The following is a 56,424-nucleotide window of genomic DNA, read 5'->3' on the forward strand; positions in this document are numbered from 1 at the left end:
CTCTGCCTGTCGCGACCGGCTGCAATGGGTCGGCAGCTGCCCTTCGCGACGGGCAGCAATCGGCCCAGAGTGTGTGAAAACCTAACAATCTGCTGGCCGGTTAAAGAAAATGCCCGTATCGCAAGATACGGGCATTTTTCATGCGCTATATCCAAGGTGAAAACCGCTCCCAGACCGCGCTGTTTCCACTCTCGCTGGACGAACTCATTCCCGAGGATCATCTGGTTCGGGTCATCGAAGCCTAATTTCCCTTCTGGACTTTGAGCAGTTGGGCTTCGACAAAGCCAGATCCAGGGCCACGGGACGCCCTTCGTACGATCCCGCCGACCATTGATAATAATTGGGCGGAGAACCAGATCCGGCCTTGGGCTCTTGGACGGCCCTGCTGCAGCCCAAATGAGCGAATTTACCCCTTATCTCGGCATAACCCCCAAGAGATCCAGCGGCTTGCCAAACGAAAAGTCAGGCACTAAGGTAGCGCCCTCTAACGACTGGCCCCGGACTTTGGGTGAGCGGTAGCGGCTACAGACAAAAAATCAGATGGCAGCGCACCCTCCTTTGGCGAGTAATTCACCGCACAAAGATAGCGCTGTCTCACTATCAAGGTGCCTGAGGCTCGATAGAGCTTTCCTTGAAAGTAACAATCACAAGAAAGAGGAAGCCCGTGATGACGAACGCTAGTGCTAGCGCGACTGTCACCAACAGTTTGGCAACACCCCACGCCCAACGGATGAGCACCTACGTGTTCGCGCTGTTTTTCATCCTCGGCAGCATCACCAGCCTTAACGATGTCCTGGTGCCAAAACTCAAGCACCTCTTCAGCCTCAGCTATACCGAGGCCATGCTTGTGCAGTCGTCATTCTTTTTTGCCTATTTCATTTTCGCCATACCCGCAGGCGTGCTCATTTCGCGAATCGGCTACATGAGAGCGGCCGTCCTCGGGTTGCTGCTGATGGCTGGTGGATGCCTGCTCTTCATTCCTGCCACCCAGTCCGCATTGTTTCCAGCCTTCCTCGGCGCCCTCTTTGTGCTTGCGATTGGCGTGACAACCGTTCAGGTCGTTGCGAACCCGCTGCTTTCACTACTCGGAACCGCCGCAATGGCCCCCAGCCGCCTCACCCTCGGCCATGCGTTCAATTCGCTGGGAACCACGGTCGCACCCTACCTGGGTGCCATACTGATCCTGGGCTCCCTCAATGCGGTAGATACCTCCGCATTGTCGCCAGCAGAACTGACGTCCTTCCTGTCGCAGGAAGCCAGCGTGATCAGCAACACCTATGCAAGCATTACGCTCTTCATCTGCATCGTCGCCTTGATCGTCTGGCTGAAAAGAAATGAGCTGCAACCGTCAACAAGACCTGAACGTCTCAATCCACTCGCTGCGCTCGACCTTCTAAAGCAGCCGCGCTTTGCACTCGGCACCGTTTGCATATTTCTCTATGTCGGCGCCGAAGTCACGATTGGCAGCCTCATCACCGACTACCTCATGCTGCCGACAACCCTGGCCCTTCCCGCCGAAGCCGCAGGCAAGCATGTTGCCTTCTATTGGGGTGGCGCCCTGGTTGGCCGCTTTATCGGCTCGGCGCTGATGCGCACTTTCGCGCCCGGGAAACTGCTGGCCTTTGCCGCCACGGCAGTCATTGTGCTGTTGACGATCTCTGCCACCACACAAGGCGTTGTTGCCGGATGGTCGCTGCTGGCCGTCGGGCTGTTCAACTCCATCATGTTTCCGACGATCTTTACCCTTGCGACCGCAGGGCTCGGTCATCGCGCGGCGGAAGGTTCGGGCCTGTTCTGTTGCGCCATTGTTGGCGGGGCATTTATTCCGCCATTGACAGGGTATGCGGCCGACCTCTCGACGCTCGCGATGGCATTGAGCGTGCCAGCGACCTGTTATGCCGGCATCGCAATCTACGGTTGGTATGCCCGCGCTCCGAAGCACTAGCATTCCCTGGCGCGGCTAGCCCATTGGTAGAAGCTAACGATCAGATTCAACCGTTTGTTCGCCGTGCCAGGATCGAGCCCCAGCTCGCCTTGAGACCAGTCCCGGTAACGAGATAGGACGCTCAGACCGTTAGCAGGGCTCTCTTCATCCCGGGCCATTGGCTTCCAAGAAGGCGAAGTAGTCGTACAGACGACGTCCGTAGGCTTCCCAAGTCAGTTCGCTTCGTGCCTCACCGGACTCCACGAGAATATGCCTGAGGAAGGATTGCACGGGCTCAACAGGCCAGCCATCTGAGCCAACCAACAGCGGAAAACCTTCGAAAGATCGACCTGCTAACGACAGGTCTTTTGTTGCGAATATCAGTCTCATTCCACAGCCTTCAAACACCTTCCAGCGGACTCCCCATCAGTGGCCAGGATGGGAAAGGGGCCGGTGGCTGTGCCCTGAACGTTTACAGTCCCTAGGATTAGGGTTGAATTTTCGGTTTTGCTGGCTTCGACCAATGCCAAGTACATCGGGCTTATCGCAAACAGACCAATCGACAACAGGGGCCAGAGAGGAAAACACAAGTTCACATATCTACGGAGGGTGATCAAAGCAGTGCAGGAAGCGCTACACCAGGAAAAGCAGCAGGTGGCAACCTGACCAATCCTTCTTTTTCACACACTCTCCACAATCAGTTGATGCTTCGTAGTCTCGATACGCGTAATCGCAGGCACTTGGCCCGGCTGAGAATGGATCATTAAGTACTGTTGGGTACGCTCGGTGTCAAAGACCTGACCTGCTGCCTCCATCTCGTCAATCAGCTGCCGATCGACTGAGTAGTAGCCACAGTTCGAACATTTAAACTCATCAAAACTGCCTACTGGATAAGCTTTCTCGGCGCTATCGCCACATACGACGCAGACAGTGATGCTCATACGCACCTCCTTTTGAATCATCTATCAACTGTAGCTGATCTCGCCTCTATCAACCCTTCCACCGCCCGGGCATGACCCGGCATAGGACGCCCCATTACGAGTGCAGACCAGGCCGCGTGGAATACATACCAACTGGATCGCGCCGCATGAAACGCATCTACTTCAGTGCCGCCATGACCGGCTTCACCGATCTGAACTTCCCGACCTTCAAAGCTAGCGGCTAATCCCGGCACTCGTCATCACCTTTGCCTGAACCGCTTGCACGACTGCGAACCAGAAGAATCTGTTGCATTGCCAGTTGTGCATCAGGATCTCCGCATTCAGCCATGCACTCAAGACAATCGCCTCCGCAATCTTCGAGCTCTGGCGCGGTATCGAGAGGACGCTTGCAAATATTGCATGTACGCATTCTGGGCTCCTGCCTCAGTGTTCAGGCAAATCAGCAGTGCGGATGAGCAGCTATGACGGAAAGATTAAACACCAACCGAGCAGCCAAAGGTAACCGCAACCCGGCTACTGCTGCTCCCTCTTCCTTCAATGTCAGCCGCTATAGCGGTAACGATCCAATGGCATCAGGGATAAGGGACAAAATCCCCTAAGCGTTCTCGGGCGATCGGGACAGCGTATTCAAGCAGCTCAAGCGGAACGTCCTGTACGAACAGAGTCACCTCAAAGCGAAGCCTCTCGTCGTTTCTGAAAATTTCAAATAGGGGCCCTTTGTTGCCTCTCCAGCACTCCAGCGCTAGGCCAACCACCGCCCCATGGCCTTCAAACTTGAGTCTGACCTTGGTCAGCATGGTTGATCTGGTTGGCATCGCAGGAACCTCTTTGATCGGTCCTGCTTGATCAGGGCCTTCGTGCAGAGATGAGTTTTGGGCCATGGCAGCAGGACTTATCGATGCACAGATTAAAATCATCGAGAGGCTCAACCACACAGTCGATCGAGCGTTTCTTTTTCTCATGTCGATACTCCATGCGCCGAGCCCTTCCTGATTTTGTCAGGCAGTCGCGTTCGACTCGGCAAGATGAACTTCAGTGGCATTGCGACCCGCTAACCAAGCGAGCGCAGACGCGGCGACCAATACGGCTGCGCTGAGCTCGAATGTGGCTTTGTAACCACTTAGATCAAATGCCAAGCCGCCGATAATTGCGCCGCCTGCGATAGCCAGTTGGACAATGGCCACAAGCAAGCCCCCTCCGGTTTCCGCATCATCAGGAAGAGTTTGAGCCAGCCATGTCCACCATCCAACGGGAGCAGCAGTAGCGACCAGCCCCCATAGACCGAGCAACACTGCGGTCAGCCACGGCGATGCGCCGAAGTTCACTAAAGCCAGCGCTATGACAGCCATTATCAGAGGGATAACCGTCAGCGTGCGGTAGAGGCTATTCCCGATGAATCTTTCGATCAGAAAGGTCCCGATCAAACCTGAAAGTCCCAGCCCCAGCAGCATGAAAGACAATGTTGAGACGCTAACACCGGTCACGACCTCAAGAAACGGGCGCAGGTAAGTGAACAGCATGAACTGCCCCATGAAAAATACGCTGACGGCTACCATCCCCAATGCGACTGGCAACTGTTTCATCAGCCGCAAGGCGTTGCCGCTACCTGTTTGGCGCTCGGCCTTGAAGGACGGAAGACTTATCAGCAGCCACACGGCCGCAAGTGCTGCGACAGGTACAACACAGAAGAATGCGCCGCGCCAACCTATCAGCGAGCCAAGGAAGCTGCCCGCCGGAGCTGCGATTACCGTAGCGAGAGCGTTACCACCATTGACGATGGCCAGCGCTCGGGAAACTTGATCAGCCGGCACCAGGCGCATTGCGGTCGCCGCCGACAATGACCAGAAACCACCGATGGCTATCCCGATCAAGGCACGCCCAAGCATGAATGAGGGGTAGCCCGGCGCGAGCGCGACGATCGTACCTGACCCGATCATTAGCAAGGTCAGACACAGCAGCAACTTCTTGCGTTCGACGCGAGCGGCGATCGATGCAATGACCAGGCTTGTGATCAATGCAAATGCACCGGACACCGAAATGCCCTGCCCTGCCTGGCCTTCCGTGATGTGCAGGTCTGCCGCAATGGGAGTCAGCAGGCTGACAGGCATGAATTCTGATGCGACCAAGGCGAATGCGGCCAACGACATGGCCAGCACGGCACTCCAGCCGCGTTTTTCTGTAGAAGGAAAAGTCATGGAAATTACCTGTGGTGCGAAAAGCGTGTTGGTGTGATGCGCAGGGGGGTCGAGCAGTTTGTCGCCCGCGTGGGCACTCCCCCTGTAACAGATCGACACATTCTCCCGGTCGATCTGCTTGAGCCCTAGTGCATTCCTCTTGAATGCTTGCCTGATCCTCTGAGGCTGCAGGGTGATGGATAGGAAACGTCTGTTCAGCGGATTAGAGTTCGGACAACAGGAGCGACCAACCATGATTCATATACCCCAGCGCCATGAATCACCTTTGGCGTTGAACATTGACCCGCGCGTGAGCGTACCGGGTGACTTCGCGACATCTATTCCCGGCCTGTCGCTGTTTCGTCGCGATCTGCCGGCGCCCCCCGCCGTGTGCATGATCGAGCCGAGCCTGACTCTGGTGGGCCGTGGTGAAAAACGGTTGCGGGTGGGTGGTGAGGGTTACAGCTACGGCCCTTCGCGTTTTCTGGTCACGTCACTGGATCTGCCAGCCAACTCCGAAGTGATTCTTGCCAGTCCCGAAAAGCCCTGTGTCGGCCTCGTACTGAAACTGGATGTCAGCCTGCTCGCCGAGGTAATCACCAAAAGTGGCTTGCCTGCGAAGCGACATCAATCAACGGGTACGGGCGCTGGCATTGGCAACATGTCGTCCTCACTGCAAGGGGCGCTCGATCGCCTGCTGGCATTGCTCGATGAACCCGAGGCGATCCCGGTGCTGGCGCCGCTGATTCTGGCCGCCTGTTCGGTACCACGCCCAGTCGTGACATTGCGCTGCTGCGTGGACAGCCACTCGAAACAGAAGCGCTCGGCAACGCGGCAAGTTGAACGAAAGACAAGCTTTTCCGGTGATGCGCCTCGCAGCGTTTCACTACTAATAACAATGCAAGTCAACCGATGATCAAGCGGGTGAGCCATGGAACTACGAATCAACCAGAAGACCTATCAAGTCGATGCCGACGCCGATACGCCCTTGCTGTGGGTGATCCGCGATGATCTGGGCATGACCGGTACCAAGTACGGCTGCGGACTGGCGCAGTGTGGTGCCTGCTCCGTACTGGTGGACGGCAATGTGGTGCGCTCGTGCGTCACGCCGGTGGCTGGTGTGGTCGGCCGGGAGGTCACCACCATTGAGGCCATCGAGGCAGATGAAGTGGGCAAGCGGGTCGTCTCCACCTGGGTCGATCTTCAGGTCGCCCAATGCGGTTACTGCCAGTCCGGGCAGGTGATGGCAGCCACTGCACTGCTCAAACAAAACCCCAAGCCGAATGACGCACAGATCGAGGCCGCGATGGTCAATCTGTGCCGCTGCGGCACTTACAACGCCATTCATGCCGCCATGCATGAGCTTGCCGGCAAGGGAGACGCATGATGAACGTTCGTATCGACCCGTCCCAGGAAGCATCAGCGCTTGATCTGCACGAACCGGTCAATTTGTCGCGCAGACGTTTTCTGACCGGTACCGCCGTGGGCGCACTGGTGCTCGGCTTCGGCCTGCCGCTCGGTTCGACACGCGTGCAAGCGGCGGCAGCTGCGACCGCCGAGCGTGGCACGCAGGTGCCGGCGTTTCTGGAAATTCGCCCAGACAACCGCGTGCGTCTGCTGTGCCCGTTCATGGAAGGTGGGCAAGGTACGTTCACCGCGATGGCGCAGATCGTCGGTGAAGAACTGGATGCCGACCCGGCGACCTTCCTGGTCGAAGCCGCGCCGCCCGGCGAGGCCTATGTGGTCATGGACAACGGCATGCGCATCACCGGCGGCAGCATGTCGGTGCGCATGAGTTACCCGGTCATGCGCCGCCTCGGCGCGCTTGCCCGCGCCATGCTGCTGCAGGCGGGCGCGGAAAAGCTTGGGGTGCCGGTGGGCGAATTGACCACCGAACCTGGCAAAGTGGTGCATGCCGCGTCGGGCCGTTCGTTGGCGTACGGTGAATTGGCCGAGCGCGCGATGGATCTGCCGGTTCCCGCCCCTGACACAGTGCAACTTCGTGATCCGAGCCAGTTCCGCTGGATCGGTAAGCCCGTGAAGCGCGTCGATGCCTATGACAAGTCCACGGGCAAGGCGCTCTACAGCATCGATCTGAAGGTCGAAGGCATGCTGCACGCCGCCGTTCAGCATGCCCCACGCTTGGGTATGACAGTGGGCAACGTGCGCAACGAAGACCAGGTCAAGGCCATGAAAGGCGTTCACTCCGTGCATCGTCTGCCGGGTGCCGTGGCAGTGGTCGCCGAGCGCTGGTGGCACGCAAAACGTGCGGTAGAAGCGATTCAGGTCGACTGGCAAGAGCCAACGGTCGACAGCAAAGTGCGGCCGATGCCCGCAGATTTTTCCAGCGATGACTGGCTCAAGCGACTCGCTGAAGAAAAGGGCCCAGCCAGGGATGACGAGAATGAAGGGAACGTTGCTTCGATTCTCAGTGATGCCAAGTCTCGAGTCGACGCCACCTATCACAACCAATATCTGAACCACGGGCAATTGGAACCGCCTTCTGCGCTGGCCAGATTCAATCCGGACGGTTCGCTGGAAGTCTGGCTGCCTAATCAGGCGCCGGACATGTTCCGTGCGGATATCGCCAAACGCACGGGTCTGGATCCGTCTCGCATCACATTGCATTCACCACTGCTGGGTGGATTCTTCGGTCGGCATTTCCTCTACGACTCAGCCAGTCCTTATCCCCAGTCGATCGAGCTGTCCAAGGCGGTTGGCCGCCCGGTCAAACTGATCTGGAGTCGAGAGGAGGAGTTTTTGCGTGACGTGCTCCGTCCCGTTGCAGCGGTGAATTTCCGAGCCGCGCTGGATAACGACGGCTGGCCGCTGGCAATCGAAGCGATCAGTGCCACCGAAGGTCCTACTGAGGCCATCGCCGGCAAACAGGGTGAAAAGCTAGACCCCACAGCACTTGAAGGGTTGTCGGGCAAGTCCTATGCGATCCCCAACAAGCGGATCGCGCAGATCTATGTCAAAGGTCCGGCGATGTTGGGGTACTGGCGTTCGGTGGGCAATTCGCTCAACGACTTCTTCTATGAATCGTTCCTTGACGAACTGGCCGACAAAGGCGGCAAGGACCCGTTCGAACTGCGCCTGCATTTGCTGCGTGACAACAAGCGCCTGACCACACTGCTGCAGGCGGTGGGTGAGCTGTCGGGAGGCTGGAAGCGTGGGCCGTTTACAGCCCAGGACGGCACCAAACGCGCGCGAGGCGTGGCGATGGCTTCGCCGTTCGGTACACAGACGGCGGTGATCGCCGAGGTATCCATCGAGAACGGTCAGGTCAAGGTGCACGACATCTGGCAGGCGATTGACCCCGGCAGCATCGTCAATCCGGCGATTGTCGAGGCTCAGGTTAATGGCGCCGTTGCGCTGGGGCTGTCTCAGACACTGGTAGAGGAGTCAGTGTGGGTTGATGGCAAACCTCGGGCTCGCAACTACGACCTGTATCCGATCCTGCCGCCTGCGCGGATGGCACGGGTACACGTTCGTGTCGTCGAGAGCGGGGAAAAAATGGGTGGCATCGGCGAACCGCCGTTGCCGGCCGTGGCGCCAGCCGTCGCGAACGCGGTGGCAACGCTGACCGGGCAACGGGTTCGAAGCCTGCCCATGAGCCGACACACCTTCACCTGATCAACGCCGGAGCGCCCATGAATAACAGCCGATTCGCAAGAACCGCTGGCTGGCTGGCGGTGCCGTGCCTGGTAGCGGCAGGCCTGCTGGCCTGGTATGTCACTCGCGAGCCCGCCTCGCCTTTTGAAAACCACCACATAGCCGTGGCCGACATCAACCCTGCGCTGGTCGCCCGTGGCGAATACGTCGCCAGGCTCAGCGATTGCGTGGCTTGCCACAGCGTGCCAGGCGGAGCACCGTTCGCCGGCGGCCTGGAAATGGCCACACCGCTGGGAGCGATCCATGCGACCAATATCACACCGGACACTGAAACCGGCATTGGCCATTACAGCCTGACGGATTTCGACCGTGCCGTCCGCCACGGTGTGGCACCCGATAGCCGCCGTTTGTACCCGGCAATGCCCTACCCGTCTTACGCAAAGCTCAGTGATGACGACGTGCGTGCGCTGTATGCGTTCTTCATGAAAGGCGTGGCGCCGGTCAAACAGGCGAACATCCAGAGTGGAATTCCCTGGCCACTGAACCTGCGCTGGCCGATTGCACTGTGGAACGGTGTGTTTGTTGACGCCGAGCCCTATGTTGCAAGACCTTCGCAGGATGAAATGTGGAACCGCGGTGCTTACCTGGTTCAGGGCGCCGGGCACTGCGGCAGTTGCCATACGCCACGCGGCCTGGCGTTCAATGAGAAGGCACTCGACGAATCCGGTGCGCCGTTCCTCGCCGGCGCCTTGCTGGATGGCTGGTATGCGCCGAGCCTGCGTGATGACCACAACACGGGTCTGGGCAGATGGAGCGAGCCGGAGATCGTGCAGTTTCTCAAGACTGGGCGCAACAGACACGCGGTGGTCTACGGCTCGATGACCGAGGCGTTCAACAACTCCACGCAGTTCATGACCGATGACGATCTGACGGCCATTGCCCACTACCTGAAATCGCTGCCCGGGGACCCTCAGCGCGATGGAGCGCCCTGGCAGTATCAGAAGGCATCTGCCGCTGAGTCTCTGGACACTGCCGGTGCCCACACCTACGTGACGCGGTGTGCGTCATGCCATGGTCTGGACGGCAAAGGGCAGCCCGAATGGATGCCGCCACTGGCCGGAGCGACCTCCGCATTGGCCAAAGAGAGTGCATCGGCGATCAACATCACCCTCAACGGCTCGCAGCGTGTCGTGGCCGCCGGTGTGCCGGACGCCTATCGCATGCCCGCCTTCCGCGAGCAGCTGTCGGATCAACATATCGCCGAGGTCCTGACATTCATGCGCAGCGCCTGGGGCAATCAGGGTAGTGCTGTCGATGCGCAGGCGGTTGGCAAGCTGCGTGAACACACCGATCCGGCTAGCAGCAGCCCGACCATCCTCCACATGCGCTAGAGGAGAGTTTGATGGAAAGCATCGATTTGCTGGTACTGCGCACGGCGCGGGACTGGCTCGCGGCCGGAGAGCGCGTGCTACTGGCCACCGTGGCGCGAACCTGGGGCTCCTCACCGCGCCCGACAGGGTCGATGATGGCCTTGCGTAACGACGGTCGGGTGGTCGGCAGCGTGTCCGGTGGTTGCATTGAGGATGACCTGATCCATCGCTACACCACGGCCTATGGTGGGAGTGGCTTGAAGGACGGCGCACCGGAAGTGGTGCGCTATGGCGTCAGCGCCGATGATGCGCATCGATTCGGCTTGCCCTGCGGCGGTACGCTTGAGCTGATTCTCGAGTTCAACCCGTCTTGGCAGTCGCTTGATGAACTGCTGGCCCATCTGGATGACGGGCGGCTGGTGCGCCGCTGCCTGGCAGTAGCGTCCGGTCAAGTCACGCTCCAACCCACCGCGACACCGGAGCAATTCAGTTTCGACGGCAAGCATATGCTCAATACCTTGGGGCCAGGGTATCGAATGCTCATGATAGGTGCCGGCGCACTGGCCGAGTATCTAGCCACCATGGCGTTGTTCAACGGCTTCAAGGTATCGGTTTGCGATCCACGTCCGGAATACATCGAGACTTGGGCGGTGACCGGCGTGGAGCGAATCGTCGGCATGCCCGATGATGTTGTCCGCGACTTCGCGGTCGATCTGAGAACCTGCATCGTCGCCTTGAGTCATGATCCCAAACTCGACGATCTCGCATTGCTCGAAGCCCTCCATAGCCCGGCGTTTTACATCGGCGCAATCGGCTCGCGGCGCAACAGCCAGCTGCGCCGCGAACGCCTGATTGAGCATTTTGGTGAGACCCAGGCGTCACTTCAGCGTCTGCACGGGCCGATCGGCATCTACATCGGCAGTAAGACGCCTGCAGAAATCGCCGTCAGTGTGATGGCCGAGATCCTTGCGGCCAAGAATGGTGCCAGCTTGCCGAGTGAGTTCAGTGTCGCCCAAGCTAAACACTCCATTGAATCTGTGCCCTCATCACCGTAGACCTATGCTTGGTTGAAAACCTCCAGGGGCCCCGCCGGTTGTCAGCTCTTCCCCGCATACGGTTCTTCCAGTAACGGCCTCCGCACCCTACTGCCTTCGTGTAGGTCGCGGACTTAAGCGATCCGGATTTCATTTTGGCTGGCCGACAAGCACTCCCAGCTCGGAGCAATGGGTGTGGTGCCCAATGGGTGTTCATCGAAAGCCGAGGCCAGCGCCCGCTAGTTGGCCGGATGTACGCCCAATACAGGAATACCCATACAGCACGGTTATGGGAAATACCGACTTGCAAGGGTATGGGAGCGCCCGTAATACTTCGCGGATGGAATTTAAAGAAAGACTCAAAGCCGCCCGTCGCCATGCAGGTCTAAACCAGACCGAGCGTGCTGAGCCCGCAGGTCTCACGCAGACGATATCGTCGACGGCGACATGTACGCGATCAACCACAACGGCCAACTCCGCGTGAAGCTGGTCTACCTGAAGAAGGGTTGATCAATGCCAAAGAAACATCAGGAAAGCAAAGCAGCGACGGCTGCTGACATTGAGCGCTCTATCCAGGCGCTGAACAAAATGGCTGAACGCCTCTGGGGCGATGGCCGGGAAGCTGAGGCGAAAGCCCTCCTCGATGCCTTGGATGCGTTAAACAGGGCACTCGATCGGATCAGGATTGGAGAGAGCCGCAGGGTTCTTCATTGAAACGTACACGTCCCGGCTGAAGGCTGGGAGTATAAACAGCAAGGTAGATGGCTGATGGGGCTGCTCGAGTTTCCACCGGCAACCAGCGGAACGGAGTGCAGCCGAGTGATTTTGGATCAGGTCACGATCTGAATGCACGACTGGAAATGCTGACATTATTTTGGTCTGGATCTTTGGCATTGGAAAAACTGTATCCCTCTGCCTCGTGTGTCGGGCCAAAAAGCAGCCCCTTTTCTGCAGAGGTCTCCTTGAAAACCTGAACGTCATCCACGTCAAAAACGATTTTGACGCATGCCTGACCGTTCTTTAGGCCTTTGGCCGCCTTGTGCAGAAGTAGCTTGGCGCCACCTGCTGACGAAGTCAGTTCCGTGATGCCATTGAGCTCCGGCAATGCGGAAAACCCAAAATGCCGAGTGTAGAAATCAGATGTCTTCGCGACATCCTTCGCATAAATGATCACCGCATTGATTGCTGGCTTCATATCACCCTCCCTGGTTGGTCACTCAAATCAGCTAGCCATCTTAGACGTAAATCCTCAACACACCACATCCAACTCATCCCGCCACCCTGGAGGCGCCCATGTCAGCATAATGCAAGGCTCAGTTCCAATTCTGCCGCCTCCGGTGAGCCAAGACGACCTGACTGAGGTTGATTGGCTGGAAGCGAAGGCGGAAAACCTGATGCGGCTTCGTCGTCAGTTGGGGTATCCGTGCAGATGAGCGTCCAAGCCTATAAAGTAGCCACCTCCAAACAAGGAGGATGGAATATTGCTCATCAAAATTGAGCTGCTGGACGAGCTGCTTCAGCGCTATGCCGGATACCTCGGCAATGACTTCACCGGATACCGGAATCATGTGTACCGAGTCATCAACTTTTGTTGCTCGCTCAACGTGCTGGATGCTGTAGGCCTGGAAAAAATAGTTGTGGCCGGGGTATTTCATGACCTTGGCATATGGACGGCCAGGACGTTTGATTATTTGCCCCCGTCAGAGCAATTGGCAAAAGACTTCCTTCGGGAAATCGATAAGCTGGGTTGGACGGAAGAGATTATCTCGATCATTCACAACCACCATAAAATAACTCGGTCCCATACCGATCCACAGAACCTTGCAGAGGTTTTTCGGAAAGCCGATTGGATCGACGTATCCCACGGAGCGGTTACTTTTGGACTCTCACGACAGAAGCGACGTGAGGTGTTTTCGACCTTTCCTGATGCAGGATTTCACTTTCGCTTAGTTCAGCTTTCGCTCAAGCGACTGCTAACGAACCCGCTGAGTCCACTGCCAATGATGCGGCTCTGAATGTAGTAATTCACTCGTCACCCACCCTTGATAGCAGCAGAGCTGCTTTATTGGCCAAAAATTACTAGCAGCGCTATTTTCTGAAATATCATACTCTTGTCGCCATGAAAACACGCCGCCCCCTTACCCCTGAAGAAGTCGCCGAAAGCACCAGGCTCAAGGCTATTTACGACCAGCGAAAGTCTGCTGCCAAAGCGGCTGGATCAAATCTCACTCAAGCGGATGTGGCTGAGGCCTGCGGATGGTCAGGCCAAAGCGCCTTCAGTCAGTACGCAACCGGCAAGGTTCCACTGAACGTCGAGGCACTCCTGAAACTGGCAAAAGCCTTGCGCTTCGATGCCAATGAAGTGAGCCAGCGCCTGATGTCGACCGTTGCCAGCGTCCAGTCTTCCGAGCGCATCCAGCCCAGCGTATTGATGTCGGACATCCAGCCTTGGGATGACGACACTCCCCTGGATGACGATGAGGTCTACGTTCCCTTCTTGCGCGAAGTGGAACTGGCGGCCGGATCAGGCCGTTTCGTGATTGAGGAAAGCGACAGTGCCCGGCTGCGCTTTTTCAAGAAGGACCTTCGCCATAACGGCGTTCAGTTCAGCAACGCGAAGTGCGTGGTTGTCAGCGGCAACAGCATGCTGCCAGTGCTGCGTGACGGCGCAACCGTAGGCATTAACGTCGGCAAGAGCTCACTGGGCGATATCGTTGACGGCGACATGTACGCCATCAACCACAACGGTCAGCTACGGGTGAAGCAGGTTTACCGCCTACCGACGAGCATCCGCCTGCGCAGCTTCAATCGCGACGAGCATCCGGATGAGGACTACACCTTTGCCGAGATCCAGGAACAGCAGATCGTGATCCTCGGCCATGTGTTCTGGTGGGGGATGTTTGCCCGCTGATTGACCGCATAAGGCATTTGCATAGGGAAATGGACATGAGCATTTTACGGATTACGACACCTCTGCTCGTAGCCCTCCTCGCTTCTGGATGCACCAGCGTGCCGAAGGAAAAGACCGAGTACGAAAAACAGATCGAGGCGATGCCAATACCCACCACAGAGGCGGACCGGCTCGAGCAGTGCAAGAACCTCAATGACGCCGTCTTTTGGCAAATGCTGGAAAATGGGATGCAGAGCAGAAGAACCTCATTCTTCAAGCCTCTCGATTACTCAAAGGTATTCGCACTCAATCGCCGCATGGTTGCCATGAAGTGCCCCAAGGTGGAAATACCGCGGATGAAGCTGCAGAAAGCTCAATGAGCGAGGTATGGCCTTGGGACATGTTGGCGATCCGACTTCAGGCGCAGATCGACACTCTGTAGAACCCGCCCATCGATTAGAAGCCCGCCAAGCGCGGGTTTTTTTGTGCCTTTCAAAAATAATATTAGCAGCGCTATTTACTTCAAATAGCAGCACTGCTACTTTTATTTGCACACCCAGACAACACCAGTCCAGCAACGAAAGCATCACCTCTGCCCATTCACTGAGTGGGCAGTGGGATGTAGGCCTACATCAAACGTAAGGCTCAACTGAGCACAGGGTGACATCAAATGAAATAGGGAAATGACCATGACCGTAGACATCAGCAACTACACAATCGCTACACCGCTTCCTATCTCCGACACCAACCCCATTGCACTAGAGCTCATCGGCTGGCGGGCACTGCTTGAATGCCCGGAAGTCGTTACGATGCTTCCAGATGGCTCGCTGCAAATGACGGCGCCGACGCTCGGCGCTTCGAGCAAAAGCACGCACCGCACCCGCTGCGAGTGGAAGGAGCCGGGTTATTGGCTGTTCGCCAGCGCTGCCGACCACTGGAACCGACAAGAAATGCGGCTGACGAAAGTCAACTCGCTGCAGAAGGTCGTGATCAGCCAGATTCATGTGCAGGGTTCAGAGCGACCACCTGTAAAGGTGTTTTGGAACAAAGGCCGGATCACCATGGGGTTCCGGTCGAGTTATCTTCAAGAAGACCCGGTGAACACGACGGTTCTGGAAGACGTGCCGCTCGGGGCACTTTTCAAAATCAACATTCACGCCAATTCGAGCGGCGCCGTCTCCGTTTCGGCGAGCTGTAACGGCGTCAAATCGACCTCCGCAATCATGCGCCTCGACAACACCTGGGACACGAAAACGCTGGCCTTCCACGGCGGTGTGTACAACCAGATTGATTACTCCGACACCACCGACCCCGAAGACGGTTCGGTGTGCATCATCAGCGACCTTTCCATCACCCACGCTTGATATCGCCTGAGTAAAACGGACCTGTAGGAGCCAGGCTTGCCGGCGAAGGCGTCCTTAAGCGCGCCTTCGCCGGCAAGCCTGGCTCCTACAAAAGCGCATCATCGGGCAGCGATTGGAAGTCATCCACCACCTTGTCTGTCGTAATGACCGCATCAAGGCCCCAGTCGCCAGGCACGTGCCAATCCTCTCCAAACATCTCCGCCGGATGCATCGTCCGTTCGGAACCATTGCCGCACGCCAGGGACTTCGCCGGACAATACAGGTCACATCCCCAACAGATCCGTTCGGGGTGCTTGGGGTTGACGGGGAAGTTCTTGGCCATGCCGATCTCCGATCATTGAGTGGCGTCGTTCCAACCTACAGCCCTTGCGCAACGCCAGCCTTGATACATATCAAGAATCGACATCAAGCGACTTCCCTCCCCCATCGCGATCCTGCAGCTAAGCTTCTAACGGCTGAACAGACCTGGAGACGTCGCTCATGCTCAATAAAAATCCTTTCCCAAGCGTTGGGGTCCCGGACCATCCAACCCTGTCGACATGGGACGATCAAAACGCCGCAACATCCATCGATGGCGACGCGTTTACCGCCCCGCCCGCCTTGACCAACGCCGAACTGGTTCACTTGCGTGTCCGGGTAATTGCCTTGGAAAACCTGGTCATCGCGCTGCTGGCAGAAGGTTCGGAACGTCAGCTCGCCATTGCCCGGGAAATGGCCGACTACATAACCCCCAGACCCGGTTTTACCCAGCATCCCTTGACCGTTCATGCGGCGGCACAGATGACCCACAGCGTTGAGCGCGCCCAGCGATTTCGCCAACGTGACGAGCCATCCGTTTAATTGCGCAAAACTTGATAACAATCATTATTGTTCGCAGCAAAGCTTCCTAGACTCGGGCTCCTACTCGTCAGTGTTCAGGAAGCTATTATGCGTACCCCTTTTTCGCTATCACTCGCCCTGCTCTTGCTCACACCTCTGGCTCACGCCAAGGAATACCCGATCGGGGAACCACAGTTGTGTCCCGGGCTGGAAGTCGGGGCGGTGTATTTGCAGCCGATAGAAATGGCACCTGCGGGGATGATGCGCGCCACTGCGGATTCCGACGTCCACCTGGAAGCTGACATTCGGGCCACCGCGGACAATCGGCAGGGCTTTCAGGAAGGTAGTTTCGTGCCCTACCTGAACGTCTCTTTCAACCTGAAAAAACACGGCAGCGACCCCGAGATCAAAGGCGATTTCCACGCCATGGTGGCCAATGACGGTCCGCACTATGGCGACAATGTGAAGCTGCTTGGCCCCGGTAAATATCAGCTGACGTTCACCGTCCTGCCACCCGGCGGCCATGGCTCCCTCGGGCGCCACACCGATAAGGAAACCGGTGTCGCTCCCTGGTTCGAACGCTGCGAACTGCACTACGAATTCATCTACGCCGGCATCGGTAAAAAAGGCGGCTATTGAATGAAGCGCCTGCATCTTGCCTGGCTGATTGTGGCCGGAACAGTTGCACCGTTGACGGCCCATGCCGAGTTGCCGAGCTTTGAGCTGATCCTGCGCGATGGCCACTTCACGCCGGCCTTGCTGGAGGTGCCGGCCGGACAGCGCTTCAAGATCGTTCTGAAGAACGTCGGCCAAGGTCCGGCCGAGTTCGAGAGCACGCCGTTGCGGGTTGAAAAAGTCCTGTCGCCGGGCGTGACGACCTTCGTGGTCATTCACTCCCTGAGGCCCGGTCACTACCCCTTTTTCGACGAGTTCAATCCGCAATTGCCCGAAGGCGGCATCCTCGCGAAATAACCTGTTAGCGCACGGAGCTTCCATGAATCAATCAATGTTCATCGTCTGGCGCGAAAGCGTCGAGGCGTTGCTGGTGATCGGTATTCTCCAGGCCTGGGCCAGCCAGCAAGGCCAACGTAATCGTCTGGTCAAATTCCTCTGGGCGGGTGTGGTGCTGGGGTTGATGCTCTCGGGCCTGCTGGCGGTGTTGATTCTGTTTGCCGGTGAAGCCATGAGTGGATCGGCCAGCGAATGGTTCCAGGCCGCACTTGCATTGGTTGCCAGCTTGTTGATGGTGCAGATGGTGAGCTGGATGCGTCGTCACGGGCGCAGCCTCAATCACGATTTGCGACGACACGCCGACAGCCACCTGGCTCGACAAGGTGGCGCAGGTCTATTACTGCTGGCCATGCTCGCGATCAGCCGCGAAGGCAGCGAAACGGTGGTTTTTCTCTATGGCGCTGGCGCCCGGTTGCGAGGTCCGCAGCTCGGTTTGTTTGCCGTCGGCGGCGTGTTGGGGCTGGTGCTGTCGGCGCTGACCATTACGCTGCTGCACAGCAGTCGCCGATTCATTTCATGGCAACGATTTTTTGCCATCAGCGAAGTCATCTTGCTCATGCTCGGCGCGGCGTTGCTGGTCAGCGGTACCGAACGAATCGGCGGCCAACTGCTCGCCCTGGATTTGCCGGACATGGTTTACAGTCTCGTTGGCGAAGCGCTTTGGGACAGCAGCACATTGCTGAGTGACAGCCATGGATTGGGTGGCTTTCTTGCAGGGTTCGCCGGTTATCGGGCAAGCCCCAGCGGCCTGACCTTGTTGGTGTGGATCGGTTATTGGCTGGCCGTCCGCGGCTGGCTACGGCAACGGACTGCGGACAACCTGCCATGCCCGACCTGAGCCGGCGCAATCGATGGCTCCAGCGACTGGGCGACGGGATGCGTCGCCATGCGCCCGTCATCCGTGCGGTGCAGTGGGCTGTTGTAGTGTTTTACGCGGTGCTGTTGGTGACCCCGGCGCTGTTGCCGCTTCCAGACAGCCAAGCTCGGATACTCGACAACCTGACCTTGCTCGCGCAGTTTCTATTCTGGGGAATCTGGTGGCCGTTCGTGTTGCTGTCGATGGTGTTCTTCGGCCGACTCTGGTGCGGCGTACTGTGCCCGGAAGGCTCGCTCAGCGAATGGGCCAGCCATTACGGTAAAGGCCTGGGTGTGCCGCGCTGGTTGCGCTGGGGCGGCTGGCCAACCTTGGCGTTCTGCCTGACGACCCTCTACGGCCAGTTGATCAGCGTCTATGACTACGCCCAGGCCGCGCTGTTGATTCTGGGCGGTTCGACGGTGGTAGCGGTTATCGTCGGGTTGTTGTTCGCCCGAGGCAAGCGGGTCTGGTGCCGTTACCTGTGCCCGGTCAGCGGCGTTTTCGCCCTGCTCGCCCGGCTTGCCCCTGTGCACTTTCAGGTCGATGAACAACGCTGGCTAGAAAATGCCGCACCGCGCCTGCCGCCGCCCAACTGCGCTCCCCTGCTCGATATCCGCCGCCTGCAAGGCGCCAGTGATTGCCACGCCTGCGGACGCTGCAGCGGGCAACGCGGTGCCGTTCAACTGATCGCCCGCTCCAGCAATCAGGAGATTCTTCACGCAACGGCGCGGACCCTGCCCCCTTGGGACGCACGCTTGCTGCTGTTCGGCGTGATCGGCTTGGCCATGGGCGCGTTTCAATGGACGGTCAGCCCATGGTTTGTCGCCCTCAAACAATCCCTCGCCCAGTGGCTGGTCGAACACAACCAGCTCTGGGCCCTGCAGGACAACGCTCCTTGGTGGCTGCTCACCCATTACCCCCAGCTCAACGACAGCTTCAGCTGGCTCGACGGTTTCAGCATCGTCGCTTACCTGAGCTTGAGTTCGATCGTGCTCGGCACGGCGTTGATGCTGCTTCTGCGCCTGACGGCCCGACTGGCGCAAGATCGCACTCTGTATTGGCCTTTGGCGCTGACACTCACGCCCCTGGGAGGTGCCGGACTGTTTCTCGGACTGTCGGCCACCACCGTCAAACTACTGCGTTATGAAGGTCTGCTGCTGGAGTGGGTGCAACCGGCCAGAGCCTGTCTGTTATTGGCCGCGATGGGCTGGAGCCTGCTCCTGGGTTGGAAACGGCTGAGTCGCGAAGGTCTTTCCCAGGTGCGACGCGGGTCCGCCATCGCTTGCCTGCTCCTGGCCGAAGGCATGGTGGGATTTGGCTGGTGGTTGCAATTCTGGGGCTGGGCTTGAGTTCCCCCAGCCCCCGTTACCCCCGCAACACGAAGGCTGGAAACAACTCGCGCATGGCCTCCCACAACTCTGGCAGCAATGCTTGAGCCGAAACGCTAGGCAACAGCGGATCGAACATCCGCTCGGTGCGAACCAGTTGCACGGCGAAGCGTTTGACGCCAAGCGCATTCAAGCGTTTGGCCAGGATCAGCAGACGCGCCGGTTCGAACAGATGCCAATGCACGGTGGTGCGACATTCGTAGTCGACACCACTGGCCAGCAGATGCTCGAGGCTGCGCCAGTTGGCGGTCCCGCTGCCTTCGACCCGGGTGATGGCCTGGCAATCCTCGGGCAACGCCTTGATGTCGAAACCGACCCAATCCGCCCCGGTCAATGCCTTGGCAAATGCAGCAGGCTTGATGCCGGCGCTGTGCAAGCCGATGCGAAATCCCATGTCCCGCACTTCGTCCATGGCGCTAAGCAAGCCGTCCTGCAGAGTCGGTTCACCGCCGCTGAACACCACGGCATCAAGCAGATCCTGACGACGTTGCAGAAACGCCAACACCCGCCGCCAATCCACTTCCTCACTGCCACGAGGGGGAATCAGCTGCGGGTTATGACAGTAACGACAACGCCAGGCGCAACCCTGGCAAAACAGCACGCAGGCGAGCTGTCCCGGATAGTCGATAGTGGTCAGGGGCACCATGCCCCCGACCCGAAGCATTCGACTCATTGGCGCCCGGCCAGTGCCGCGCTTTCAGTGAAGTGCACCCGCTCACGGTGCTCCGACTGTTTACCCGGATTGAACGCCGACACAGGACGGTGATAGCCCATCACCCGGGTCCAGACTTCGCAGCGTTGACGTTGAGCCTGGGGCAGTGTTTGCGATGCAGTCATGGTGAAGCTCCTTGCGGTTGAGTGGATCGAAATCAATGAACGGCGCCGGCTTTCTGTTCTTGCAGCAGCAGGACCTCGTCGCATTTGGGGCAGAACTCATGTTCGCCATCGAGGTAGCCGTGCACCGGGCAGATGGAGAACGTCGGGGTCACGGTCAGGTACGGCAGGCGGAAGCGGCCAAGGGCTTTTCGCACCAGTTGCTTGCAGGCCTGGGTCGAGGAAATTCGCTCGGCCATGTACAGGTGCAGGACCGTGCCGCCGGTGTATTTGCATTGCAGTTCGTCTTGAAGCTCCAGGGCCTCGAAAGGGTCTTCGGTGTAGCCCACGGGCAGTTGCGAGGAGTTGGTGTAATACGGCGCCTGCACACTGCCGGCCTGGAGAATGTCGGGATAGCGCTTGAGGTCTTCCTTGGCGAAGCGGTACGTGGTGCCTTCTGCTGGTGTCGCCTCCAAGTTGTAGAGATGACCGGTTTCCTCCTGGAAACGCAGCAACGTGGCGCGCACGTGGTCCAGCATATTCAGGGCAAACTTGCGGCCCTGCTCGGTGTGCATGCCCTCCTTGTCGCCGGTGAAATTGCGCAGCATTTCATGCAGGCCGTTGAGGCCGATGGTGGAGAAATGGTTGCGCAAGGTGCCCAGGTAACGCTTGGTGTACGGGTACAAACCGGCGTCCATGTGGTGCTGAATGACTTTGCGCTTGACCTCCAGGCTCTCCATCGCCAGTTCCATCAGCGTGTCCAGGCGCTGCAACAAACCACTGGTGTTGCCCTTGAACACATAGCCCAGACGCGCGCAGTTGATGGTCACCACGCCGAGCGACCCAGTCTGTTCCGCCGAGCCGAACAAACCGCCGCCGCGCTTGAGCAACTCGCGCACATCCAGCTGCAAACGGCAGCACATCGAGCGCACCTGATTGGGCTGCAGATCCGAATTGAGGAAGTTCTGGAAGTACGGCAAACCGTAGCGCGCCGTCATCTCGAACAGACGGTCGGCGTTTTCACTGTCCCACGGAAAATCATGGGTGATGTTGTAGGTCGGGATCGGAAAGGTGAACACTCGCCCTTTCGCATCGCCAGCCTGCATCACCTCGATGTAGGCGCGGTTGAGCAGGTCCATTTCGACTTGCAGGTCGCCATAGGCAAACGGCATTTCCTCCCCGCCGATGACGGGTATCTGCTCACGCAAATCCTGCGGGCACACCCAATCAAAGGTCAGGTTGGTGAACGGCGTCTGGGTGCCCCAGCGTGACGGTACGTTGAGGTTGTAGATGAACTCCTGGATCGCCTGGCGCACTTCTTGATAACTCAGCTGGTCCTTGCGCACATAGGGCGCAAGGTAGGTGTCGAACGAGCTGAATGCCTGGGCACCGGCCCATTCGTTTTGCAGGGTGCCGAGGAAATTCACCATCTGCCCCAAAGCGCTGCTCAAGTGCTTCGGCGGACCGGCTTCGACACGCCCCGGCACACCGTTGAGCCCTTCGTGCAACAGGGTGCGCAGCGACCAGCCGGCGCAGTAACCGGCGAGCATGTCGAGGTCGTGCACATGCAAATCCGCCTCGCGGTGGGCCTGGCCGATGGCCTCGCTGTACACCTCGTCCAGCCAGTAGTTGGCAGTGACTTTGCCCGACACGTTCAACACCAGCCCGCCCAGTGAGTAGCCTTGATTGGCGTTGGCCTGAACCCGCCAGTCTTCACGGTCCAGGTACTCGTTCATCGAGGTCGCCACTTCGACCATGGTCCGGCGGTCGCGACGCAAACGTCCGTGTTGTTCGCGGTAGACGATGTAGGCGCGCATGGCGAAGAAAAAACCGGCGTCCATCAACACCCGTTCGACACGGTCCTGGATCTGCTCGACATGCAGCCTTGGCAGTCCGTCCAGACGAGCGAGTACCGCCTGAAGCAAACCTTCAACCTCAACCTCGGTGTACTCCCCCGTAGCCTTGCCGGCAGCGATCAACGCCTGACGGATTTTGTCCGCATCGAAGGCGACCAGACTGCCATCGCGCTTGTGCAAGCGGTTACATCCTACTGAGATCAGCGTGCTCTGCATTCGGCCTCCAGATACTACATATAGATGTTTATAGACAAACAAACACAACATGCAGTGAAGACTACGGACAAAGGGCTGATCTGCAATTGATCGATATCAAGATTTTGCGGTGAATCTGTGACAAGCGCGGGTCCCATGTGGGAGCGGGCTTGCCCGCGATGGCGGTCTATCAGTCAACATTGATGTTGGATGTGATGGCCTCTTCGCGGGCAAGCCCGCTCCCACATGGATTGGTTGTATTTTTTGAATTGTGCAAGACAGCTCAACCGCCACTCATGTTCATGAACCGCACTATCTGCACCTCCCCTTCGGGGCTGAAATCGTGGCGCAACGGCTTGCCGCGCAAGGCCTTCTGCACCGCATTGATCACCGGTTGATCATCCAGCGGATATCGCCTCAACAATCCGCGCAAATCCAACGCGTCCTCCTGCCCCAGACAAAGCAACAGCTTCCCTTCAACAGTCATCCGCACCCGATTACAGCTGCCACAAAAGTTGTGGCTGTTGGGTGAAATGAAACCGATCCGGGTATCGGGATGGCGTTCCAGGCGCACGTAGCGCGCCGGTCCGCCGCTGTTTTCAGTGCTGTCGAGTAACCGATGCTGGCTGGCGATCAGCGCCCGCACTTCGTCGCTGGAACAAAACGATTCGCCCCGGGAACGCCCGACGTCGCCCAAGGGCATTTCTTCGATGAAACTGATGTCGATGCGCTGATCAATCGCGTACTGCACCAACGCCGGGACTTCATCGAAGTTGCGCCCTTTCATCACCACGCAGTTGAGCTTTATCCGTTCAAACCCCGCGTCCCGTGCTGCCTCAATGCCGTTGAGCACCTGATCGAGATCGCCGATGCGGGTGATCGCGCGAAATTTCTGCCCGTCCAGGCTATCGAGGCTGATGTTCATCCGCTTGACCCCCGCCTCCGCCAATGGCCGGGCCAGACGGCTCAGTTGCGAGCCGTTGCTGGTCATCACCAGTTCGCGCAAACCGGGCAGCGCGGCGATGTTGCGGCACAGTTCGACAATGCCCGGACGAATCAGCGGCTCGCCGCCGGTCAGGCGAATTTTGCGTACGCCCAACCCGACGAACAGCGTTGCCAGACGCTGCAACTCTTCCAGCGTGAGCACCTGCTGACGCGGCAGGAAGGTCATGTTTTTCGCCATGCAATACACACAGCGAAAATCACAACGATCCGTCACCGACATCCGCAGATAATCGATCTGCCGTCCAAAGCCATCCTGCATTACAGCGTTCATCACATCTCCCGGTTTGCCTCGATGCTCACTGCACCAGCGGTGAGTCGGCGCCCTGCAAGTGGATGCCGCGAATATCCGCCGCACCAATCAGGGTTTGCAGGTACTGCACCAGCGCTTTTTGCCAAACGCCTTGCTGCAACTGCGTGCGGATCGCCGTCGACACCACTTCATAGGGCAACGGCATGCCTTCGATCCGCTGATCGACACTGACCACATGCCAGCCGTAGCGACTTTCCAGCGGTTTGCTGGCCAGGCCCGGCGCCAGAGTGAACAGCTGACGTTCCAGTTCGGGCACGGTCTGGCCCTTGCTGATCTGCCCCAGGGAACCGCCCTGAGCCTTCGACGGACAGGCCGAATACTTCACGGCCAGCTCGGCGAAACTGCCGGGAAAATCTTCCAGACGTTGCAGCAGAACCTCCGCCTGATCATGCGCAACGGCGCGTGCCTCGACATCATCCGGCGCGCATTCGAGCAGGATGTGCCGAACCGCCAGCAACGGTGCGCTGTGGAAACGCCCGCGATTGTTTTCGTAGTAACGAAGACTGGTTTCCTCGTCGCATTGAGGCACGTGCACCTCACGTTCAAGCAACAAGCGCGTGGCCGCTTCTTCTTCGTTCTCGCCGGCACCGATCTCCATCGACACGCCGAGTTCGGCGATGCGCTGCTGCAACAACTCGCGGATCACCAGCGCCCGGGCGGCCAGATAGACCGCCTCTTCGCGGCTTTCGGCCGGGTGATATTGCAGCTCCTGGGCCATCGCTTCCGGGGTGATCGACACCTCGTTGACGCTGATGATCGGCCACTCCTGCTCGCTACTGGCGATCAACTGCGCCGGGGCGTCATCGGCAGCCGCCGGCTCAACCGGGAGTGCTTCAAACTGCGCCTCTGCGACCGACGCGATGTCGAGAACGTCCTCGGCTTTTTTGGAAGACCCGCAGCCACCGCTGCCGCCGTTACCACCACCACATCCACATCCACCTGACATGATTGTCTCCTCAGTACTTCTGACGAACGATTTGATAACGACGCCCCAGGTACCAGATCGGTGCGCTGATCATGTGTACGAGACGGGTGAAGGGGAACAGCACAAACAGGGTCAAACCGAGAAACACGTGCAGCTTGTAGGTCAGCCCGACCGGCGCGATGGCCGCCGCCGCTTCCATCGGCCGCAACAGCACGGTGTTCTGCGCCCAATCAGCGAGCATCACCATCACCGAGCCGTCCATATGCGAGGTGGACGCGACGATGGTCAGCAGACCGAGCAGCAACTGCGCCAGCAGCACCAGCAGAATCAGGATGTCCGAAGGGCTGGAGGTGGCACGTACCCGAGGATCGGTGAGCCGCCGATTGACCAGCATCAGCAAGCCGATCAAGCACAGCAGGCCAAAGAATCCGCCGGAGACCATGGCCAGCAACTGCTTGTTCTCAGTGCTGATGACATGGTGATAAACCGACGCAGGCGTCAGCAGGCCGACGAAATGCCCGGCCAGCACGAACAGCACACCGATGTGAAAGAGGTTGCTCGCCACGCGCATGCCGCGTTGGTTGAGCATCTGGCTCGAACCTGCTTTCCAGCTGTATTGCGACAGGTCGAAGCGTGCCCAACTGCCGATCAGGCAAATGGCTAAAGCGACGTAGGGATAGATCCCGAATAACAACAGATTCCATTTAGACATTACCGACCTCCTTGGCTGGCACGGCGGCCAACCCTTCATGCTGAAAATCCACCCAGTGCAACGGCACTGCGCTTTCTTCCCGAGCCTTGCCCGGTGCGCTTGGCAGTCCACTGCAACGGTCCTGCTGTTCGGCCTGGAGAAAATCCACGGCCTCCTCTTCCCAGATCTTGTCGAGGGCTTCGAGGGAGTCGTCACGGGGTTCCGCGGCGACCTGCGCCCGCAGGTCAGCCACTGCTTGATGAGGCTCGGCCCCGGCAATTTGCAGCAGTGCCCGGAAGCAGCTGGCATAGGCGCTTTCGCGCTCTTCCAGACGTGCGGCGAGCAAGGCCAGCAAGTGCGAAACATCCGCCAGGCCCTCGCGGGCCTCGATGTCTTCGCGGGTGGACAGGAACTCCAGGTACAGCGGGATATAGTCCGGCAGCTCTTTGACGCCGATGGCAAAACCGGCTTCTTCGTATTGCGCCATCATGTCGACCATGGCCTGGCCACGGTCGCGGGATTCGCCGTGCACATGTTCGAACAGCAGCAGCGACAGCGAGCGACCTCGGCCGAACAGCGCACCGTAGTGCTCCTGCCCATCCATCAGGTCATTGCCGCAGATCAGCTCGAGCAACTCGAACAACGCGCCGCGTTGCTTGGGGCTGATTTCCCGTGACTGGATAATCGCCTGCTCCAGTTCGTCGCGACCGCCAATCAGCGTCTCCGTCGGGTAATCGAGCAGCAGCGAAATCACTTTGAGAATTTGCATGCTCATTCCTCCCACAACTGGACGGTTTTCAGGATGTCGCGGCGGTTGGCTTTCTTCGCACCGAACATGTTGGTGTCGGAGCTACCGCTGCAGCCGCTGCCGAAACTGAAGCCGCAACCGGAGCGTTCGGCAAAGGCGTCGCTCATGGCGTCTTCACGGTGCGCGCTCGGTACCACAAAGCGGTCTTCATAGTTGGCAATCGCCAGGTAGCGATACATCTCCTCGACCTGGGCCACGCTCAAACCGACATCCTTCAGAACTTGCAGGTCCTGAACGCCATCGACTTGCTCGGAACGTTTGTAGGCGCGCATCGCCAGCAAGCGTTTAAGCGCACGCTTGACCGGTTTTTCATCGCCGGCGGTCAGCAAGTTCGCCAGGTACTTCAGTGGAATACGCAGGCTGTCGACGTCCGGGATCACCCCGTTCATACCAACGGTGCCGGCAGTGGCAGCGTTCTGAATCGGCGACAGCGGCGGTACGTACCAGACCATCGGCAAGGTGCGGTATTCCGGGTGCAGCGGCAGTGCGAGTTTCCAGTCCACGGCCATTTTGTAGACCGGCGAACGCTGGGCTGAATCGATCACCGACTGCGGTACGCCATCGGCCAGAGCCTGACGAATCACTGCGGGGTCGTTCGGATCGAGGAAGATCTCCAGTTGTTTCTCGTACAGGTCCTGCTCATTGGCGGTGCTCGCCACTTCGCTGATGCGGTCGGCGTCATACAGCAGCACCCCGAGGTAACGAATGCGCCCGACGCAGGTTTCCGCGCAAACAGTTGGCATCCCGGCTTCGATCCGCGGGTAGCAGAAGATGCACTTCTCGGACTTGCCGCTCTTCCAGTTGAAGTAGATTTTCTTGTACGGGCAGCCGCTGATGCACATCCGCCAGCCACGGCATTTCTCCTGGTCGATCAGGACGATGCCGTCTTCTTCACGCTTGTAGATCGCCCCGCTCGGGCACGACGCCGCGCACGTCGGGTTGAGGCAGTGCTCGCACAGGCGCGGCAAATACATCATGAAAGTGTTTTCGTATTCGCCGTAAATGTCCGCCTGGATCTTGTCGAAGTTCTTGTCCTTGCGACGCTTGGCGAATTCGGTGCCGAGGATTTCTTCCCAGTTCGGGCCCCACTCGATTTTTTCCATGCGTTTGCCGGAGATCAGCGAGCGCGGACGCGCAGTGGGCTGATGCTCGCCCAGCGGCGCGGTGTGCAGGTGCTGGTAATCGAAGTCGAAGGGCTCGTAGTAATCGTCGAGGCTCGGCAGATCCGGGTTGGCAAAAATGTTCGCCAACACACGGAATTTACCGCCGATGCGCGGGTTGATCGTGCCGTTGGCATTGCGGATCCAGCCGCCCTTCCACTTGTCCTGGTTTTCCCATTCTTTCGGGTAGCCGATCCCGGGTTTCGATTCGACGTTGTTGAACCAGGCGTATTCCATGCCTTCGCGGCTGGTCCAGACGTTTTTGCAGGTGATCGAACAGGTGTGGCAACCGATGCACTTGTCCAGGTTCAGAACCATGCCGATTTGTGAGCGAATCTTCATCTCAGTTCTCCTCGATATCGGTCGGCAGCGGACGTGGCAGGTCATCGCCACTTGAACCATCGAGCCAGTCGACTTTGGACATTTTGCGCACCACGACGAATTCGTCGCGGTTGCAACCGACCGTGCCGTAATAGTTGAAACCGTAAGCCTGCTGGGCATAGCCGCCGATCATGTGGGTCGGCTTGAGCACGACGCGGGTGACCGAGTTGTGGTGGCCGCCACGGGTCTTGGTGGTTTCCGACCCTGGCACGTTCACGATCCGTTCCTGTGCGTGATACATCATCACCATGCCGTCCTTGACGCGCTGGCTGACCACCGCCCGGGCGGTCAGTGCACCGTTGACGTTGAAGCATTCGATCCAGTCGTTGTCCTCGATGCCGGCGCGTTTCGCGTCGTTCTCCGAGAGCCACACGATCGGCCCGCCACGGCTGAGGGTCAGCATCAGCAAGTTGTCGCTGTAGGTGCTGTGGATGCCCCATTTCTGGTGCGGAGTAATCCAGTTCAGGACGATTTCGATCTCGCCGTTGCTGCGCTTGCCTTTCACCCCTTCGATGGTGCGGGTGTTGACGGGCGGGCGATAACTCATCAATTGCTCGCCGAACGCCTGCATCCACGGGTGATCCTGGTAGAACTGCTGGCGACCGGTGATGGTGCGCCATGGGATCCCCTCGTGAACGTTGGTGTAGCCGGCGTTGTAGCTGACGTGATCGTCTTCGAGACCCGACCAGGTCGGGCTGGAAATGATCTTGCGCGGCTGTGCCTGAATGTCGCGAAAACGAATCGCCTCGTGGGCCTTGGACAGCGCCAGGTGGCTGTGGTCGATACCGGTGAATTCCGACAACGCGGCCCAGGCCTTGACGGCGACTTGGCCGTTGGTTTCCGGCGCCAGGGACAGAATCACTTCGGCGGCGTCGATGGCCGTGTCGATTTTCGGACGGCCGTGACTGATACCGGCATCGCCTTCTTTGTGATTGAGTTCACCGAGGAATTTCACCTCGTCTTCGGTGTTCCAGTTGATGCCCTTGCCGCCGTTGCCGTGTTTTTCCAGCAATGGCCCGAGGGACGAGAACTGTTTGTAGATGTTCGGGTAGTCACGCTCCACCACGTGCAGGTTCGGTGCGTTCTTGCCCGGCACCGGTGCCACGCCGTCGCTTTTCCAGTCGGTGCCGCCAAACGGTTGGGCCAGTTCGCCGACGCTGTCGTGCATCAACGGGATCGTCACCAGGTCCTTTTCAACGCCCAGATGCCCTTCGGACATGCTGGAGAACGCCTTGGCGATGCCTTTGTAGATTTCCCAGTCGGAACGCGATTCCCACGCCGGGTCGATGGCGGCCGACAACGGGTGAATGAACGGGTGCATGTCCGAGGTGTTCATGTCGTCTTTTTCGTACCAGGTCGCGGTTGGCAAGACGATGTCGGAATAGACGCAGGTCGAAGACATGCGGAAGTCCAGCGTGGTGACCAGATCAAGCTTGCCAATGGCGCCCTCGTCCACCCATTCAGCTTCTTCGGGTTTGCAGTCGCCGACCTGGCCGATGTCTTCGTTCATCACCCCGTTTTTGGTGCCGAGCAGGTACTTGAGCATGTACTCGTGGCCCTTGCCCGAGGAGCCCAGCAGGTTGGAACGCCAGATGAACATGTTGCGCGGGAAGTTGACCGGGCTGTCCGGCTGTTCGCAGGAGAAGCGCAGCGAACCGTCCTGCAGCGACTTGACCACATAGTCTTTCGGGTCCATGCCGGCCGCAGCCGCGTCGCGGCAAATGTGCAAAGGGTTAGTGTTGAGTTGCGGCGCGCTGGGCAACCAGCCGGCGCGTTCGGCGCGGATGTTGTAGTCCAGGGCATGCTCGGGAAATTGTGATTTATCGGCCAGCGGCGAGAGCACGTCGTGCATGCTCATCTTCTCGTGGCGCCATTGCGAACTGTGGGCGTAGAAGAAGCTGGTGCCGTTCATTTGGCGAGGCGGACGATTCCAGTCCAGGCCGAACGCCAGTGGCAGCCAGCCGCATTGCGGACGCAGTTTTTCCTGACCGACGTAATGCGCCCAACCGCCACCGGTCTGGCCGACACACCCGCAGAGCATGAGCATGTTGATCAGCCCGCGGTAGTTCATGTCCATGTGGTACCAGTGGTTCATCGCCGCGCCGACGATGATCATCGAGCGACCCTTGGTCTTGTCGGCGTTATCGGCAAACTCACGGGCAATCTGGATGGCTTTCTCGCGGCTGACGCCGGTGATCTGCTCTTGCCACGCCGGGGTGCCGGGCACCGAGGCGTCGTCGTAATCCTTGGCCACATTTTCGCCGCCGAGGCCGCGATCAATCGCCAAGTTGGCAGCCGACAGGTCGAACACGGTGGCGACTTTGGCCACGCTGCCGTCCGCCAGCACCACGTTATGCACCGGCACGCGGCGGTATTGCACGGCATCGCCGGCCACGTGCTGGAAATGCTCGTGGGATTCGCCGGCAAAATACGGGAACGCCACTTCGGCAACGTCATCGCCGATCAGGCTCAGTTTCAGATCGATCTCACGGCCTTCGCCGCCTTCACGGGACAGGATGTTCCACTTGCCCTTCTCACCCCAGCGATAGCCGATGGAACCCTGAGGGGACACCAGTTCGCCGCTGACATCAAGGGCGATGGTTTTCCATTCCGGGTTGTTTTCCTGGCCGAGGTTGTCAGTCAGGTCGCTGGCGCGCAGGAAGCGGTCCGGCTGGTAACCGGCGCCCGGTGCCTTGTCGACCATTTGCTTGAGCAGCACCAGCACTGGCAAATCGGTGAAGCGCTTGGCGTAGTCAGTGAAATAAGCGCTCGGTTTGTCCAGGTGGAATTCTTTGAAGATCACATGGTTGAACGCCTGGGCCAGCGCCGCGTCGGTGCCCTGCTTAGGGTTCAGCCACAGGTCGGTGAGCTTGGCGACTTCCGAGTAGTCCGGGGTAATCGCCACAGTCTTGGTGCCCTTGTAGCGGACTTCGGTAAAGAAGTGCGCGTCCGGGGTACGGGTCTGCGGAACGTTGGAGCCCCAGGCAATGATGTAGTTGGAGTTGTACCAGTCGGCCGATTCCGGCACGTCGGTCTGCTCGCCCCAGACCATCGGCGAGGCCGGTGGCAAGTCGCAGTACCAGTCGTAGAAACTCAGGCAGGCGCCGCCGATCAGCGACAGGTAACGCGAACCGGCCGCATAGCTGACCATCGACATGGCCGGAATCGGCGAGAAGCCGACGATCCGGTCCGGGCCGTATTGCTTGATGGTGTAGACGTTGGCCGCGGCAATGATCTCGTTGACTTCTTCCCAGTTGGAACGAATGAAGCCACCCATGCCGCGTTTGCTTTTATAGGAATCGGCCTTGACCTTGTCCTCGACGATGCTGGCCCAAGCTTCGACCGGCGCCATGGTCTGCCGCGCATCACGCCAGAGTTTGAGCAACGGCTTGCGGATTTTTGGGTACTTGAGGCGGTTGGCGCTGTAGATGTACCAGCTGTAACTGGCACCACGCGGGCAGCCACGGGGCTCGTGATTGGGCAGATCGTTACGGGTACGCGGGTAGTCGGTCTGCTGGGTTTCCCAGGTGATCAGGCCGTTCTTGACGTAAATTTTCCACGAGCAGGAGCCGGTGCAGTTCACCCCGTGGGTGGACCGTACGATCTTGTCGTACTGCCAGCGCGAACGGTAGACGTTCTCCCAATCGCGAGACTCTTTGCGGGTCTCTCCATGACCGTCGGAAAACTCGTTTTGCTTACGGTTGAAAAACCGCAATTGATCCAGTAAATGACTCACGGTGTAGTCCTCTCAGGCTTTGTCGCGGAGTCTGTGCCCCGCCCACGCAATGGTTGGATGCAGCTCGGCTCAGCAGGGTGTCGCGGCGCCTTTGCGCGCGTACCACCACCAGGTCACCACGATGCAGCTCAGGTAAAAGCCGACGAACATGTAGAAGGCCATCTCCGGGCCGCCGGTCTGGGCCATCGAAGTGCCGAAGGATTTGGGAATAAAGAACGCGCCGAAGGCGCCCATGGCCGAACTGAAGCCCAGGACCGCAGCTGATTCTTTGCCGGCATCCTTGAGCGCTTGTTCGCGCACGGCGGCTGGTTTGCCGGCCGAGGCTTTTTCATGTTGGGTGCGGAAGATCACCGGGATCATGCGGAAGGTGGAACCGTTGCCGACGCCGGTGGTGATGAACAGCAGCATGAACATACCGAGGAAGCCGTAGAAGTTACCGCCCTGGCCGCTTTGCGGCAGAAAGTGCAGAACACCGAACACCATCACGATCATCAGCACGAAGTTCCACAAGGTCACTTTCGCGCCACCGAGCTTGTCGGCCAGCCAGCCACCCAATGGCCGTACCAGAGCGCCAACCAGTGGACCGAGAAAGGCAAACTTCAAGGCAATCACGTCAGGGAAGGAGGTTTTGATCAGCAGCGGAAACGCGGCGGAGAAACCAATGAACGAACCGAAGGTCGCCAGGTACAACCAGCACATCAGCCAGTTGTGTTTGCGTTTGAAGATCACCGCCTGTTCGCTGAAAGAAGCGCGGGCACTGGACAGGTCATTCATGCCGAACCAGGCCAACACCGTCACCAGGACAATAAAGGGCACCCAGATGAAACCGGCGTTCTGCAGCCACAACTGGCCACCGTCCGGCAGTGCTTGCGGCGAGCCGCCCATGAAGCCGAACACCCCGAAAGTAATCACCAGCGGCACACAGAACTGCATCACCGAGACGCCCAGGTTACCCAACCCGGCATTGAGGCCCAGGGCCGTGCCCTGCTGCGACTTGGGGTAGAAGAAGCTGATGTTGGACATGCTCGAGGCAAAGTTGCCGCCACCAAAACCGCAGAGCAAGGCAATCAACACGAACACGCTGTACGAGGTGCTCGGGTCCTGCACGGCGAAGCCCATCCAGATCGATGGCAACAACAGCGACGCGGTGCTCAGGGCGGTCCAGCGACGGCCACCGAAGATCGGCACCATAAAGGAATAGAAGACGCGCAAGGTTGCACCGGACAGTCCCGGCAATGCCGCCAACCAGAACAGCTGGTCAGTGGTGAAGGTGAAGCCGATGGCGTTCAAACGCACAATCACCGTGCTCCAGACCATCCACACCGCGAAGGCCAACAACAGCGCAGGAATGGAAATCCACAAGTTGCGAGTGGCGGTCTGTTTGCCGCTACTTCCCCAGAACGCGGGGTCCTCGGGGCGCCAGTCATGAATGACCGGGCCTTTGTCAGGCTTTTGCAGAACGGACATGTTCTTCTCCTAGGGCAATGCGGGAAATCGGGGACGGGGTCAGCAGCGGCGCTTTACCCAGCACCGGGCTTTTGCGTATTTCGCTGAAGTACATCCAGGTGAGGGAGACCCAGACCACGCCGTACATCAACATGAAGCAGGAAGAGCGCACGCCGGTGAGGTCCACCAGGGCGCCGAACAGGATCGGCAGCACGAAGCCACCCAGACCACCGGCGAGGCCCACGATGCCGGACACCGCGCCCATGTTTTTCGGGTAGTCATTGGCGATGTATTTGAAGACCGAGGCCTTGCCGAACGCGAAGGCGATGCCCATGACGAACAGCAGCACGGTGAACAACGCAGGGCTCAGGCCGATGTGGAAATCCACCGGGCCGTTGATGGTCTGCACTTGCAGTTGGGTCTGGGGATACGAGAGCAGGAACAGGCAGATCCAGCTGACCCACAACACCCACCAGGTCACGCTTTGCGCACCCCAGCGATCCGACATCCAACCGCCGACGGCGCGCAGCACGCCACCGGGCAGGGAAAAACAGGCCGCCAGCAGCGCCGCGCTTTGCAGGCTGAAACCGTATTCCTGCACGTAGTACTTGGTCATCCACAGGGCCAGGGCGACGTAGCCACCGAAGACGATCGAGTAGTACTGGCAGTAGCGCCACACCGCAGGGTCTTTCAGCGAGCGCAATTGCTCACGCAAGGTGGCGCCGGTGGCACTGTGGTGGTCCTTGTTTTCGGCACTGAGGAACCAGAACAGCAGCGCGGTAATGAAGAGGATCGCGCTGAAGACTTTCGGCACCAGCTGCCAGCTGCCGGCTGCGATCAGTGCCGGAGCGAGAAACTTGGTCACCGCAGCCCCGGCGTTACCGGCGCCGAAGATGCCCATCGCAAAGCCCTGGTTCTCCTTGTCGAACCATTTGGCGACGTAGGCAATCCCCACCGAGAACGAGCCGCCGGCCAGGCCGACGAACAAGCCCAGCACCAGGAACTGCCAGTAGGCAGTGGCGTGGCTGATCAAATACAGCGGCGCGACGCAGGCCAGCATCAGCAGGAAGAACACGCTGCGCCCGCCAAAACGGTCGGTCAGCAAACCCAGCGGCAAACGCACCAGCGAGCCGGTCAGCACCGGGGTCGCGGCCAGCAGGCCGAACTGAGTTTCGTTGAGCTGGAGAAGGTCCTTGATCGGCACCCCGAGCACGGCAAACATCATCCAGACCATAAAGCACACAGTGAAGGCCAGCGTGCTCATGCCCAGCACCAAGCCTTGTCGTACACGCGGTTGGGTCACAATGCTCTCCAGTCAGTTAGCCATGGCGGCAGACTAGAGAGGCCAACCCCGCAAAAACTTGACCCATGTCAACGAAGCCCTAGGGGGCATAGGCCTATGCTTGTGCGGTCTACCTCTAAGGAGGTAGTGCAAGACAACCTTAAAACCCTTTATTTATCAGCCTGTTGAGGGTTTTAACCGACGCTTTTGCTGACAAGGAACAGTCGACAACTCTTTAGAGGTAGCGCGCCCGGGATCGGCGGCAAAACCACACGCTGGAACTTTTCATGCTCTGTTTTCTGATTTTTTTCCCGGACCGGACCCGATGATGCGCTGGTTGCGCAGCTCCCTGCCCGCTCGCGCCGGGCTGGCGGTGATCCTGATCGCCGTGCTGGCGCTCGCCAGTTCGTTGAGCGCCGGGTTGATCGCCTGGTTCAGCCAGGGCGATGCCGCCGCCATCAACACCGCAGGCTCGGTGCGCATGGAGACTTACCACCTGAGCTGGAAACTGGCCGCGGGTGCAACGCCCTCAGAAATCGCTGCCATCACCGACAGCCTGCAAACCCGTCTCACCAGCCAGTCACTCAAGGCCGTGCTGGAAGATGGCCCGACCGCCGCCCTGCAAGTCAGCTATGGGCAAATCCAGCAACAATGGAACGAGGATTTACGCCCGGCACTTGAGCGCGGCGATGCGGCTGCCTTTCAAGTCCAGGCTCATTCCTTCGTTGAGCAACTGAACCAGTTCGTCAATCTGTTGCAGCGTCAGAGTGAACAAAAGCAGGGCTGGCAACAGGCGATTCAGGGCATGGCCTTGTTTACCACCATGATTGTCCTGCTGATCGGGTTGTACGAGTTGCAGTACGGTGTCGTCACGCCCCTCAAGGAGTTGGTGGACGCGACCCAGCGCTTTCGTCGCGGCGACTTCAAGGTGCGGGTCAACCATCAGTCCCAGGACGAACTGGGCCAGTTGGCCACGAGTTTCAACACCATGGCCGAAACGATCGAAGAGTCGCATCGCACCCTGGAAAGTCAGGTCCGGCAAAAAACCCTGAACCTGCAACAAGCCAATGCCGCCCTGGAGCTTCTGTATCAAAGCAGCCGAAGCCTGGCCACACGCCTGGCCAATGCCGAAGGCCTCGATGAATTGATTCGACGCTTCCAGCAGCGCCTGCCCGGCTTGCGCCTGTCGCTGTGCTTGCAAGGCCAACTGCAGGCACCGGCCCAACAGCTACTGGCCCTGCACGGCGCGAACATCCGCGAAGTCTGCGCCAGTACCGACTGCGCCACTTGCCAGAAGCACCACAAAGCCAATCCGCAAGCCTTCAGCATCAGCAACCAGGGCAGTGAACTGGGTGAGCTGAAGGCGCACTTTGTCGATGGCCATCCCATGCAAGCCTGGGAAACCCAACTGATCCAGGCCCTGGCCAACCTGATCGGCACCTCACTCTCGCTCAAGCGTCAACGGGAACAGGATCATCGCCTGCTGCTGCTCGAAGAACGCACGATCATCGCCCGCGAGCTGCACGACTCACTGGCCCAGGCCCTGTCCTACATGAAGCTGCAAGTCAGCCGCATGCAAACCCTGATGCGTCGGGGCGAACCGGTCCAGACCCTGGAAACCGTCACCGCCGAATTGCGCGAGGGACTGAACAATGCCTATCGCCAGTTACGCGAGTTGCTGACGACTTTTCGTTTGCAGATTCACGATGCGGGACTGGTGCAGGAACTCAAGGACACCGCCGAGGAATTTTCTCGTCGCGGGGAGTTTCAGGTGCATCTGCACGTCGACACGCTGGCCTTTCAGCTAACGGCCAGCGAACAAATCCACATTCTGCAGATCACCCGCGAGGCGCTCTCCAACTGCTTGCGCCACGCCCATGCGCAAAACGCCTGGCTACAACTGCGCCAAGACGGCGAGACAGTCAGGTTGTCGGTCGAAGACGACGGTCGCGGCTTCAGCGGCAACGTCGACCAACGCGAACACCACGGCCTGAACATCATGGATGAGCGGGCTCGCAGCTTGCACGGCCAGCTGCAGATCATCTCCAGGGAACCCCAAGGCACCCGTGTCCAACTGGAATTCCATCCGGAATTTCTCGGGCAGCAAACAGAAGGTAGCGTCACATGACCCCGTCCCCGCAACACAGAATCCTGCTGGTAGACGACCACCCGATGATGCGTCATGGCATACGCCAGATGCTCGAACTCGAAGATGATTTCCTGATCGTCGGCGAAGCCAGCCAGGGTGAAGAAGCACTCGGCCTGATTGAGCCGCTTCGACCGGATCTGGTCTTGCTCGACAACAACATGCCGCAAATGAATGGCATCGAAACCCTGCGCCGATTACGGGCGATGAACTACACCGGCAAAGTGCTGCTGTTCACCGTGTCGGACGCCGAAGACGATATTCGCGATGCACTACGGCTGGATGCCGACGGTTATCTGCTCAAGGACATGGAACCCGAACTGTTGATCCAGTACATCCGCGATGCCTTGAACGGCGCCTTGGTGATTAGCCCCGGCCTGACTCAAGTCATGGCCCAGGCGCTGCGCTCGCCGCCGCGCCAGGCCGTGGTGGAATTGACCGAGCGTGAACGCCAAGTGTTGAAAACCATCGCCAGCGGCTTCAGCAACAAGGTCATCGGGCACAAGCTGGGCATCACCGAAGGGACGGTCAAGGTCCACGTGAAAAACCTGCTGCACAAACTCGGCTTGCGCTCGCGGGTGGAGGCGGCGGTGTGGGCCATGGAGCATCTGCGCAGTGCGGGCTGACGGGCATCCCTCCTTGGAGGTAGGCCTGCAGAGGCATAGGTCAATTGGCCTGCGCTCTCTACTATGACGGTCAGCGGAGGTACGCCATGCTGACCCACCCTTCCATCGTTTTAACGTTGCGTCGTCATCATCTGTTCAGCCAGCTCCCGGAGAAAGTCTTCGAGGAAGTCTGCAACCTGGCCATGCTCAAGCGCCTGAGTTGTCACAGCACGCTCATGCATCAAGGGGATCCGGCCAAGCGTTTTTTCCTGCTGGTCAGCGGCCAGGTCAAGTTGTACCGGCTCACCGGCGAAGGCCAGGAGAACCTGGTGGAGATCATCCAGCCCGGCCAGACCTTTGCCGAAGCCTTGCTGTTCAGCCAGGCCCGGCTCTACCCGGTGAGCGCCACCGCGCTGAAGGACAGCGTGCTGGTGAGTATCGAGGGCAACCATTACCGCAATGCCCTGGAGGACCAGCCGAAAGTCTGCCTGGCGATCCTCGCGAGCATGAGCGTTCACCTGCACCTGCGTCTGCGCGACATCGATACCTTGACCATGGCCAGCGCGAGCCGTCGGGTGATTAATTTTCTATTCCAGGAACGCCACCCGGTTACCGGCCAGATTGTCTTGCAGGTGTCCAAACGCCTGGTGGCGTCGAAGCTGGGGATTCAGCCGGAAACCTTCTCGCGGATTTTGCATCGCCTGGTGGAGTGCGGCCTGATCGCCATGGAGCGTCGCCATATCAGCATTCTCGCTGAAGAAGAGCTGGCGGCTTTCCAATAGTCGGAATTGACCGTCATCAAGGCGCAATGCCACGCGCCTTGCACACTGGCAGCGTCCATCCACGGAGAGTACAAATGCCCCGTTCAACCCTGCCTTTGGTTTACTCCTGCTCAGGTTGCTCCAACGTCGCCCAACTGGCCAACACCCTGGCCGTGCGACTGGACCGCAGCGGCCTGGCTGAAATGTCCTGCGTCGCCGGTGTCGGCGGGCATGTGGCGGCGCTGGTCAACAAAGCGCGCTCGGGGCGCCGGATCTTCGCGCTGGATGGCTGCCCGTTGCAATGCGTTGAAAACTGCCTCAAGCAACATGGCCTGCATGCTGATGTGCACCTGATTCTCAGTCATTACGGGCTGCGTAAACGCCATGGTGTGGATTGCACGCAGGCGCAGAGTGATGAGTTGTTTGAAGGGATCAGGCAGTTGATTGCCAGTGATGCTCGCCAGCATGAAAGCCGCCGGGAAACGATGGCCTGAAGAACAACAAAAATCCAATGTGGGAGCGAGCCAGCTCGCGATAAGGGAGTGTCAGTCGACATCAATGTTGAATGTACCTGCCTCATCGCGAGCAGGCTCGCTCCCACACTTAATCTGTGTCGGTCATCCTGCCGCCAACCCCTTCCCCGCCCGTTCCAGATTGCGCCACAACCACACAGGCAACACATCAGGATCCAGACTGTCGATCAGATTCTTCAACGCCAACCCCAACTCCGTATCCCCCTCAATCACCAAACGCCGGCGAAAAAACAACGTGTCCGGATCTTCCTGACGACTCGCTAGCAGCAAAAACTCCCGCCAGTTACCACTGATCGTCACATGCGCAGTAGCGTGCTCAGCAATCCGCAACCCTTTACCACTGAGCGTCAAATACCAGGACAACCCCAGATCCGGAATCCGCAAACACAACCAACGCCCACGCAAAACCTCGAACTCACCATCGCGTAACGGCTCGGCGAGGCAGCGATTCAGCGCCTGTTGCAACGCCAGGCGCTGCACGGCAAAAGGCACCCGGCGCACCAACGGCAACAACCGGTCGGCACCTTTCAACAGCCACTTTTTTCGATTCAACACAGGCCGACCTCCTCGACGCGCAGCATGCCGGCCTGGCCATGCCAATAACCATTGCACCCTTCGACGAACAGCGGCGGTGTCTCGCCCAGGCGAACCCGTTGATAGGCCGCGACCACTTCGGCCATGCCCTGAGCACGAGGGCTCAAGCGCAACAGATCGGCGCCGCAGGCCACCAGCCCGGAGTAATCGGCCAGCAGATTGGTCACCTCGGCCGACATCGTTTGAATACCGTTGATGGTGAACAACGCCTGCCCTTCCTGACTGGTCAGCGCCAGGCCGTCGGGGTAGTTGATGCAGCAAAACTGACAGTCGTCCTTGGGCCGGTTTTCCGCCCGAGCCGTAAAGCAGCGGGCGGAATAGGCCAACGGCAAATGCCCATAGGCGAAGATTTCAACTTCCGGCACTGCACGGCCCAGTTCGCGTACCTGTTCGATCACATCGCTAATCAGCGCCGCCGAACATTCCACGGGCGGCACCCAGCGGGTCATGCCGCTGTCGAGCAATTGCGCCAATGAGTGACCGTTGTACAGATTGAGGGCCGGGCCGCCCACGAACGGCAGCTTGCGCTCGGCCAGGAACTGCACCGCGCCCATGTCGTTGGCTTCCACCAGCAATTGGCCGTTGTCGCACAGCCGGCGCAGGCTAGAGAGTTCGGACGCCGCTTCGATCAGCGTCAGGCTGGAAAGCACCAATTGCGCCTGGCTGCATTCCTGCAACTCACGGCCCAACCCCAGCCATTGATCCAGTGAAAATGCCCGGCGTTTCGAGCACACGGTTTCCCCCAGGTAAATCACATCCAGGGGCAAGGCCGACATCTCGGCGTAAAAGTTGCTGAGTTGCTCTTTGTCCCAATAAAACAGGACCGGTCCCAGGCTGAGTTTCATGTCGAATCCCTCATTGCCATGATCGATGATAAGCACCCAGGGTGGTCTGGCTGCCTTCGGACAAACCGGCCAGCACCTGACGCCATTCCTCCTTGACCCGAAAATTGCCCGGTGCGCCACGATGGGCGTCCAGTGCCGCGCGCCAGACGCGGGTGACTTGTTCAACATAGGCCGGGCTGCGTTGGCGGCCTTCAATTTTTACCGCTTCGACGCCGATGGCCGTCAGTTCCGGCAGCAAGTCCAGGGTGTCGAGACTGGTGGGCTCCTCCAGCGCATGAAAGCGTTTGCCGCCGACCAGGAAACGGCCCTTGCACAAGGTCGGGTAACCGGCCGGTTCGTCAGGGGTGTAGCGATCGATCAGCACTTCGCTGAGGCGCGCGCTCAAGCCTTCGGCGTCCTCGCTCCAGCGCACAGCCTTGGCCGGCGAACAGACACCGCACAGGTTCGGCGACTCGCCGGTGATGTAGGAAGACAGATGGCAACGCCCCTCGGCCATGATGCACAAGCTGCCGAAGCCAAACACTTCGATGGGCACCGGGCTGCTGGCAGCGACCTGGCGTACTTGCGCCAACGACAACACTCGCGGCAGCACCGCGCGTCGAATGCCATAGCGCTGCGCATAAAACTCCAGCGCCACGGCATGGGTCGCCGAGCCCTGGACCGACAGGTGCAACGCCAGTTGCGGATGCCGCTGACTGGCGTAGTTGAGCACCCCGGGGTCGGCGGCGATCAGCGCATCGACGCCGAAATCGGCGGCACGATCCACCGCCCGCTGCCAGCGCTCCCAGCCCTTGGGTTGCGGGTACGTGTTGACCGCGACGTAGAGTTTGCGTTGATGCTGGCGAATGTGGGCGACCGCGGCGTCGAACTGTTTGTCGTCCATGTTCAGCCCCGCGAAATGCCGGGCGTTGGTGTCATCGCGAAAGCCAACATAGACGGCATCGGCGCCTTGGCGCACCGCCGCTTTAAGCGCAGGCAGATTCCCTGCCGGGCAGACCAGTTGCATGGGTAATCCTCATGAAAAAACGCGTCTGGGCCATCGCCTGATGCCCATGACGCGAAGGTCCGGGGCGATCGAAAAAGGCGCTGCCAGTCTAGCGAGACCGGCAGGCACGGCCTTGACGGCAATCAATTGCCATCAATGCATCAGGTCGGCGAAGGACAGGAACATCACGTTGTCGTGCTTGAGCACTTGCTGCTCGCACTCGATCACCGCCAGCCCATCGGCCCAGCACGCGGCGGTCAACATGGCCGAGCTTTGCTGAGGGTGCAGTTCCACGCTCAACTGGCCGTCAGCTCCGGGCGTCAATCTGGCCCGCAGGTACTGCCGACGCTTGTTACGCTGCAACCAGTCGAACCCGGCTGGCACGGCTAACGGCACCGGCAGTACGTCAGTCACGCCTTGGGCCCTGAGCAGGAACGGACGCACCACCACCAACGCGGTAATCAGCGCCGCCGACGGATTTCCCGGCATGCCGATCCACGGTTTGCCGGCCACTTCACCAAAGGCCAGTGGCTTGCCCGGCTGAATGGCCAGCCGCCAGAAATCGACGTTGCCCAGTTCCTCGATCGCCTGTTTGAGGTGATCTTCCTCGCCCACCGATACGCCACCGGAACTCAACAGCAAGTCGCATTCCGAAGACGCCAGACTCAAGGCATGCCGGCTGGCCGCCAACTCATCGACCATGACGCCATAGTCGTGCACCTCAACGCCCCAGCCGCGCAACAACGCGGCGAGGCAATACCGGTTGCTGTTGTAAATCTGCCCCGGCGCCAAGGGATCGCCCGGCTCACGCAGTTCATTACCGCTGCTGAGCAGGCACACCTGCAACGGCCGATAGACCTCGACCCGCGCGATACCAGCGCCAGCCAATAACCCCAGTTCTTGTGCGCGCAGGCGTTTACCGGCCTTGAGCAACAGATCCCCGCGGCGAACTTCCTCACCCTCCTTGCGCACATGGTCGCCAACGGATACAGGCGGGAACCAGACGCGCTCGCCCTCGACCCGACAGCGCTCTTGCGGCACGACGGTATCGGCACCCGGTGGCAATGGCGCGCCGGTAAAGATCTGCACCGCCTGCTGCGCGAGCAAGGGCGAGCACGCTTGATCCCCCGCCGCAATGCGCCCGCCAATCGATAAACAGCCACCCGCCTGGGGCAGGTCAGCTGCCCTGAGGGCATAGCCGTCCATGGCACTGTTGTCCCAGGCCGGCAGGTTCACCGGGGAATGAATGTCCGCCGCCAGCACCCGCCCCATGGCTTGATCCAGACGAACCATATGCGCCAGGGGCGGCGGCGGTGCCTGATCCAGCAGACGGCTGATGGCCTCGTCCACGGGCATCAGGTTGCCGATGTCGCACACCCGGCCGGTCATGTGCGCGTCCCGCAGGCGTCGATGATCCGCTGCGCTTGCGGTTTCAAATGCGGGGCGAAATTGCACGGGCCGGTGCGACTGTCCAATTGTTCGAGCAGGATCTTGTTCCAGGCAGTCCGGCAGGCACCCGGCGAGCCTGGAACGCAGCACACCAGTACGCCGTTACTCATGCCGGCCAGTGCCCGGGACTGCAGGCTGGACATGCCGATCTCCTCCAGAGACACCTGCCGGAACAATTCGCCGAAGCCTTCCACATGTTTGTCCAGCAATGGCAAGACCGCTTGCGGTGTGTTGTCGCGAGCGGTGAAACCGGTGCCGCCGGTCATCAAAACCACTTGCACTTTGGGGTCGGCGATCCACCGGGAAACGGTTGCGCGGATCTGATAAATGTCGTCCTTGACCAGATCACGATCGATCAACACATGCCCGGCTGTTTGCAGCAAATCCGTCAGGGTCTGCCCCGAAGTATCGGTGTCAAAGGTGCGCGTATCGCTGATGGTCAGTACGGCAATGTTCAGGGGTTCAAACGTGCGTTGCGCCAGATGGGCCATATCCAGGTCTTCCCGTAGATGAGGGTATGGCCCGAAGCCTGAACCGGAATAGCGAGCGAGCCAATTCCTCCAAGGAGGTACCTCGTCGGGGACATAGGGGAATACCAGTCGGCGGTGACGACAAGTAACACAGCCTGTGGCGAGGGGGCTTGCCCCCGTTGGGCTGCGAAGCGGCCCCAAAAACCTGCCACCGCATCTTTTCAGGTAGCGCGCATTAGCCTGTTTTACGACTGCTTCGCAGCCGAACGGGGGCAAGCCCCCTCGCCACAGGTTCTGCGTTCGGCTCACCATTTTCCCTTGGTAATGGGGCTCAAGGCGCCAACCGGCTCCGTTTCCACAGACCATCACGCAACCGGTAATCAAGTCGATCATGCAAGCGGTCGGCCCGCCCCTGCCAGAACTCCAGACGTTCAGGGTGCAGGCAATAGCCGCCCCAATGCTCTGGACGCGACACGGCCTGGCCAACGAAGCGCTTGATGGTTTCAGCCAGCATGGATTCCAGCGCTGCGCGACTGGCCAGCGGACGGCTTTGCGGTGAAGCCCAGGCCCCCAGGCGACTGGCCATGGAGCGAGAATCGAAGTACGCATCCGACAACGCCGGATCGAGCCTGGACACCTGCCCTTCGATACGCACCTGACGCTCCAGTCCCGGCCAGAAAAACGTCATCGCGGCATAGGGATTAGCGGCCAGTTGCTGACCCTTGTCGCTCTGGTAGTTGCCGAAAAAAGTAAAGCCTTCATCGCTCAATCCCTTGAGCAGCAGAACTCGACAGTGCGGCCGTCCTTCAGGGTCGACCGTCGCCAGCACCATGCTATTGGCCTCGACAGGTGCGCACTCGGTGTCGCGAGCCTGTTGCAGCCACTGCCGGAACATCGCCAGCGGATCGTCCAGCGCCGCCTCATCTTGCAGGCCATTAAGGGTGTAGTTACGGCGCATCTGAGCCAGGGAAAGCGGCATGACGGTGATCTCCGGAAGGTTTTACGCAGTGTGCGAGGCACTGCGCGATACCACCTTGACCGCCATCAACACTGTCGCCTACTTGAGACGCAGCCGCCGCGCCAGTTTGTGCAGGTTGCTGGGATCGACTTCGAGGATTCGCGCGGCGCTGGCCCAGTTTTCCCCGGACAGGCTCAGGGCCTGGAGAATTTTCTTGCGCTGGTAATCGTCGACGGCTTCACCCAAGGGCTGGAACGGCAGATCAGCCGTAACGTCCGGGGATGGTTCGACCACCGTCCCCGATGCCGCCATCGCGCTGTCGAGATCGAGAATTTCAGGCTCCAGCGTCATGATCAACGCGCGACTCGTACCGCGACTGAGCTGCTTCAACGCAGCCCGACTGATCACATGCTCCAGTTCGCGCACATTGCCCGGCCAGGTATAAAGCAGCAGCGCGCGTTCGGCCGCCGGCGACAGGCGCAAACCACGCAGGCCGAGCCGCGCCCGATTGAGTTCAAGGAAATGCCCGGCCAACATCAACACATCGTTACCGCGCTCGCGCAGGGGTGGAATCGGCACTGGATACACCGAGAGCCGGTGATACAGATCGGCGCGAAAAAAGCCGTCGCGGATACTGTCCGGCAGATGCCGGTTAGTGGCGGCGATGATGCGCACATCGACGTGCAGCGGCTTGTCGGCGCCGAGGCGCTGGATCTCACCGTTTTGCAGGGTACGCAGTAACTTCGCTTGCACGGCCAATGGCAATTCACCGACTTCATCGAGAAACAGCGTGCCTCCGTTGGCGGCATCGAAGCGTCCGGCACGGTCACTGGTGGCGCCGGAAAAGGCGCCTTTGACATGCCCGAACAACTCACTCTCTGCCAGCGACTCCGGCAAAGCGGCGCAGTTAACGTGGATCAGCGGTTTGTGGTGGCGCCTAGAAAGACGATGCAAGCGCCGGGCGAACAACTCTTTGCCGACGCCAGTCTCGCCCAACAGCAATACCGGCAGATCGGAGTCGGCCAGTACATCCAGCTCATTGAGCAATTGATGCAGCACCTCACTCTGCCCGAGGATCTCGCCCTCCTCGACCGGCATTCGAAAATCCTGGGGATCGCTGCGGGACAGACGCAAGCTACGGTTTTCCTGTTCCAGTCGGGTGACCCGCACGGCGGCTTCGATCTGCAAGGTGCAACGCTTGAGCTCTTCCCGCGCCCGGCTGTCGAAGGTCCCGGCGTGCAGCGCATCGAGGGTGATCGCGCCCCAGATCCGTCCTTCGACATAAAGACTCACGCCCATGCAGTCATGCACCGGCAGCGGTTCGCCGACGTGATTGTCGAGCAAGCCGTCATAAGGGTCCGGCAGGCGACTGTCGGGTTCGAACCAGGTCGGCTCGCGCGACGCCATGATTGCCGCCAGCCGGGGATGCTGGGCGATGACGAACCGGCGCCCCAACGCTTCATGAACCAGCCCCACCGTCGCCACGGGCCTGAGGCTATCGTCATCCAGACGCAGCAAACCCACGGCGCCACTGTTGAAGTATTCGCGCAGGGTCTGAACCAGTCGTTGCAACCGCACGGCATTGGGCAACTCGACGATCAGGTCGGCTGCCAGGCTTTCTCGCAGCATGGTAGTAATCACCCTCTATGGTTGGATTCACCCTAAAGCGTCAGGGTGCCTATCACCACAACTAAAAATAAATTCATATTTTTCAATCATTTAAATATGGCATGCCGGATGCAATGAGCCTGGGGAACCGTTGAAACCCAAACAAGGAACCCTGATGAGCCAGACCCTATTGGAACAAAGCCTCGGCCAACTGGCCTGCGACATTCCCGGTGCCACCCGGATCTTTCATACCTTCAAACTGGACTTCTGTTGCGGCGGGCATAAAAGCCTGCGTGAAGCGGCCCTTGGCAAAAACCTCGATCCGGTCCTCATTGCCGACGCCCTGAACATTCTGCAAGACGCCGGCGAAACGCAGCACGACTGGCGCAACGAACCTTTGGAACTGTTGATCGCTCACCTTCTGGCGCGCTACCACGCCCGCCACCGCGAGCAACTGCCGGAACTGATCCGCCTGGCCCGTCGCGTCGAGCAGGTCCATGGCGCGCGCAGCAGCTGCCCCAACGGCCTGGCCGATCTTCTGACCGACATGCAGCAGGAACTCGAAGGCCACATGCTCAAGGAAGAACAGGTGCTGTTCCCGATGCTGCAACAAGGCATCGGTGCTCAAGCGGCTCCGCCGATCCAGGTGCTGCGCTTCGAACATGATCAACATGGTGAAGCCCTGGAGAAGATGCTCGCCCTGACCAATCACATCATCCCGCCTGCCGATGCCTGTAACACCTGGCGCGCCCTCTATCGCGGGCTGCTGGAATTCAAAGACGACCTGATGCAACACATTCATCTGGAAAACAACGTGCTGTTCATCAATGCCCTGAACCCTCGTCACTGATCGATTTTCGGAGGCCGCTTTCGCGAGCAGGCTCGCTCCCACATGGGATGGTATTCCAATGTGGGAGCGAGCCTGCTCGCGAATGGCGTCACCACGGATTTATGGGTTTTCCAGCACGATCAACCGTGCCAATAGAACATCGCCTTGGCCAGGATCACGATTAACACCATGTGCCCGAGGATGCTGCGGCGAATCCAGGTGGCGCGAGTCGTGGTCAGGCGCGCATGGGTCAGCCAATAGGCCAACAGCAAGTAATGACCGATGATGCTCAGGGCCAGGATGATCTTCAGGCTCAGCAACGTACCAAAGCTGCTGGCCAACGGCTGACTCAATGCACCCCGGTACTGCCACGCCAGGCCGATGCCGGCGCCATACAACAACAGCACTACACCATGCAGTACTTTGCGCGAGCGCACGGCAATCGCCTGATCCGCCGTGGTTTGCGCGGGATCCGCCAACTGCTGGCGCGCGCGATGCCAGATGACCACCTCGAAAAACAGTGTGCCGATGAAGGCAATCGCTGCCAGCAAATGCGTGACCAGTAAAAAGGGATACATCAGCGCCAGCCTCTGTCAGTTCGCGTGCTCATCCCGGATGACCGTCCACCCGGGCGCGCAGCAGCATCGGCCCATAACGCCAGGCATACAGCGCAAACGCCAGCGCCCAGCACACACCGGCCAACCACAATGCCGGCAAGGGAAAAAACTCGATCAACATGACCCGGCTCAGACACGCCAGGTTGAGCAAAATGAACGCCAAGGTCATCCCCGACGGCGGCTCGAGCGCACGGCCGGTATGCCCGAGGCTGACTCGCGCGATCATCGCCAGCACCAGACCACCCATGGCCCCGATGGTCAGGCAATGCACCGCCAGACTCGGGTTAATCGGCGCGCCGAAATGCCACAGCGCCATTCCGAGACACGCCACCGCCAACCAGCCATAAGCCAGGTGCAGCGACCACAGCAACGGTACGTGCCACAGTGCCCGGTCATGCCAGCGCACCAGTCGCACCAGATGTCCCGCCGCCAGCACCGCGAACAGCAGGCCCACCCAGACATTGGGATTGAGCGCAGGTCCTGCGGCATACAACAACGCCACCAGTGGCGAACCTACCAACAGCAGTCGATCCAGCCAGGGCCAGGCGGCAACGCCTTCCACCCGACCAAGGCCACGCTGGGTGAAGAACGGAATCACCCGCCCGCCAATCAACCCCATCATCGCCGCCACCAGCCAGATACCGGTCAGCACGCCCTGGCGCTGCCAGCCTTCATGCCCCTCGACCAAGCCATACAGGGACAACCCGTCGGCCACGGCCAACAACAGCAGAACCACCACAATCGGGTAGTTACGTTTCTGCCGCACCTTCCACAAGGTGAAGCCCATGAGCACCGCCACCGCCAACGGGAACGCCATTTCCAGCACCGCGAGCAACGGCCACGGCACATTGGCCAGCCAGGCCACTCGCGCCAATAACCACAGCAGCGCCAGCGCGGCCAATGGTTTGCCGCTGAGGCCGGGGCGACCGGTCCAGGTCTGCACCGCCGTCAGCAGAAAGCCCGCGATAATTGCCAAGCCGAACCCGAACAGCAATTCATGCCGATGCCAGCCCAGCCAACCGCCTGCCGGCTGCCAGTCGGACATCGAACCATTAAAAGCCGCCAGCCACAGCGGAATGGCCAGCACCGCCAACAGGCAGCCGGCGAGGAAAAACGGCCGGAAGGCCAGCCGTAACAGCGGCGCGATTGCCATCGCTTTACGGCGGTCAAGCACTTGCATAAAGCCACTCCTCTACCTGTTTGCTGACCTGGCGCCAACCCACACGCGCCGAGGTAAATCCAGGGGCAATCATCGGGTATTACCGATCCATTGCCTTTGTCACAGATCAAGTGTGCAAGGGACGTGCCCCGATGCTCATTCGAACCTGTCTGGACTAGGAGAATGGTGGCCCCTGTGGCGAGGGGGCTTGCCCCCGTTGGAGTGCGAGGCGCACCTGAAACCGGCATCCGCGGCGCGTCAGATAGAACCCCTCAGCCGGTTTTACGACTGCTGCGCAGCCGAACGGGGGCAAGCCCCCTCGCCACAAAGGTGATCGGTCGTCAGGGTAAAAATGACCATTTGAGGGTTATTGAAACCCTACACAGCATAGTCTTTTTTACCCTCACGCCTGAGAACCCCAATAAGCAGGGCCCTCCAAGCCTGGCCCGCGTCTTGCTCTGCATGGGCAACCTTTTAGAAATCCTGGATCCCTCTCGATTACCCGGAGTCGTCATGAAAAAAGTCATCCAGCCACTGGCCTGGTTTGTTGTGTTGACCTCAATCCTGGCCCTGGCCAGCGGCGTTTCTCTAGGTCTCGTCTGACCGTATCCCCCTTCTCTATCTTCAGGATGAATTCTCATGGTGCTTCATCGCGTCCATCACCAGATTCTGCGCAGTCATCACTTGTTCGAGCCGTTGAACGAAGAACAGCTGGATGAACTGATGAGTACCAGCCACTTGCTGAGCATCGACAAAGGCGAGCCGTTGTTCCGTCAGGGTGAGCCGGCCGATTCGTTCTATTTCATCATTGCCGGCGCGGTGAAAATCTACCGGCTGACACCCGATGGGCAGGAGAAAGTGTTCGAGGTCATCAGCGATCGGCAAACCTTCGCCGAGGCGATGATGCTGATGGACACCCCGAACTATGTGGCCTCGGCCGAAGCGATCTGCCCCACCCAGCTCTACCGGTTATCCAACAGCACCTACATGCGCCTGCTGCAGAGCAACAGCCGGCTGACCTTTGCACTGCTGGGCAAGCTCTGCGTTCGCTTGCATCAACGGGTCAACGAAATCGAGACCCTGTCATTGAAAAACGCCACCCACCGGGTCGTGCGTTATCTGCTGACGCAACTGGTGCGCCAGCAAACCGTTGACAGCCAATTCGAGCTGCCGATGGCCAAGCAACTGATTGCCGGGCATCTGTCGATCCAGCCAGAAACCTTCTCGCGGATCATTCGCCGCTTGATCGATGAAAACATCATCACTCAGGACGGCCGTCAGATCGCCATTCTTGATCGTCTGCGCCTGGAACAGTTCGAGTGAGCACCATGCCCGTCTGCCTGTATTGCCAACATGCCAACCCACCACAAAAAGTCGAGTGCCGCCAATGCGGCATGCCCCTGCCGGCACTGGCCGAACACGCGGTGCAACGTCGGTTGCGTCGATTCAAGTGGTTCTGCATCGGCCTGACAATCTTCTGCGTGACGATGTTTTTCTGGCTGCCGCGCAGCTGAAGACCGCACATATCCCCTGTAGCAGCTGCCGAAGGCTGCGTTCGGCTGCGCAGCAGTCGTAAATCCTGAGCCCTCGGTATTTCTGAAACACCGCGTTGTATGGTTTTACGACTGCTTCGCAGCCGAACACAGGCTGCGCCAGCTGCTACAAGGACGCAGGTGGTCAAGGACATCACGGTTGAGTCAACTGACGATACAACTGCGGCAAGCGCAGCGGTAACTGCTCAGGCTGACGGATCAAGGTGTAGCCATTGGCGCCAAACATGTACGGCAGGTAATCCCCGGCCTCGCGATCAATCGTGATGCAGAACGGCGTCAACCCCTGGCGCCGCGCCTCCAGCACCGCCTCGCGGGTGTCTTCAACACCGTAGCGTCCTTCGTACAGATCCAGATCATTGGGTTTGCCATCCGTGAGCAGCAGCAACAGTTTGCTGCGCCGCTTGCTCGTACCCAATAGTTGCGTAGCCTGGCGAATGGCGGCTCCCATGCGCGTGTAATACCCTGGTTTGAGACCTTGAATGCGACCTCGGGTGGTGTCGTCATAGCGCTGGGTGAACGCCTTGAGTTCCTGCATGCGCACTTGCTGACGACGCAGCGAGGAAAACCCGTACAGGGCGAAATCATCACCCAGCACCGACAAGGTTTCGCCGAACAGCAGCAGGCTGTCGCGGATGACATCGATGACGCGGTGCTCATCGTTCAGGTGGGCGTCGGTGGACATCGACACGTCGGCCAGCAACAGGCAGGCCAGGTCGCGGCGGGTCTGCCGCTGCTCCATGAACAGACCGCGTTCGGCACACTGGCCATGCTCGCGCTCAACGTGAAAATCCAGCCAGGCCTGCATGTCCAGCTCAGAGCCCTGGGGTTGCTGGCGTAACCATTGACGATCATTACGCAGGTGCTCGAACTGGCGCCGCAAGCGGTGCGCCGAGGCCTTTAACCGTAATGGCAGCGGCTGTGCTTCACAGTCGCGGGGCACCATCATTTGCAGATTGACGAAGCTGTCCTGCATCTGTTGTTTGCGGTAGTCCCACTCCGGCAACTTGATGCCCTCGCCGAGGGGAATATCGTCGACATCGGCCGGTGGCAAATCCAGGTGCAGCTTGAGGCCGCCGCCCTTGCGCAGACGGGTGCGCGACAGCGTCAGTTCATCCAGGTCGTCGGCGACTCGGGCGGCGTCCGGGTCCTCGCTGTCGTCCGACCAGCGATCCAGGTCGACGTGCTCGGTCCAGCTGAACAGGTTCTCCAGACGCACCACCAACAGCCCGCCCTCACGGGTGCTTTCATCGATCCGCGTCGCGCGTTTACGCCCGCTTTTCTGTTCGCCGGGCGGCGTGATCAAAGACTCTTCGGATTCATCGCCCAGATCGGCAGCCTGCGGGCTGGCGAGGTTTTGCGGCGGGTACAGCCACAGCGGCAGCGGCCACGCGGCCCGTTCGCTGCGGGGGAAATGCTCAACACTGCCGGGCTCGCGCAACGCCTGGCATAACGCCCGTTCCAGTGCCGCTTCGCTGGCGTTCAACAAGGCCGGATCGGGGCGCAATTGCAGATGAGCATCGACCAGTCGTTTGTAACGAGCACGCAGCGCGGGATAGTGTCGCAGCAGCTGTTGCGTCCAGCGTTGATTGTCCCGTCCCCAGTGACGCATCTGCCCGGCCTGTGCCGCCAGCAACGCGAGCCAGCGATAGAGTTCCTCGTTCAGTGCGACTTCAGGGAAGACTGCCAGGCTCGATGGCAGCCGCAAATTACTCGCGTCACACCATGCCAACGGCACTTGTTTGCAGGTGCCGGCGATTTGCTGCAACACGTTTCGGCGCAGCAGCAGATCGCGGTCGCTGGCGGCTTCCACACCGATGCCATTGGCGCCGCCCATGGCACGAAACAACAGCGCCAGCGGGCGTTGCTGGCTGACCAGTTCAACCCGTGCTTCAGGGAAGTCCGGGCTGGCACGCCGGGTGATGAAACGATGCCAGACACTGCCTACCCACTCTTCCAGTTCGACGGTAAACGCCATGATGCTTGCCCTTCCTGGAAACCAAAAAAACGGCCCGCTGTATCAGCCGGGCCGACCTTTTCTAGCCGATACACAGGCTCATGAAGGAACCACCGCAGCCGGGGCGCGCAAGGCTGCGCGGCTACGCTGCTTGAAGCTGAACAGGTAACACGCGAGCCCGGCGAAGAACCCGAGACCGGCGCCCAGACGCGCCCAGAACAGCACCTGCAGATGTTCGACCGTGGCCATGAATGGCAACGCGATCCCGTCGGCCTGCCAGCGTTGCAGGTAAACCTGGACGACACCGGCAGCGGTGAGGAACAGCGTGATCATCACCATCGACAGGGTCATCAACCAGAAGCCCCAGATTTCGTAGGTCTGCGAACGCTCATCAGCGGCTTCACCCAACCCGCGCAATCGCGGCATGGCGTAGCTGATCAAGGTCATCACGATCATCGCGTAAGCACCGTAGAAGGCCAGGTGACCGTGCGCCGCCGTCAGTTGCGAACCGTGGGTGTAGAAGTTGACCGGTGCCAGGGTGTGCAGAAAACCCCAGACGCCTGCACCGAAAAACGCGGTGACCGTGGTGCCCTTGGCCCACAGTGTGGCGGCGCGGTTCGGGTGTTGCCGGCGACGATTCTTCACCATGCTGAAGGCGAAGATCACCATGGCCAGGAACGGTAGCGGTTCGAGTGCCGAGAAGATCGAACCGACCCACAACCAGACCTCGGGCGCACCGATCCAGAAGAAGTGGTGACCGGTACCGATGATCCCGGTAATCAGCGCCATGGCGATGATCACGTACAGCCATTTCTCCACGACTTCCCGGTCGACACCGGTGATCTTGATCAGTACGAAGGCGAGCATCGAACCCATGATCAGTTCCCACACGCCTTCCACCCAAAGATGCACCACCCACCACCAGTAGAACTTGTCGCGGGCCAGGTTGCCGGGGTTATAGAAGGAGAACAGGAAGAACACCGCGAGCCCGATCAGCCCGGTCATCATCACCATGCTGACGGTGGTCTTGCGACCTTTGAGCAAGGTCATACCGATGTTGTAGAGAAAGCCCAGGCACACCACCACAATGCCCATCTTGGTGATGGTCGGCTGCTCCAGGAACTCCCGGCCCATGGTCGGCAGCAACTCGTTGTGGGTCAGTTTGGCCAGGCCCGCATAAGGCACCAGCAGATAGCCGAGGATCGTCAGCACGCCCGCGGCGGCGAATACCCAGAACAGGATGATCGCCAGTTTCGGACTGTGCAGTTCGCGGTCGGCCTCTTCCGGAATCAGGTAGTAGGCAGCGCCCATGAAGCCGAACAACAGCCAGACGATCAGCAGGTTGGTGTGCACCATCCGCGCCACGTTGAAGGGAATGATCGGGAACAGAAAGTCCCCTATCACGTATTGCACCCCCATGATCAAACCGAACAGCACCTGACCGAGAAACAGCATCAGGGCAAATACGAAGTACGGTTTGGCCACGGCTTGCGAGGCGAATTTCAGATGCGGATTAGCAATGCTCATCTCTTAGCCCTCCTTGTTTGGCGGCCAGCCATTGGTGTTGATGTTCGAGCTCCATTTGAGGAACTCGGCGATGTCATCCACCTCCTGCTCGCTCAACTTGAACTGAGGCATCGCGCGCCGGCCCGGTACGCCCAGCGGCTGCATTTTCATCCAGGCATGCAGAAAGGGTTTGAAGCCCGCCTCCCCGCCGCGTCGCTGAAACACGTTGCCCAGCTCAGGCGCAAAGTAGGCGCCCTCGCCCAGCAGCGTGTGGCAGCCGATGCAGTTGTTTTGCTCCCAGACCGTCTTGCCGCGGATCACTGATTCAGTTAACTGCGCTTCATTGCTGCGCTCTGGAAAGGTCTGTTCCGTGTGATAGGTCAAGGCCAGGAATATCAGGAAGAAGAAGATGCTTCCCCCGAAGTAGATATTCCTGGCCATGCCTTTGGTGAAGGTCTCTGACATGGTCGCTTCCTCTTTGCTTGGCGTGCCCATGATAGGAAGCGAAGGGTTGAAACCTGCTTGATGGCGATCAAGAAAGGCAGATGGTTTTGGTCGGGTATTGGCGCCAGAAAGCTCACCGGTGGCGAGGCCTGCTCGCGACTTTACTTTGTTTCCTACAGAGCTTTCCTCGTCAGGTCGGAGCCTTCGACAACGATCCGGCTTAACGGAAGCGTCCTACGCTAAACATGGACTCGTCTGACATCACCAATTTGTCGATCCACGCACAGTTCCGTGTATTCAAATAGATACAGGGACATGTGGATGTTCAGCGCCGTCGAACCCGTCGTTTTCACACTCGACATTGAAGGTTTTCCCCACGACCTTCAGGTACTCGAGTTCCGCGCCAAGGAAGCGCTCAACCAGCCCTACGAAGTCAATCTCGAACTGGTCAGCGAACGCCCCGACCTCGACCTCGACACCCTGATGCATCGCTCGGCTTTTTTGCGCTTCGGCCCTGACGGCGCTGGCATTCACGGGCAGGTCTATCAAATCACCCAAGGCGATTCAGGCAAACGCCTGACCCGCTATCAGATGACCCTGGTGCCCCACCTCGCCTATCTCACCCACTGCCACAACCAGCGTATTTTTCAGCACCAGAGCGTGCCGCAAATCATTGCCAGCGTGCTGAAAGACCAAGGAATGCAGGCCGATACCTGGCGCTTTCAGTTGAGCGCCGAGTACCGGCCACGGCTGTATTGCGTTCAGTACGAGACGGCCCTGCACTTCGTTCAAAGGCTGTGTGAGGAAGAAGGTTTGCACTTTCACTTTCAGCACAGCGCTAATGGGCATGTGCTGGTGTTCGGCGACGATCAGACCAGCTTTTCGAAACCAGACCAGTCAACCGCGTACAGGCAAGACAGCGGTATGGTCGCCGAAGCGCCGGTGATTGACCAATTCAAGCTGCGCCTGAATACCCGCCCGACCCACATCAGCCGGCGTGATTACGACTTCGAAAAACCGCGCCTGCAACTGGACAGCGAAACTGAAGTCCCGCTGCAGCCGCACCTTGAGGACTACACCTTTCCAGGCCAGTTCACACATCGAGACCGTGGTAAACATCTGGCCAATCGGGCATTGGAGCGCCACCGTGCCGATTACCGGCGAGCCGATGGGCGCAGTGATCAGAGCGCTATGCGCAGCGGCCATTTTGTCGAGATGACCGAGCACCCACGCGCTGACCGCAATGGCCTGTGGTTGTTGACTGAAGTCGAGCATGTCGGCTTACAACCCCAAGTGTTGGAAGAGTCGATCACCGACAGTCATCCGCAGGATGGCTTCAGTCAGGGCTACCGTAACCACTTTGTCGCCACACCGTGGGACGTGGTATTCCGACCGGCCCTTGAACACCCCAAGCCTCGGATAACGGGCAATCAGCATGCAGTCGTCACGGGGCCGCCCGGTGAAGAGATTTATTGTGATCAGTACGGTCGGGTCAAAGTCCAGTTGCTCTGGGACCGCGACGGCCAGCACAACGAACAATCGAGTTGCTGGCTGCGAGTCGCCACTGGCTGGGCCCATGACCGTTACGGCAGCGTGCAGATCCCGCGAGTCGGCATGGAAGTGCTGGTGGGCTTCACTGATGGCGATCCAGACAAACCCGTCGTCGTTGCCTGCCTGCCCAACGCCGCGACACCGGTACCACTGGATTTGCCGGCCGAGCACACCCGTAGCATTTTTCGCAGTCAGAGCAGCCCCGGTGGGGGCGGTTACAACGAATTGCGCATCGAGGACCGAAAAGGCGCCGAAGAGATTGCCCTGCGTGCCCAGCGGGATTTCGTGCAGTTGGTCCTCAATGACGAACGCATTCAAGTCGACAACCAACGCACCGTGGTTATCGGCGGCCTCGCCAGCCACGACCTGCGCGGCGAAGAACATCACCTGACCCATGGCAACCGCCTGACCGAACTCAAACAGGACGACCACCTGTTGGTCCAGGGCGATCAACAGATTCGCGTCGCCAGTCAGCGACTGAGCGCCCTGCAGCAGATTCACCTCAGCGCCGGACAACAAGTCGTCATCAATGGCGGAACGCGCCTGGCGCTCATGGGTGGCGGTCAATGGCTGACGCTGGGGCCGGAAGGCATTTTCAGCAGCGTGCCGATTCTGCAGGGTGGTTCCCCGCCTATGAGCATGCCGGCGGAGCCTCTGATGCCGGGCGCCTTGCCCTTGCTGAAAGTGACGTTCGATGCGGCCCGGCAACGCCATGCGCTGATTTCAACCCGCGCCTCGCGCTGTCTGATTTGCGAGGCCGCCCAAGCATGAGCCTCTCGACTTCCCTGCCTGAAGACCTGCCCTGGAGCGAGCAACAGGCTTTCCTGTTGCTGGACGGCACGACCTTCAGCGATTTGCCGCAGCGCTTGAAACAATTGAGTCCCGGCGCCAGTACCGTCGCGCTGTATGACTGCCCGTCGTTTACTGCGCTGCGGGATATCTCGCCGCTGTTGGTAGCCGTTCAACAACCTGACGAGCCCCTTGTCCAGTTTTATCTGGAGCACGCACACGAGGAATCGAGCGTGCTGTTGTTCAGCCGGGACTCGGCGCACGCCGTCGCTGAGCACTTGCGCAAACTGCTGACGGTTGAATTGCCAGAGGGGATGCCGGTCTTGCTGCGACTGGCAGACGCCGCCGTGGCGCGAATCCTGTTCGGTAGCGGCGATCAGCGATTGTTTGGGCCTCTGTCCTGTGTGGTAACCGCCGATGGTGTCGAGGTTAATTGGCAACAGCACCAACCCCGGCTGGCCGAGTGCCCTGAATTGCTGATGCCCTATCGCCTGAGCGCTGAACAGAATTCGGCGTTTGACCGCGCTGATTGGCGCCGCGTATTGCTCGAACTCGACGTTCATCTGCTCACGCACTTCCCCGAACGCCATGGCAGCGAAACCGTGGCCGAACGCTGGCCAATGCTCGAGCAACTGGAGGCTGAGGCCAGCACGCTGGGTTTGAGCAGCCAGTCCGAATTGTTTTATTACGCCAACGTCATCGCCTCGCTGGATGGCTCACCGCTCGATCAGCACCCGCACATCAACCGATTGCTGCATACGCCGTCGCTGCAATCCCCCGGCGAGCGCGTGGCGCTGGCCGCTGACCTCGCCCACCAGTGGGCCAGCCAACGAGGCCACCCATGACTTCACCCGCCAACCTCGCCGCAGCGGCGGCCTCCAAATCCCCCATCGGCTCTCTGGGTGCCTGCCCGCTGCGGCAAACCCACGTGCAGTTGTTGCCCTTGCGTTACGGGCTGGTGGAAAAGCCCCTCGATCCGAGTGCCGAACTGAAGCTGCCGTATGCCCTGACGACCCGTCCGCTGGGCATTCGCATGCTGCGCGATGGCTGGTTGTACGTCATCGACAGCGTGAC

The 56,424-nt window shown here is 59.5% G+C and carries 53 protein-coding genes and 4 pseudogenes (1 of these 57 only partly in view); 28 read left to right on the top strand and 29 right to left on the bottom strand.

From position 1 onward, the window contains the following. Positions 1-140: 140 nt before the first annotated feature. Together JFU11_RS11950 and JFU11_RS11955 are read left to right on the top strand one after the other, a co-directional pair. Positions 141-328, top strand: a pseudogene (locus JFU11_RS11950) (IS5/IS1182 family transposase); the annotation flags it as partial. A 339-nt stretch (positions 329-667) separates the two neighbouring features. Continuing rightward, positions 668-1,945, top strand: coding sequence for a sugar MFS transporter (locus JFU11_RS11955; protein WP_201121297.1), 1,278 nt, complete (start codon positions 668-670; stop codon positions 1,943-1,945). 11 nt (positions 1,946-1,956) lie between these two features. Here JFU11_RS11955 and JFU11_RS28325 read toward each other — a convergent pair. The 4 genes and pseudogenes from JFU11_RS28325 to JFU11_RS11970 all read right to left on the bottom strand — a co-directional run. After that, a pseudogene (locus JFU11_RS28325) lies at positions 1,957-2,314 on the bottom strand (site-specific integrase); the annotation flags it as partial. Between the two features lie 290 nt (positions 2,315-2,604). Continuing rightward, a complete protein-coding gene (locus tag JFU11_RS11960) occupies positions 2,605-2,865 on the bottom strand; it encodes a hypothetical protein (RefSeq protein WP_123722349.1) in 261 nt (86 codons plus the stop codon). Positions 2,866-3,437: 572 nt separating this feature from the next. Continuing rightward, entirely contained in the window at positions 3,438-3,662 is a 225-nt protein-coding gene (locus tag JFU11_RS28330) for a hypothetical protein (RefSeq protein WP_201121311.1), read from the bottom strand. Positions 3,663-3,863: 201 nt separating this feature from the next. Then, positions 3,864-5,060 (bottom strand): MFS transporter, encoded by a 1,197-nt coding sequence (locus JFU11_RS11970; RefSeq protein ID WP_123722455.1) that lies wholly within the window; start codon positions 5,058-5,060, stop codon positions 3,864-3,866. Between the two features lie 232 nt (positions 5,061-5,292). On the opposite strand from JFU11_RS11970, the pseudogene JFU11_RS11975 reads away from it, so the two are divergent. The 7 genes and pseudogenes from JFU11_RS11975 to JFU11_RS12000 form a co-directional block, all read left to right on the top strand. Continuing rightward, positions 5,293-5,790, top strand: a pseudogene (locus tag JFU11_RS11975) (AraC family transcriptional regulator); the annotation flags it as partial. A gap of 180 nt (positions 5,791-5,970) precedes the next feature. Beyond that, positions 5,971-6,426, top strand: a complete 456-nt coding sequence (locus tag JFU11_RS11980; protein ID WP_201060698.1) for a (2Fe-2S)-binding protein — start codon at positions 5,971-5,973, stop codon at positions 6,424-6,426. Beyond that, positions 6,426-8,675, top strand: coding sequence for a molybdopterin cofactor-binding domain-containing protein (locus JFU11_RS11985; RefSeq protein ID WP_201060699.1), 2,250 nt, complete (start codon positions 6,426-6,428; stop codon positions 8,673-8,675). Before JFU11_RS11980 ends, JFU11_RS11985 begins: the two co-directional genes overlap by 1 nt. Positions 8,676-8,692: 17 nt before the next feature. Continuing rightward, complete coding sequence (locus JFU11_RS11990; protein ID WP_201060700.1) at positions 8,693-10,045, top strand: cytochrome c; 1,353 nt, start codon at positions 8,693-8,695, stop codon at positions 10,043-10,045. Positions 10,046-10,056: 11 nt separating this feature from the next. Beyond that, positions 10,057-11,079, top strand: coding sequence for an XdhC family protein (locus JFU11_RS11995; protein WP_123722345.1), 1,023 nt, complete (start codon positions 10,057-10,059; stop codon positions 11,077-11,079). A gap of 319 nt (positions 11,080-11,398) precedes the next feature. Next, a pseudogene (locus JFU11_RS28085) lies at positions 11,399-11,488 on the top strand (XRE family transcriptional regulator); the annotation flags it as partial. Between the two features lie 83 nt (positions 11,489-11,571). After that, the gene (locus JFU11_RS12000; protein ID WP_007895617.1) at positions 11,572-11,772 is read left to right on the top strand and encodes a hypothetical protein; all 201 of its coding nucleotides are present in this window, start codon (positions 11,572-11,574) and stop codon (positions 11,770-11,772) included. Positions 11,773-11,893: 121 nt separating this feature from the next. Here the strand turns inward: JFU11_RS12000 and JFU11_RS12005 are convergent, their stop codons facing one another. After that, positions 11,894-12,253, bottom strand: a complete 360-nt coding sequence (locus JFU11_RS12005; RefSeq protein WP_123722344.1) for a VOC family protein — start codon at positions 12,251-12,253, stop codon at positions 11,894-11,896. A 286-nt stretch (positions 12,254-12,539) separates the two neighbouring features. Between JFU11_RS12005 and JFU11_RS12010 the strand changes: the two genes are divergently transcribed. The 4 genes from JFU11_RS12010 to JFU11_RS12025 all read left to right on the top strand — a co-directional run bounded on the left by JFU11_RS12010 (position 12,540) and on the right by JFU11_RS12025 (position 15,312). Then, positions 12,540-13,073 carry an HD domain-containing protein gene (locus JFU11_RS12010; protein ID WP_201060701.1) on the top strand — a complete coding sequence of 178 codons (534 nt, stop codon included), beginning with the start codon at positions 12,540-12,542 and terminating at the stop codon, positions 13,071-13,073. 104 nt (positions 13,074-13,177) lie between these two features. Further along, positions 13,178-13,969: an XRE family transcriptional regulator gene (locus tag JFU11_RS12015; RefSeq protein WP_201060702.1), complete on the top strand. Its 792-nt coding sequence runs from the start codon at positions 13,178-13,180 to the stop codon at positions 13,967-13,969. A gap of 35 nt (positions 13,970-14,004) precedes the next feature. Beyond that, positions 14,005-14,328 (top strand): hypothetical protein, encoded by a 324-nt coding sequence (locus JFU11_RS12020; RefSeq protein WP_201060703.1) that lies wholly within the window; start codon positions 14,005-14,007, stop codon positions 14,326-14,328. A 309-nt stretch (positions 14,329-14,637) separates the two neighbouring features. Next, the gene (locus JFU11_RS12025) at positions 14,638-15,312 is read left to right on the top strand and encodes a polysaccharide lyase family 7 protein (protein WP_123722341.1); all 675 of its coding nucleotides are present in this window, start codon (positions 14,638-14,640) and stop codon (positions 15,310-15,312) included. A gap of 85 nt (positions 15,313-15,397) precedes the next feature. Here JFU11_RS12025 and JFU11_RS12030 read toward each other — a convergent pair whose 3' ends face one another. Beyond that, complete coding sequence (locus tag JFU11_RS12030) at positions 15,398-15,634, bottom strand: DUF3079 domain-containing protein (RefSeq protein WP_050681133.1); 237 nt, start codon at positions 15,632-15,634, stop codon at positions 15,398-15,400. 158 nt (positions 15,635-15,792) lie between these two features. Here JFU11_RS12030 and JFU11_RS12035 point away from each other — a divergent pair, with 158 nt between their 5' ends. From JFU11_RS12035 to JFU11_RS12055, 5 genes are all read left to right on the top strand, one after another. Then, positions 15,793-16,152 carry a hypothetical protein gene (locus JFU11_RS12035; RefSeq protein WP_123722340.1) on the top strand — a complete coding sequence of 120 codons (360 nt, stop codon included), beginning with the start codon at positions 15,793-15,795 and terminating at the stop codon, positions 16,150-16,152. 87 nt (positions 16,153-16,239) lie between these two features. Next, complete coding sequence (locus JFU11_RS12040; protein ID WP_038982871.1) at positions 16,240-16,770, top strand: iron transporter; 531 nt, start codon at positions 16,240-16,242, stop codon at positions 16,768-16,770. Next, the gene (locus tag JFU11_RS12045) at positions 16,771-17,103 is read left to right on the top strand and encodes a cupredoxin domain-containing protein (protein WP_201060704.1); all 333 of its coding nucleotides are present in this window, start codon (positions 16,771-16,773) and stop codon (positions 17,101-17,103) included. It begins immediately after the preceding gene. 22 nt (positions 17,104-17,125) lie between these two features. Continuing rightward, positions 17,126-17,980, top strand: coding sequence for an FTR1 family protein (locus tag JFU11_RS12050; protein ID WP_201060705.1), 855 nt, complete (start codon positions 17,126-17,128; stop codon positions 17,978-17,980). Then, entirely contained in the window at positions 17,968-19,347 is a 1,380-nt protein-coding gene (locus JFU11_RS12055) for a 4Fe-4S binding protein (RefSeq protein WP_201060706.1), read from the top strand. The genes JFU11_RS12050 and JFU11_RS12055 overlap by 13 nt, the downstream gene beginning before the upstream one ends. Before the next feature lie 16 nt (positions 19,348-19,363). Here JFU11_RS12055 and JFU11_RS12060 read toward each other — a convergent pair whose 3' ends face one another. The 11 genes from JFU11_RS12060 to JFU11_RS12110 all read right to left on the bottom strand — a co-directional run bounded on the left by JFU11_RS12060 (position 19,364) and on the right by JFU11_RS12110 (position 34,015). Beyond that, positions 19,364-20,059: an anaerobic ribonucleoside-triphosphate reductase activating protein gene (locus tag JFU11_RS12060; protein ID WP_201060707.1), complete on the bottom strand. Its 696-nt coding sequence runs from the start codon at positions 20,057-20,059 to the stop codon at positions 19,364-19,366. Then, a complete protein-coding gene (gene nrdD / locus JFU11_RS28285) occupies positions 20,056-20,223 on the bottom strand; it encodes an anaerobic ribonucleoside-triphosphate reductase (RefSeq protein WP_017338867.1) in 168 nt (55 codons plus the stop codon). Before nrdD ends, JFU11_RS12060 begins: the two co-directional genes overlap by 4 nt. Before the next feature lie 32 nt (positions 20,224-20,255). Beyond that, a complete protein-coding gene (locus JFU11_RS12070) occupies positions 20,256-22,271 on the bottom strand; it encodes a ribonucleoside triphosphate reductase (RefSeq protein ID WP_201060708.1) in 2,016 nt (671 codons plus the stop codon). A 262-nt stretch (positions 22,272-22,533) separates the two neighbouring features. Continuing rightward, positions 22,534-23,526, bottom strand: coding sequence for a GTP 3',8-cyclase MoaA (gene moaA, locus JFU11_RS12075; RefSeq protein ID WP_201060709.1), 993 nt, complete (start codon positions 23,524-23,526; stop codon positions 22,534-22,536). A gap of 25 nt (positions 23,527-23,551) precedes the next feature. Beyond that, on the bottom strand, positions 23,552-24,511 hold the full coding sequence (locus JFU11_RS12080; protein ID WP_201060710.1) for a peptidylprolyl isomerase: 960 nt from the start codon (positions 24,509-24,511) through the stop codon (positions 23,552-23,554). Between the two features lie 10 nt (positions 24,512-24,521). Next, the gene (gene narI, locus JFU11_RS12085; RefSeq protein ID WP_052964413.1) at positions 24,522-25,202 is read right to left on the bottom strand and encodes a respiratory nitrate reductase subunit gamma; all 681 of its coding nucleotides are present in this window, start codon (positions 25,200-25,202) and stop codon (positions 24,522-24,524) included. Next, positions 25,195-25,950 carry a nitrate reductase molybdenum cofactor assembly chaperone gene (narJ, locus tag JFU11_RS12090; RefSeq protein WP_201060711.1) on the bottom strand — a complete coding sequence of 252 codons (756 nt, stop codon included), beginning with the start codon at positions 25,948-25,950 and terminating at the stop codon, positions 25,195-25,197. Before narJ ends, narI begins: the two co-directional genes overlap by 8 nt. 2 nt (positions 25,951-25,952) lie before the next feature. Beyond that, entirely contained in the window at positions 25,953-27,491 is a 1,539-nt protein-coding gene (gene narH / locus JFU11_RS12095) for a nitrate reductase subunit beta (RefSeq protein WP_038982852.1), read from the bottom strand. Position 27,492: 1 nt separating this feature from the next. Then, positions 27,493-31,266, bottom strand: a complete 3,774-nt coding sequence (locus JFU11_RS12100) for a nitrate reductase subunit alpha (protein WP_201060712.1) — start codon at positions 31,264-31,266, stop codon at positions 27,493-27,495. A gap of 69 nt (positions 31,267-31,335) precedes the next feature. Then, complete coding sequence (locus tag JFU11_RS12105) at positions 31,336-32,733, bottom strand: NarK family nitrate/nitrite MFS transporter (RefSeq protein WP_123722331.1); 1,398 nt, start codon at positions 32,731-32,733, stop codon at positions 31,336-31,338. Further along, complete coding sequence (locus JFU11_RS12110; protein ID WP_123722330.1) at positions 32,711-34,015, bottom strand: nitrate/nitrite transporter; 1,305 nt, start codon at positions 34,013-34,015, stop codon at positions 32,711-32,713. Before JFU11_RS12110 ends, JFU11_RS12105 begins: the two co-directional genes overlap by 23 nt. 304 nt (positions 34,016-34,319) lie before the next feature. On the opposite strand from JFU11_RS12110, the gene JFU11_RS12115 reads away from it, so the two are divergent. From JFU11_RS12115 to JFU11_RS12130, 4 genes are all read left to right on the top strand, one after another. Further along, positions 34,320-36,122 (top strand): HAMP domain-containing protein, encoded by a 1,803-nt coding sequence (locus tag JFU11_RS12115; RefSeq protein ID WP_123722329.1) that lies wholly within the window; start codon positions 34,320-34,322, stop codon positions 36,120-36,122. Beyond that, complete coding sequence (narL, locus tag JFU11_RS12120) at positions 36,119-36,766, top strand: two-component system response regulator NarL (RefSeq protein WP_123356592.1); 648 nt, start codon at positions 36,119-36,121, stop codon at positions 36,764-36,766. The genes JFU11_RS12115 and narL overlap by 4 nt, the downstream gene beginning before the upstream one ends. 86 nt (positions 36,767-36,852) lie before the next feature. Next, positions 36,853-37,527, top strand: coding sequence for a Crp/Fnr family transcriptional regulator (locus JFU11_RS12125; protein WP_201060713.1), 675 nt, complete (start codon positions 36,853-36,855; stop codon positions 37,525-37,527). A gap of 74 nt (positions 37,528-37,601) precedes the next feature. Further along, positions 37,602-38,000: a putative zinc-binding protein gene (locus JFU11_RS12130; protein ID WP_201060714.1), complete on the top strand. Its 399-nt coding sequence runs from the start codon at positions 37,602-37,604 to the stop codon at positions 37,998-38,000. Positions 38,001-38,123: 123 nt separating this feature from the next. Here the strand turns inward: JFU11_RS12130 and JFU11_RS12135 are convergent, their stop codons facing one another. From JFU11_RS12135 to norR, 7 genes are all read right to left on the bottom strand, one after another. Beyond that, a complete protein-coding gene (locus JFU11_RS12135) occupies positions 38,124-38,594 on the bottom strand; it encodes an SCP2 sterol-binding domain-containing protein (RefSeq protein WP_123722327.1) in 471 nt (156 codons plus the stop codon). Then, complete coding sequence (locus JFU11_RS12140; protein ID WP_201060715.1) at positions 38,588-39,478, bottom strand: U32 family peptidase; 891 nt, start codon at positions 39,476-39,478, stop codon at positions 38,588-38,590. Before JFU11_RS12140 ends, JFU11_RS12135 begins: the two co-directional genes overlap by 7 nt. A 10-nt stretch (positions 39,479-39,488) precedes the next feature. After that, positions 39,489-40,484: a peptidase U32 family protein gene (locus tag JFU11_RS12145; RefSeq protein WP_201060716.1), complete on the bottom strand. Its 996-nt coding sequence runs from the start codon at positions 40,482-40,484 to the stop codon at positions 39,489-39,491. Positions 40,485-40,616: 132 nt separating this feature from the next. Then, positions 40,617-41,852: a gephyrin-like molybdotransferase Glp gene (gene glp / locus JFU11_RS12150; protein WP_201060717.1), complete on the bottom strand. Its 1,236-nt coding sequence runs from the start codon at positions 41,850-41,852 to the stop codon at positions 40,617-40,619. After that, complete coding sequence (moaB, locus tag JFU11_RS12155) at positions 41,849-42,403, bottom strand: molybdenum cofactor biosynthesis protein B (RefSeq protein WP_201060718.1); 555 nt, start codon at positions 42,401-42,403, stop codon at positions 41,849-41,851. The genes glp and moaB overlap by 4 nt, the downstream gene beginning before the upstream one ends. A 310-nt stretch (positions 42,404-42,713) precedes the next feature. Further along, entirely contained in the window at positions 42,714-43,361 is a 648-nt protein-coding gene (pdxH, locus tag JFU11_RS12160) for a pyridoxamine 5'-phosphate oxidase (RefSeq protein ID WP_201060719.1), read from the bottom strand. A gap of 78 nt (positions 43,362-43,439) precedes the next feature. Then, positions 43,440-44,969 (bottom strand): nitric oxide reductase transcriptional regulator NorR, encoded by a 1,530-nt coding sequence (gene norR / locus JFU11_RS12165; protein ID WP_052964427.1) that lies wholly within the window; start codon positions 44,967-44,969, stop codon positions 43,440-43,442. Positions 44,970-45,123: 154 nt separating this feature from the next. Between norR and ytfE the strand changes: the two genes are divergently transcribed. Continuing rightward, positions 45,124-45,798 carry an iron-sulfur cluster repair protein YtfE gene (ytfE, locus tag JFU11_RS12170; protein ID WP_008075057.1) on the top strand — a complete coding sequence of 225 codons (675 nt, stop codon included), beginning with the start codon at positions 45,124-45,126 and terminating at the stop codon, positions 45,796-45,798. Positions 45,799-45,917: 119 nt separating this feature from the next. Here the strand turns inward: ytfE and JFU11_RS12175 are convergent, their stop codons facing one another. Beyond that, a complete protein-coding gene (locus JFU11_RS12175; protein ID WP_201060720.1) occupies positions 45,918-46,355 on the bottom strand; it encodes a hypothetical protein in 438 nt (145 codons plus the stop codon). A gap of 28 nt (positions 46,356-46,383) precedes the next feature. Continuing rightward, positions 46,384-47,574, bottom strand: coding sequence for an NnrS family protein (locus JFU11_RS12180; protein WP_201060721.1), 1,191 nt, complete (start codon positions 47,572-47,574; stop codon positions 46,384-46,386). A gap of 618 nt (positions 47,575-48,192) precedes the next feature. Here JFU11_RS12180 and JFU11_RS12185 point away from each other — a divergent pair. After that, positions 48,193-48,876 carry a Crp/Fnr family transcriptional regulator gene (locus JFU11_RS12185; protein WP_008075049.1) on the top strand — a complete coding sequence of 228 codons (684 nt, stop codon included), beginning with the start codon at positions 48,193-48,195 and terminating at the stop codon, positions 48,874-48,876. After that, positions 48,873-49,067, top strand: coding sequence for a protein DnrP (locus JFU11_RS12190; protein ID WP_123722318.1), 195 nt, complete (start codon positions 48,873-48,875; stop codon positions 49,065-49,067). The genes JFU11_RS12185 and JFU11_RS12190 overlap by 4 nt, the downstream gene beginning before the upstream one ends. Before the next feature lie 172 nt (positions 49,068-49,239). Here JFU11_RS12190 and JFU11_RS12195 read toward each other — a convergent pair whose 3' ends face one another. The 3 genes from JFU11_RS12195 to JFU11_RS12205 all read right to left on the bottom strand — a co-directional run bounded on the left by JFU11_RS12195 (position 49,240) and on the right by JFU11_RS12205 (position 53,031). After that, the gene (locus JFU11_RS12195) at positions 49,240-51,081 is read right to left on the bottom strand and encodes a VWA domain-containing protein (RefSeq protein ID WP_201060722.1); all 1,842 of its coding nucleotides are present in this window, start codon (positions 51,079-51,081) and stop codon (positions 49,240-49,242) included. A gap of 78 nt (positions 51,082-51,159) precedes the next feature. Further along, positions 51,160-52,587 (bottom strand): cbb3-type cytochrome c oxidase subunit I, encoded by a 1,428-nt coding sequence (locus tag JFU11_RS12200; protein WP_050682742.1) that lies wholly within the window; start codon positions 52,585-52,587, stop codon positions 51,160-51,162. Positions 52,588-52,590: 3 nt separating this feature from the next. Further along, entirely contained in the window at positions 52,591-53,031 is a 441-nt protein-coding gene (locus JFU11_RS12205; RefSeq protein WP_038982840.1) for a cytochrome c, read from the bottom strand. A gap of 300 nt (positions 53,032-53,331) precedes the next feature. Between JFU11_RS12205 and JFU11_RS12210 the strand changes: the two genes are divergently transcribed. The 3 genes in view from JFU11_RS12210 to JFU11_RS12220 are tightly spaced (each overlapping or abutting the next) and all read left to right on the top strand, a layout consistent with a single transcriptional unit that may run on beyond the window. After that, positions 53,332-55,332, top strand: a complete 2,001-nt coding sequence (locus JFU11_RS12210) for a type VI secretion system tip protein VgrG (RefSeq protein ID WP_201060723.1) — start codon at positions 53,332-53,334, stop codon at positions 55,330-55,332. Continuing rightward, positions 55,329-56,195 (top strand): DUF4123 domain-containing protein, encoded by an 867-nt coding sequence (locus JFU11_RS12215; RefSeq protein WP_123722315.1) that lies wholly within the window; start codon positions 55,329-55,331, stop codon positions 56,193-56,195. Before JFU11_RS12210 ends, JFU11_RS12215 begins: the two co-directional genes overlap by 4 nt. Beyond that, positions 56,192-56,424: the beginning of a toxin VasX gene (locus JFU11_RS12220; RefSeq protein WP_201060724.1), read on the top strand. The gene runs 3,382 nt beyond the window's last position; the window shows 233 of its 3,615 coding nt (coding positions 1-233); it begins with the start codon at positions 56,192-56,194; its stop codon lies off the right edge, out of view. Before JFU11_RS12215 ends, JFU11_RS12220 begins: the two co-directional genes overlap by 4 nt.

The organism is Pseudomonas sp. TH37, from assembly GCF_016650735.1.
Classification (GTDB): Bacteria; Pseudomonadota; Gammaproteobacteria; order Pseudomonadales; family Pseudomonadaceae; genus Aquipseudomonas; species Aquipseudomonas farris.

What these genes read in the sequence shown, in the direction of transcription:
- narH (WP_038982852.1), bottom strand. Translation starts at nt 27,491, where the DNA reads ATGAAGATTCGCTCACAAATCGGCATGGTTCTGAACCTGGACAAGTGC.
- JFU11_RS12040 (WP_038982871.1), top strand. Translation starts at nt 16,240, where the DNA reads ATGCGTACCCCTTTTTCGCTATCACTCGCCCTGCTCTTGCTCACACCT.
- JFU11_RS12035 (WP_123722340.1), top strand. Translation starts at nt 15,793, where the DNA reads ATGCTCAATAAAAATCCTTTCCCAAGCGTTGGGGTCCCGGACCATCCA.
- JFU11_RS12125 (WP_201060713.1), top strand. Translation starts at nt 36,853, where the DNA reads ATGCTGACCCACCCTTCCATCGTTTTAACGTTGCGTCGTCATCATCTG.
- JFU11_RS12185 (WP_008075049.1), top strand. Translation starts at nt 48,193, where the DNA reads ATGGTGCTTCATCGCGTCCATCACCAGATTCTGCGCAGTCATCACTTG.
- JFU11_RS12055 (WP_201060706.1), top strand. Translation starts at nt 17,968, where the DNA reads ATGCCCGACCTGAGCCGGCGCAATCGATGGCTCCAGCGACTGGGCGAC.
- JFU11_RS12180 (WP_201060721.1), bottom strand. Translation starts at nt 47,574, where the DNA reads ATGCAAGTGCTTGACCGCCGTAAAGCGATGGCAATCGCGCCGCTGTTA.
- JFU11_RS28330 (WP_201121311.1), bottom strand. Translation starts at nt 3,662, where the DNA reads ATGCTGACCAAGGTCAGACTCAAGTTTGAAGGCCATGGGGCGGTGGTT.
- JFU11_RS12215 (WP_123722315.1), top strand. Translation starts at nt 55,329, where the DNA reads ATGAGCCTCTCGACTTCCCTGCCTGAAGACCTGCCCTGGAGCGAGCAA.
- JFU11_RS12210 (WP_201060723.1), top strand. Translation starts at nt 53,332, where the DNA reads ATGTTCAGCGCCGTCGAACCCGTCGTTTTCACACTCGACATTGAAGGT.
- JFU11_RS11995 (WP_123722345.1), top strand. Translation starts at nt 10,057, where the DNA reads ATGGAAAGCATCGATTTGCTGGTACTGCGCACGGCGCGGGACTGGCTC.
- ytfE (WP_008075057.1), top strand. Translation starts at nt 45,124, where the DNA reads ATGAGCCAGACCCTATTGGAACAAAGCCTCGGCCAACTGGCCTGCGAC.
- JFU11_RS12005 (WP_123722344.1), bottom strand. Translation starts at nt 12,253, where the DNA reads ATGAAGCCAGCAATCAATGCGGTGATCATTTATGCGAAGGATGTCGCG.
- JFU11_RS11960 (WP_123722349.1), bottom strand. Translation starts at nt 2,865, where the DNA reads ATGAGCATCACTGTCTGCGTCGTATGTGGCGATAGCGCCGAGAAAGCT.
- JFU11_RS11970 (WP_123722455.1), bottom strand. Translation starts at nt 5,060, where the DNA reads ATGACTTTTCCTTCTACAGAAAAACGCGGCTGGAGTGCCGTGCTGGCC.
- JFU11_RS11955 (WP_201121297.1), top strand. Translation starts at nt 668, where the DNA reads ATGACGAACGCTAGTGCTAGCGCGACTGTCACCAACAGTTTGGCAACA.
- glp (WP_201060717.1), bottom strand. Translation starts at nt 41,852, where the DNA reads ATGACCGGCCGGGTGTGCGACATCGGCAACCTGATGCCCGTGGACGAG.
- norR (WP_052964427.1), bottom strand. Translation starts at nt 44,969, where the DNA reads ATGCTGCGAGAAAGCCTGGCAGCCGACCTGATCGTCGAGTTGCCCAAT.
- JFU11_RS12000 (WP_007895617.1), top strand. Translation starts at nt 11,572, where the DNA reads ATGCCAAAGAAACATCAGGAAAGCAAAGCAGCGACGGCTGCTGACATT.
- JFU11_RS12115 (WP_123722329.1), top strand. Translation starts at nt 34,320, where the DNA reads ATGATGCGCTGGTTGCGCAGCTCCCTGCCCGCTCGCGCCGGGCTGGCG.
- nrdD (WP_017338867.1), bottom strand. Translation starts at nt 20,223, where the DNA reads ATGACTGCATCGCAAACACTGCCCCAGGCTCAACGTCAACGCTGCGAA.
- JFU11_RS11990 (WP_201060700.1), top strand. Translation starts at nt 8,693, where the DNA reads ATGAATAACAGCCGATTCGCAAGAACCGCTGGCTGGCTGGCGGTGCCG.
- narI (WP_052964413.1), bottom strand. Translation starts at nt 25,202, where the DNA reads ATGTCTAAATGGAATCTGTTGTTATTCGGGATCTATCCCTACGTCGCT.
- JFU11_RS11985 (WP_201060699.1), top strand. Translation starts at nt 6,426, where the DNA reads ATGAACGTTCGTATCGACCCGTCCCAGGAAGCATCAGCGCTTGATCTG.
- JFU11_RS12045 (WP_201060704.1), top strand. Translation starts at nt 16,771, where the DNA reads ATGAAGCGCCTGCATCTTGCCTGGCTGATTGTGGCCGGAACAGTTGCA.
- moaB (WP_201060718.1), bottom strand. Translation starts at nt 42,403, where the DNA reads ATGGCCCATCTGGCGCAACGCACGTTTGAACCCCTGAACATTGCCGTA.
- JFU11_RS12195 (WP_201060722.1), bottom strand. Translation starts at nt 51,081, where the DNA reads ATGGCGTTTACCGTCGAACTGGAAGAGTGGGTAGGCAGTGTCTGGCAT.
- JFU11_RS12025 (WP_123722341.1), top strand. Translation starts at nt 14,638, where the DNA reads ATGACCGTAGACATCAGCAACTACACAATCGCTACACCGCTTCCTATC.
- narL (WP_123356592.1), top strand. Translation starts at nt 36,119, where the DNA reads ATGACCCCGTCCCCGCAACACAGAATCCTGCTGGTAGACGACCACCCG.
- JFU11_RS12060 (WP_201060707.1), bottom strand. Translation starts at nt 20,059, where the DNA reads ATGAGTCGAATGCTTCGGGTCGGGGGCATGGTGCCCCTGACCACTATC.
- JFU11_RS12070 (WP_201060708.1), bottom strand. Translation starts at nt 22,271, where the DNA reads ATGCAGAGCACGCTGATCTCAGTAGGATGTAACCGCTTGCACAAGCGC.
- JFU11_RS12015 (WP_201060702.1), top strand. Translation starts at nt 13,178, where the DNA reads ATGAAAACACGCCGCCCCCTTACCCCTGAAGAAGTCGCCGAAAGCACC.
- JFU11_RS12080 (WP_201060710.1), bottom strand. Translation starts at nt 24,511, where the DNA reads ATGTCAGGTGGATGTGGATGTGGTGGTGGTAACGGCGGCAGCGGTGGC.
- JFU11_RS12020 (WP_201060703.1), top strand. Translation starts at nt 14,005, where the DNA reads ATGAGCATTTTACGGATTACGACACCTCTGCTCGTAGCCCTCCTCGCT.
- JFU11_RS12145 (WP_201060716.1), bottom strand. Translation starts at nt 40,484, where the DNA reads ATGCAACTGGTCTGCCCGGCAGGGAATCTGCCTGCGCTTAAAGCGGCG.
- JFU11_RS12130 (WP_201060714.1), top strand. Translation starts at nt 37,602, where the DNA reads ATGCCCCGTTCAACCCTGCCTTTGGTTTACTCCTGCTCAGGTTGCTCC.
- JFU11_RS12105 (WP_123722331.1), bottom strand. Translation starts at nt 32,733, where the DNA reads ATGTCCGTTCTGCAAAAGCCTGACAAAGGCCCGGTCATTCATGACTGG.
- JFU11_RS12175 (WP_201060720.1), bottom strand. Translation starts at nt 46,355, where the DNA reads ATGTATCCCTTTTTACTGGTCACGCATTTGCTGGCAGCGATTGCCTTC.
- narJ (WP_201060711.1), bottom strand. Translation starts at nt 25,950, where the DNA reads ATGCAAATTCTCAAAGTGATTTCGCTGCTGCTCGATTACCCGACGGAG.
- JFU11_RS12205 (WP_038982840.1), bottom strand. Translation starts at nt 53,031, where the DNA reads ATGTCAGAGACCTTCACCAAAGGCATGGCCAGGAATATCTACTTCGGG.
- JFU11_RS12050 (WP_201060705.1), top strand. Translation starts at nt 17,126, where the DNA reads ATGAATCAATCAATGTTCATCGTCTGGCGCGAAAGCGTCGAGGCGTTG.
- JFU11_RS12140 (WP_201060715.1), bottom strand. Translation starts at nt 39,478, where the DNA reads ATGAAACTCAGCCTGGGACCGGTCCTGTTTTATTGGGACAAAGAGCAA.
- pdxH (WP_201060719.1), bottom strand. Translation starts at nt 43,361, where the DNA reads ATGCCGCTTTCCCTGGCTCAGATGCGCCGTAACTACACCCTTAATGGC.
- moaA (WP_201060709.1), bottom strand. Translation starts at nt 23,526, where the DNA reads ATGAACGCTGTAATGCAGGATGGCTTTGGACGGCAGATCGATTATCTG.
- JFU11_RS12030 (WP_050681133.1), bottom strand. Translation starts at nt 15,634, where the DNA reads ATGGCCAAGAACTTCCCCGTCAACCCCAAGCACCCCGAACGGATCTGT.
- JFU11_RS12200 (WP_050682742.1), bottom strand. Translation starts at nt 52,587, where the DNA reads ATGAGCATTGCTAATCCGCATCTGAAATTCGCCTCGCAAGCCGTGGCC.
- JFU11_RS11980 (WP_201060698.1), top strand. Translation starts at nt 5,971, where the DNA reads ATGGAACTACGAATCAACCAGAAGACCTATCAAGTCGATGCCGACGCC.